The 57,671-nt window shown below is 73.1% G+C and carries 48 protein-coding genes (2 of these 48 cut by a window edge); 34 read left to right on the top strand and 14 right to left on the bottom strand.

All coding sequences use genetic code 11. From position 1 onward, the window contains the following. Window positions 1-964 carry the 5' portion of a phytoene desaturase family protein gene (locus FIP57_RS01595; RefSeq protein ID WP_148571257.1) on the bottom strand. Its footprint begins 593 nt before the window's first position, so only the first 964 of its 1,557 coding nucleotides appear in the window; it begins with the start codon at window positions 962-964; its stop codon lies beyond the left edge, outside the window. Between the two features lie 189 nt (window positions 965-1,153). On the opposite strand from FIP57_RS01595, the gene FIP57_RS01590 reads away from it, so the two are divergent. From FIP57_RS01590 to FIP57_RS01575, 4 genes are read left to right on the top strand one after another with little or no spacing between them, the layout of a single operon-like run. Further along, window positions 1,154-2,407: an amino acid ABC transporter substrate-binding protein gene (locus FIP57_RS01590; protein WP_148571255.1), complete on the top strand. Its 1,254-nt coding sequence runs from the start codon at window positions 1,154-1,156 to the stop codon at window positions 2,405-2,407. Beyond that, window positions 2,407-3,291: a branched-chain amino acid ABC transporter permease gene (locus FIP57_RS01585; protein ID WP_148571252.1), complete on the top strand. Its 885-nt coding sequence runs from the start codon at window positions 2,407-2,409 to the stop codon at window positions 3,289-3,291. The genes FIP57_RS01590 and FIP57_RS01585 overlap by 1 nt, the downstream gene beginning before the upstream one ends. Beyond that, window positions 3,288-5,120 (top strand): branched-chain amino acid ABC transporter ATP-binding protein/permease, encoded by a 1,833-nt coding sequence (locus FIP57_RS01580; protein ID WP_148571250.1) that lies wholly within the window; start codon window positions 3,288-3,290, stop codon window positions 5,118-5,120. Before FIP57_RS01585 ends, FIP57_RS01580 begins: the two co-directional genes overlap by 4 nt. Next, a complete protein-coding gene (locus FIP57_RS01575; protein WP_238993203.1) occupies window positions 5,117-5,956 on the top strand; it encodes an ABC transporter ATP-binding protein in 840 nt (279 codons plus the stop codon). The genes FIP57_RS01580 and FIP57_RS01575 overlap by 4 nt, the downstream gene beginning before the upstream one ends. Window positions 5,957-5,969: 13 nt before the next feature. Here FIP57_RS01575 and FIP57_RS01570 read toward each other — a convergent pair whose 3' ends face one another. Further along, complete coding sequence (locus FIP57_RS01570) at window positions 5,970-6,941, bottom strand: GlxA family transcriptional regulator (protein ID WP_148571248.1); 972 nt, start codon at window positions 6,939-6,941, stop codon at window positions 5,970-5,972. Window positions 6,942-7,085: 144 nt separating this feature from the next. On the opposite strand from FIP57_RS01570, the gene FIP57_RS01565 reads away from it, so the two are divergent. Both FIP57_RS01565 and FIP57_RS01560 read left to right on the top strand, forming a co-directional pair. Further along, window positions 7,086-7,280 (top strand): hypothetical protein, encoded by a 195-nt coding sequence (locus tag FIP57_RS01565; protein WP_148571246.1) that lies wholly within the window; start codon window positions 7,086-7,088, stop codon window positions 7,278-7,280. 115 nt (window positions 7,281-7,395) lie between these two features. Beyond that, on the top strand, window positions 7,396-8,682 hold the full coding sequence (locus FIP57_RS01560) for a cytochrome P450 (protein ID WP_148571244.1): 1,287 nt from the start codon (window positions 7,396-7,398) through the stop codon (window positions 8,680-8,682). On the opposite strand, the gene FIP57_RS01555 is transcribed toward FIP57_RS01560, so the two are convergent. Genes FIP57_RS01555 through FIP57_RS01545 form a run of 3 tightly spaced genes read right to left on the bottom strand, consistent with a single transcriptional unit; the run spans window position 8,622 to window position 12,846 of the window. Continuing rightward, entirely contained in the window at window positions 8,622-11,237 is a 2,616-nt protein-coding gene (locus FIP57_RS01555) for a bifunctional FO biosynthesis protein CofGH (RefSeq protein WP_203230988.1), read from the bottom strand. The genes FIP57_RS01560 and FIP57_RS01555 overlap by 61 nt on opposite strands. Window positions 11,238-11,263: 26 nt before the next feature. Then, a complete protein-coding gene (locus FIP57_RS01550) occupies window positions 11,264-11,671 on the bottom strand; it encodes a hypothetical protein (RefSeq protein WP_148571240.1) in 408 nt (135 codons plus the stop codon). Continuing rightward, window positions 11,668-12,846: a PspC domain-containing protein gene (locus FIP57_RS01545; protein WP_162529646.1), complete on the bottom strand. Its 1,179-nt coding sequence runs from the start codon at window positions 12,844-12,846 to the stop codon at window positions 11,668-11,670. The genes FIP57_RS01550 and FIP57_RS01545 overlap by 4 nt, the downstream gene beginning before the upstream one ends. Window positions 12,847-12,990: 144 nt before the next feature. On the opposite strand from FIP57_RS01545, the gene FIP57_RS01540 reads away from it, so the two are divergent. Continuing rightward, the gene (locus tag FIP57_RS01540) at window positions 12,991-14,268 is read left to right on the top strand and encodes an ATP-binding protein (protein WP_148571236.1); all 1,278 of its coding nucleotides are present in this window, start codon (window positions 12,991-12,993) and stop codon (window positions 14,266-14,268) included. Continuing rightward, the gene (locus tag FIP57_RS01535) at window positions 14,268-14,927 is read left to right on the top strand and encodes a LuxR C-terminal-related transcriptional regulator (protein ID WP_148571234.1); all 660 of its coding nucleotides are present in this window, start codon (window positions 14,268-14,270) and stop codon (window positions 14,925-14,927) included. Before FIP57_RS01540 ends, FIP57_RS01535 begins: the two co-directional genes overlap by 1 nt. A 10-nt stretch (window positions 14,928-14,937) precedes the next feature. Here FIP57_RS01535 and FIP57_RS01530 read toward each other — a convergent pair whose 3' ends face one another. Next, complete coding sequence (locus FIP57_RS01530) at window positions 14,938-15,366, bottom strand: SRPBCC family protein (RefSeq protein ID WP_148571232.1); 429 nt, start codon at window positions 15,364-15,366, stop codon at window positions 14,938-14,940. A 45-nt stretch (window positions 15,367-15,411) separates the two neighbouring features. Here FIP57_RS01530 and FIP57_RS23510 point away from each other — a divergent pair, with 45 nt between their 5' ends. From FIP57_RS23510 to pcrA, 4 genes are all read left to right on the top strand, one after another. Continuing rightward, on the top strand, window positions 15,412-17,085 hold the full coding sequence (locus FIP57_RS23510) for an NAD(P)H-binding protein (RefSeq protein ID WP_203230987.1): 1,674 nt from the start codon (window positions 15,412-15,414) through the stop codon (window positions 17,083-17,085). A gap of 20 nt (window positions 17,086-17,105) precedes the next feature. Beyond that, window positions 17,106-17,447, top strand: coding sequence for a hypothetical protein (locus FIP57_RS01515; RefSeq protein ID WP_148571230.1), 342 nt, complete (start codon window positions 17,106-17,108; stop codon window positions 17,445-17,447). Beyond that, window positions 17,447-18,361 carry a M15 family metallopeptidase gene (locus FIP57_RS23880; protein ID WP_238993202.1) on the top strand — a complete coding sequence of 305 codons (915 nt, stop codon included), beginning with the start codon at window positions 17,447-17,449 and terminating at the stop codon, window positions 18,359-18,361. Before FIP57_RS01515 ends, FIP57_RS23880 begins: the two co-directional genes overlap by 1 nt. Window positions 18,362-18,480: 119 nt before the next feature. Then, on the top strand, window positions 18,481-20,904 hold the full coding sequence (gene pcrA / locus FIP57_RS01505; RefSeq protein WP_203231016.1) for a DNA helicase PcrA: 2,424 nt from the start codon (window positions 18,481-18,483) through the stop codon (window positions 20,902-20,904). A gap of 1 nt (window position 20,905) precedes the next feature. Here pcrA and FIP57_RS24250 read toward each other — a convergent pair whose 3' ends face one another. After that, complete coding sequence (locus tag FIP57_RS24250; RefSeq protein ID WP_203230986.1) at window positions 20,906-21,646, bottom strand: M23 family metallopeptidase; 741 nt, start codon at window positions 21,644-21,646, stop codon at window positions 20,906-20,908. 412 nt (window positions 21,647-22,058) lie between these two features. Between FIP57_RS24250 and FIP57_RS01495 the strand changes: the two genes are divergently transcribed. Genes FIP57_RS01495 through FIP57_RS01485 form a run of 3 tightly spaced genes read left to right on the top strand, consistent with a single transcriptional unit; the run spans window position 22,059 to window position 25,521 of the window. Beyond that, entirely contained in the window at window positions 22,059-22,763 is a 705-nt protein-coding gene (locus FIP57_RS01495) for a succinate dehydrogenase cytochrome b subunit (RefSeq protein ID WP_238993201.1), read from the top strand. A gap of 20 nt (window positions 22,764-22,783) precedes the next feature. Further along, window positions 22,784-24,784: a fumarate reductase/succinate dehydrogenase flavoprotein subunit gene (locus tag FIP57_RS01490; protein WP_148571224.1), complete on the top strand. Its 2,001-nt coding sequence runs from the start codon at window positions 22,784-22,786 to the stop codon at window positions 24,782-24,784. Then, complete coding sequence (locus FIP57_RS01485; protein ID WP_148571222.1) at window positions 24,781-25,521, top strand: succinate dehydrogenase/fumarate reductase iron-sulfur subunit; 741 nt, start codon at window positions 24,781-24,783, stop codon at window positions 25,519-25,521. The genes FIP57_RS01490 and FIP57_RS01485 overlap by 4 nt, the downstream gene beginning before the upstream one ends. Here FIP57_RS01485 and FIP57_RS01480 read toward each other — a convergent pair whose 3' ends face one another. The 3 genes from FIP57_RS01480 to FIP57_RS23020 are packed head-to-tail and all read right to left on the bottom strand — an operon-like array spanning window position 25,522 to window position 28,337. After that, window positions 25,522-26,361, bottom strand: a complete 840-nt coding sequence (locus FIP57_RS01480) for a serine/threonine-protein kinase (RefSeq protein WP_203230985.1) — start codon at window positions 26,359-26,361, stop codon at window positions 25,522-25,524. 4 nt (window positions 26,362-26,365) lie between these two features. After that, window positions 26,366-28,123, bottom strand: coding sequence for an ABC transporter ATP-binding protein (locus FIP57_RS01475; RefSeq protein ID WP_148571218.1), 1,758 nt, complete (start codon window positions 28,121-28,123; stop codon window positions 26,366-26,368). A 37-nt stretch (window positions 28,124-28,160) separates the two neighbouring features. Further along, window positions 28,161-28,337, bottom strand: a complete 177-nt coding sequence (locus tag FIP57_RS23020; RefSeq protein WP_162529645.1) for a hypothetical protein — start codon at window positions 28,335-28,337, stop codon at window positions 28,161-28,163. 272 nt (window positions 28,338-28,609) lie between these two features. On the opposite strand from FIP57_RS23020, the gene sucC reads away from it, so the two are divergent. From sucC to FIP57_RS01460, 3 genes are all read left to right on the top strand, one after another. Then, the gene (gene sucC, locus FIP57_RS01470; protein WP_148571216.1) at window positions 28,610-29,776 is read left to right on the top strand and encodes an ADP-forming succinate--CoA ligase subunit beta; all 1,167 of its coding nucleotides are present in this window, start codon (window positions 28,610-28,612) and stop codon (window positions 29,774-29,776) included. 33 nt (window positions 29,777-29,809) lie between these two features. Continuing rightward, the gene (gene sucD, locus FIP57_RS01465; RefSeq protein WP_148571214.1) at window positions 29,810-30,691 is read left to right on the top strand and encodes a succinate--CoA ligase subunit alpha; all 882 of its coding nucleotides are present in this window, start codon (window positions 29,810-29,812) and stop codon (window positions 30,689-30,691) included. Window positions 30,692-30,815: 124 nt separating this feature from the next. Next, complete coding sequence (locus FIP57_RS01460; RefSeq protein WP_148571212.1) at window positions 30,816-34,589, top strand: nSTAND1 domain-containing NTPase; 3,774 nt, start codon at window positions 30,816-30,818, stop codon at window positions 34,587-34,589. A gap of 238 nt (window positions 34,590-34,827) precedes the next feature. On the opposite strand, the gene kynU is transcribed toward FIP57_RS01460, so the two are convergent. Continuing rightward, window positions 34,828-36,060, bottom strand: a complete 1,233-nt coding sequence (gene kynU / locus FIP57_RS01455) for a kynureninase (protein ID WP_148571210.1) — start codon at window positions 36,058-36,060, stop codon at window positions 34,828-34,830. A 66-nt stretch (window positions 36,061-36,126) separates the two neighbouring features. Between kynU and FIP57_RS01450 the strand changes: the two genes are divergently transcribed. From FIP57_RS01450 to FIP57_RS01425, 6 genes are all read left to right on the top strand, one after another. Further along, on the top strand, window positions 36,127-37,587 hold the full coding sequence (locus FIP57_RS01450) for a cell division protein PerM (RefSeq protein WP_148571208.1): 1,461 nt from the start codon (window positions 36,127-36,129) through the stop codon (window positions 37,585-37,587). Between the two features lie 58 nt (window positions 37,588-37,645). Then, on the top strand, window positions 37,646-38,275 hold the full coding sequence (purN, locus tag FIP57_RS01445; RefSeq protein WP_148571206.1) for a phosphoribosylglycinamide formyltransferase: 630 nt from the start codon (window positions 37,646-37,648) through the stop codon (window positions 38,273-38,275). Further along, window positions 38,272-39,873, top strand: coding sequence for a bifunctional phosphoribosylaminoimidazolecarboxamide formyltransferase/IMP cyclohydrolase (gene purH / locus FIP57_RS01440; protein WP_148571203.1), 1,602 nt, complete (start codon window positions 38,272-38,274; stop codon window positions 39,871-39,873). The genes purN and purH overlap by 4 nt, the downstream gene beginning before the upstream one ends. Window positions 39,874-39,981: 108 nt before the next feature. Continuing rightward, window positions 39,982-40,836 carry a bifunctional methylenetetrahydrofolate dehydrogenase/methenyltetrahydrofolate cyclohydrolase gene (locus FIP57_RS01435; protein WP_148571201.1) on the top strand — a complete coding sequence of 285 codons (855 nt, stop codon included), beginning with the start codon at window positions 39,982-39,984 and terminating at the stop codon, window positions 40,834-40,836. Then, window positions 40,833-41,195 carry a DUF3017 domain-containing protein gene (locus tag FIP57_RS01430; RefSeq protein WP_148571199.1) on the top strand — a complete coding sequence of 121 codons (363 nt, stop codon included), beginning with the start codon at window positions 40,833-40,835 and terminating at the stop codon, window positions 41,193-41,195. Before FIP57_RS01435 ends, FIP57_RS01430 begins: the two co-directional genes overlap by 4 nt. After that, entirely contained in the window at window positions 41,192-42,421 is a 1,230-nt protein-coding gene (locus FIP57_RS01425; RefSeq protein WP_148571197.1) for a hypothetical protein, read from the top strand. Before FIP57_RS01430 ends, FIP57_RS01425 begins: the two co-directional genes overlap by 4 nt. A 19-nt stretch (window positions 42,422-42,440) precedes the next feature. Here the strand turns inward: FIP57_RS01425 and FIP57_RS01420 are convergent, their stop codons facing one another. Continuing rightward, complete coding sequence (locus FIP57_RS01420) at window positions 42,441-43,427, bottom strand: malate dehydrogenase (RefSeq protein WP_148571194.1); 987 nt, start codon at window positions 43,425-43,427, stop codon at window positions 42,441-42,443. A 195-nt stretch (window positions 43,428-43,622) separates the two neighbouring features. On the opposite strand from FIP57_RS01420, the gene FIP57_RS01415 reads away from it, so the two are divergent. After that, window positions 43,623-45,854: an NADP-dependent isocitrate dehydrogenase gene (locus FIP57_RS01415; RefSeq protein ID WP_148571193.1), complete on the top strand. Its 2,232-nt coding sequence runs from the start codon at window positions 43,623-43,625 to the stop codon at window positions 45,852-45,854. Between the two features lie 18 nt (window positions 45,855-45,872). Here the strand turns inward: FIP57_RS01415 and FIP57_RS23015 are convergent, their stop codons facing one another. Continuing rightward, window positions 45,873-48,617 carry a hypothetical protein gene (locus tag FIP57_RS23015; RefSeq protein ID WP_162529644.1) on the bottom strand — a complete coding sequence of 915 codons (2,745 nt, stop codon included), beginning with the start codon at window positions 48,615-48,617 and terminating at the stop codon, window positions 45,873-45,875. Between the two features lie 74 nt (window positions 48,618-48,691). After that, complete coding sequence (locus tag FIP57_RS01405) at window positions 48,692-49,819, bottom strand: GNAT family N-acetyltransferase (RefSeq protein WP_162529643.1); 1,128 nt, start codon at window positions 49,817-49,819, stop codon at window positions 48,692-48,694. Window positions 49,820-49,882: 63 nt separating this feature from the next. Between FIP57_RS01405 and FIP57_RS01400 the strand changes: the two genes are divergently transcribed. From FIP57_RS01400 to FIP57_RS01360, 9 genes are all read left to right on the top strand, one after another. Then, entirely contained in the window at window positions 49,883-51,271 is a 1,389-nt protein-coding gene (locus FIP57_RS01400) for a hemolysin family protein (protein ID WP_148571189.1), read from the top strand. 31 nt (window positions 51,272-51,302) lie between these two features. After that, window positions 51,303-52,340 (top strand): tryptophan--tRNA ligase, encoded by a 1,038-nt coding sequence (gene trpS / locus FIP57_RS01395; RefSeq protein ID WP_148571187.1) that lies wholly within the window; start codon window positions 51,303-51,305, stop codon window positions 52,338-52,340. A 22-nt stretch (window positions 52,341-52,362) separates the two neighbouring features. Continuing rightward, entirely contained in the window at window positions 52,363-52,893 is a 531-nt protein-coding gene (locus tag FIP57_RS01390) for a 2'-5' RNA ligase family protein (RefSeq protein WP_148571185.1), read from the top strand. After that, window positions 52,890-53,228, top strand: a complete 339-nt coding sequence (locus FIP57_RS01385; RefSeq protein WP_148571183.1) for a rhodanese-like domain-containing protein — start codon at window positions 52,890-52,892, stop codon at window positions 53,226-53,228. Before FIP57_RS01390 ends, FIP57_RS01385 begins: the two co-directional genes overlap by 4 nt. After that, entirely contained in the window at window positions 53,225-53,479 is a 255-nt protein-coding gene (locus FIP57_RS01380; protein ID WP_148571181.1) for an SCO4848 family membrane protein, read from the top strand. Before FIP57_RS01385 ends, FIP57_RS01380 begins: the two co-directional genes overlap by 4 nt. 131 nt (window positions 53,480-53,610) lie before the next feature. Next, window positions 53,611-55,056 carry a pyridoxal phosphate-dependent decarboxylase family protein gene (locus tag FIP57_RS01375; protein ID WP_148571179.1) on the top strand — a complete coding sequence of 482 codons (1,446 nt, stop codon included), beginning with the start codon at window positions 53,611-53,613 and terminating at the stop codon, window positions 55,054-55,056. Continuing rightward, window positions 55,056-56,387 carry a lysine N(6)-hydroxylase/L-ornithine N(5)-oxygenase family protein gene (locus FIP57_RS01370; protein ID WP_148571177.1) on the top strand — a complete coding sequence of 444 codons (1,332 nt, stop codon included), beginning with the start codon at window positions 55,056-55,058 and terminating at the stop codon, window positions 56,385-56,387. The genes FIP57_RS01375 and FIP57_RS01370 overlap by 1 nt, the downstream gene beginning before the upstream one ends. Next, on the top strand, window positions 56,384-56,935 hold the full coding sequence (locus tag FIP57_RS01365; protein ID WP_148571175.1) for a GNAT family N-acetyltransferase: 552 nt from the start codon (window positions 56,384-56,386) through the stop codon (window positions 56,933-56,935). Before FIP57_RS01370 ends, FIP57_RS01365 begins: the two co-directional genes overlap by 4 nt. Next, window positions 56,932-57,671, top strand: partial view of an IucA/IucC family protein gene (locus FIP57_RS01360; RefSeq protein ID WP_148571173.1) — the 5' end (the start) only. It continues 1,021 nt past the right edge of the window; the window shows 740 of its 1,761 coding nt (coding positions 1-740); it begins with the start codon at window positions 56,932-56,934; its stop codon lies off the right edge, out of view. The genes FIP57_RS01365 and FIP57_RS01360 overlap by 4 nt, the downstream gene beginning before the upstream one ends.

The following is a 57,671-nucleotide window of genomic DNA, read 5'->3' as shown; positions in this document are numbered from 1 at the left end:
CGGCGTGCACCGCCAGGACGCTGAGCCCGGGACGCCAGGTGGCGCGCGCCTGCTCGAGGTCGGCGGTCGGTGCACGTCCCTCGAGCATCGCCGGCAGCGTGGTGACGTGGCCGCCGGCGACCACCGCACGCCGGGCGCGCACCGGGCCACGTCCCTCGACCTCGACGCCGGTCGCGCGGTCACCGTCGGTGAGGACGCGCACCACCGGCGCTCTGCAGACGACCCGGCCGCCGTGCTCGTGGAGCAGGCGGACGAGCGCGTCGGGCAGGGCCTGGCTGCCGCCGACAGGTGTCGTCCACCCGAAGTCGAGGCGGCCCGCCGCGAGCGAGGAGGGGAGGAACCCCGTGCCGGGGCGCCGCGGGTCCTGGATCGTGGCCATCGCCAGCCACAGCACGAACGAACGCACCACCGGGTGCGCGAAGGTCTGGTGCACGACGTCCCAGGCGCTGCGCCGGCGCAGCGCCTGGTAGCGCCGCGTGGTCTCGTCGCCCTTCGGCGGCAGGTGGGAGCTCCACCGCCCGTGGGCCGCGGCGAGCCCGCCGCGCCACTCGCCGATCAGCTGCTCGAACGCCCGGGCGTCGGCCGACGACCAGCGGGCCAGCTCGGCGGCGGTGGCGTCGAGGTCGCGGTGCATCACCAGGACGTCGCCGTCGTCCTGGGGCAGGACGACCGCCGGGTCCGTGGCGAGGTACTCCAGCCCGTACGTCGACACCAGCCCCAGCTCGTCGTCGCGGATCAACGGGTTGTTCTGGATCAGCACGTGCGCGCTGCTGCACGAGTCGTGCGCGAAACCGGGCAGCGTCAGCTCCTCGGTGCGGGTGTTGCCGCCGGGCTGGGGGTTCGCCTCCACCACGACGACCTCGAGCCCGGCCCGTGCGAGGTAGCCCGCCGCGACCAACGAGTTGTGCCCGGCGCCGACCACCACGACGTCGGCCTCGGTCGGAAGGTCGGTGTCCGTGACCATGCCGCCGAGGGTCGCAGTGGCAGCAACCGTTTGCAAGACCAGACCAGTCCACGCACGTCGAACCCCGTGCCGCGGAGGTCACCGCTCGGCCACATTCCGCTTAGGTGCTTGACAGGGTGTGGCACGGCTCACAAGACTGCAAGAGCCGCAATCGATTGCGACATCGTGTGGCTTCACCGAGGAGGAAGCATGTCCTACTTTTCACGCCGCAGGCGGCTGTCCGCCGTGGCCCTGACGAGTGCGCTGGCCTTCGGTCTCGCTGCCTGTGGTGGCGACGACTCCGACGGCGGTGGTGGCGGTGGCGGTGGCGGCGACTCCGACGACCCGATCCGGATCGGCACGTCGCTCCCGTTGACCGGTGAGTTCTCCCAGCCCGGCCAGGCCGCGGAGCAGGGTTACCAGATCTGGAAGAACATGGTGAACGAGAACGGCGGGCTGCTCGGCCGCGACGTCGAGCTGGTCGTCAAGGACGACGCGTCGAACCAGAACACGATCGTCGCCGACTACAACGCGCTGATCGGCCAGGACAAGGTGGACCTCCTCCTCGGGACCTTCTCCTCGCTGCTCAACCTCCCGGCGTCGGCGGTGGCCGAGAAGGCCAAGATGGTCTACGTCGAGCCCGCCGGTGGCTCGCCGGAGATGTTCAGCCGCGGCTTCAAGTTCCTGTTCTTCTCCCAGCAGGCGACCGCCGACCGCCAGGGGCTGGTGTTCGCGGACTGGGTCGCCAACCTGCCGGAGGACGAGCGGCCGAAGACGGCGGCGTACCCCACCCTCGACGACCCGTTCGCGGCCCCCGTCGTGGAAGGCGCCCGTGAGGCCCTCGAGGCGGCCGGCGTCGAGACGGTCTACGAAGAGACCTACGCGATCGACACGAAGAACTTCGACACCATCGTCAGCGCCATCAAGAACGCCGACCCGGACCTCGTCTTCCACGGCGCTCAGTTCGAGGACGGCATCGGCATGACCCGCGCGATGCTCAAGGCGGGGCTGAAGCCGGAGATGTTCTTCCAGACCAACGCGCCGTCCTTCGGCGACCAGTTCTCCGAGGGCGTCGGCGAGGAGAACACCGAGGGCGTCTTCTTCGCCGTCAGCCACCACCCCGACGCCGAGACACCGGGCAACGCCGAGTTCGTGCAGGCCTACGAGGAGGAGTACGGCGGCATGCCGCCGGAGGACGCCGCGGACGCCTACGCCGCTGGCCAGGTGCTGCAGGCAGCGGTCGAGGCGGTCGGCAGCATCGAGGACCAGCAGGCGCTCGCCGACTGGCTGCGCGAGAACGAGGTCGAGACGATCCTCGGCCCGCTGTCCTGGGACGAGAACGGTGCCCCCACGGGCGAGTTCCTGATCGGCCAGTGGCAGGGCGGGGAGGCCCAGATCGTGCTGCCCGAGGACGCCGCGACCGCCGAGATCAAGCGGGACTGGACCCCGGGCGGCGCCGGCTGATGACCGAGCTGCTCCAGACCCTCGTCCTCGGCCTGCTCCTGGGCGGCGTGTACGCCCTGGCGGCGAGTGGCTTGACCCTGATCTTCGGTGTCATGCGGGTGATCAACATCGCCCACGGCGCCTTCCTGATCGTGGGGGCCTTCGTCACCTACTGGCTGTGGGACTCTTTCGGGATCGACCCGCTCCTGGCCATCGTGTTCACGACCCCGATCGTGTTCGCGATCGGGTGGCTCACCTACAAGGTGGTCGTGTCACCGGTCCGCACCGCGCCGATGGCGTCGACGGTGCTGCTGACCTTCGGCCTGGCGCTGGTGCTCGAAGGGGCGATGGGCGAGATCTGGGGCAACAACTCGACCGCGGTCCGGCCGTCGTACACCGACGAGTCCTTCACCATCGGCGGGCTGTTCCTGCCGAAGGCTCAGGTGTACGGCGGCCTGATCGCCGTCGTCGTCCTCACCCTGCTGTGGGTGCTGCTGACGAAGACGTGGCTGGGCCGGGCGATCCGGGCCGCCGCGACCAACCCCGCCTCGGCCGAGCTGGTCGGCATCAAGGTCGCCGCGGTGGCGGCCCTCGTGTTCGGCATCGGGATCGCGGCCGCCGGCGCTGGCGGCGCGATCACCGCCGTGCTCTACCCGTTCGTGCCGGGGTCGCACTACGCCTGGATCGCCCGCCTGCTGGCGATCGTGGTGCTGGGTGGTCTCGGCAGCCTCAACGGCGCCGTCCTCGGTGCCCTCCTGTTCGGCCTCGCCGAGACCATGACGTCGGCGTACGTCTCGCCGGCCTGGGCGACCGCCGTTCCCTACGCCATCGTGTTCGCGGTGCTCCTGCTCCGTCCGCAGGGGATCCTCGGCATGCGACTCCGAGAGGATGCGGTGCCGGCATGAGCGTCCCCAAGCCGATCTGGGTGGGGCGGGCTCTCGTGCTCGCCGCAGCCGTGCTGCTGCTGGTCTTCCCCCAGGTGAGCGACGACCTCTACTACCAGAACATGATCATCCTGTCGCTGGTCTTCGCGATCGGCGCCAGTGGGCTCAGCATCATCTCCGGCTTCGCCGGTTACATCTCGCTCGGCCAGGGCGCCTTCATCGGGCTGGGCGGCTACACGATCGGCGTGCTGGCCACCCGGATGCCCGAGACCAGCGTGTGGGTGTGGGTCCCGGTCGCGGGGGTCGTGGCCGCCGTGGTCGCGCTGGTGCTCGGGTTCGTCTCGCTCCGCTCGCGCGGGCCGGCGTTCGTGATCATCACGGTCGCCTTCCTGTTCCTGGTCCAGGTGATCGCGGTCAACTGGGTGTCGCTGACCAACGGCACCGCGGGGCTCACGCTGCCGTTGCCCCAGTGGGACTTCGAGATCGGCAACCAGCCCTTCTACTACGTGCTCCTGGGGCTGCTGGCCCTCCAGCTGCTGATGACCTGGTGGATCCGGCGGACGAAGCTTGGCATGGGGCTGATCGCGATCCGTGAGGACGAGACCAAGGCCGCCACGATCGGGATCAGCCTGCCGACGCACAAGATCATCGCGTTCATGGCCAGCGCGATCTTCGTGGGGATGGCCGGCGCGGTCTACGGCTACTACCTGACCTTCATCGACCCGCGCGGGATGTTCAGCATCCTGCTCAGCGTCCAGCTGATCCTGTCGATGCTGATCGGCGGCAAGGCCACGCTGTGGGGCCCGGTGCTGGGCGCCTTCCTCATCGAGTGGCTCAACGAGACCGCCAACAACGACTGGGGTGGCGGCAACACCCGGCTCTTCCTCTTCGGCGGGCTGCTGGTCGCGGTCGTGATCTTCCTGCCGCAGGGGATCCTGCCGGCGGTCGAGTCTGGGCTCGCTTGGCTCCGCACCCGTGGCAAGGCCGGGCTGGTCGGCGCCCGCATCGGCACCGGCGGCAGCCTCGCCTCGCTCACCGACCGCGTGCAGCTGGTCGACCGCTCGACGATCCCCGACCGCGCGGTGCTCGAGGTGAAGGGGCTGCACAAGGCCTTCGGCGGCGTGAAGGCCGTGGACGACGCGTCGTTCGCGGTGCCCGAGGGGTCGATCACCGGGCTGATCGGTCCGAACGGTTCCGGCAAGACCACGATCTTCAACCTGATCGACGACACCATCCGCGCCGACGCGGGGGAGATCTGGTTGGACGGCAAGCGGATCGACGGGTTGGCGCCGTGGGAGCGGGCGCACCGAGGGCTCGGGCGCACCTTCCAGATCACCCGGTTGTTCCGGGAGATGACCGTTCTCGAGAACGTCGTCGCGGTGCAGCGGCGGTTCTCCGTGGCGCAGCTCGGAAAGGTCGCGGTGAGTGGCGCCGAGGCGAAGGCGGCCGAGGAGCTGCTGGAGTTCGTCGGGATGCGCGCCTTCCGCGACCAGAAGGCGCGGGCGCTCTCCTACGGCCAGCAGAAGCTGGTCGAGCTCGCCCAGATCCTGATGCTCGACCCGAAGGTGATCCTGCTCGACGAGCCGGCCGGCGGCATCAACCCGGTGCTGATCGACCGGATGGGCGAGATGATCCGGGAGCTCAACTCCTACGGGAAGACCTTCCTCATCGTCGAGCACAACATGCCGTTCGTGCTGGGGCTCTGCGACCCGGTCCACGTCCTGGCCCGGGGACGCACGATGGCGAGCGGCACCCCCGACGAGATCCAGCGCGACCCGGCGGTGATCGACGCCTACCTGGGTGAGGACTTCGAGCTGGACTACCGCGACGAGCACAAGGTGGGCCAGTGACGCACGACAGCTCCGGGACGGCGGTGGGCACGACCATGCTGCGGATGACCGGCGTCGTCGCCGGGTACGGCGGCGGCGACGTGCTGCAGGGGGTCGACATCGAGGTCGCCACCGGCTCGGTGGCCTGCATCGTGGGGCCCAACGGCGCGGGGAAGTCGACGGTGCTCCGGACGGTGAGCGGGCTGCTCACCCCGCGGCTCGGCGAGGTCCACCTCGCCGGCGAGCGCATCGACCGCTCCTCGTGCGCGGAGATCCTCAAGCGTGGCGTCTCCCAGGTGCCGCAGTCCAACGCGCTCTTCCCGCAGATGACGGTCCGCGAGAACGTCCTGCTCGGTGCCTACATCGAGCGGCGCGACCGCGCCCTCGTCCGACGGCGGTACGACGAGGTGGCCGAGCTCTTCCCGATCGTGGCTGAGCGCGCGGACGACAACGCCGGCAACCTCTCGGGCGGCCAGCGGCGGATGGTCGAGTTCGCCCGGTCGCTGATGCTCGACCCGGTGCTGCTCCTCCTCGACGAGCCCTCCCTCGGCCTGGATCCCAAGGCGCTGCAGAGCCTCTACGAGTCGGTGCTGGTGCTCAGGGACGCCGGCAAGACGATCCTCATCGTCGAGCAGAACGTCCGGTTCGGCATGCGGATGGCGACCCACGGCATCGTGATGGAGAGCGGACGCGTGGTCACCGCGCGGACCGCCGAGGAGATCCTCGGCGACGCCGACATCGCCCAGATGTACTTCGGCGGGACCGCGCACCACACCGAGACCGAGACGGTCCCCGAGGTGGCCGCCGAGGTGGTCGGCGGCGCGGCGGGGGAGCCTTCGGCCGGTTCCGAGCCGTGACCCGAGGGCAGCGTCAGCCGGCCTGCACCTCGGCGCGGAAGGTGCGCCGGTAGGCCGACGGGGGCGTGCCGCGCTCCCGGACGAAGTGGTGGCGCATCGCCGCGGCGGTGCCGAAGCCGGAGCGGGAGGCGACCTCCTCCATCGACAGGTCGGGGCGCCCCTCGAGGAGCTGCTCGGCGAGGAGCAGCCGCTGCTGCAGCACCCAGGCGTACGGCGTGGTGCCGGTGACCGACCGGAACCGGCGGGTGAAGGTGCGCTCGGACATGTGGGCGCGCGCGGCGAGGAGCTCGACGGTCAGCTCCTCGGCGAGGTGGGCTGTCGCCCACTCGAGCACCGGCGCGAGGGTGCTCCCGGGCCGCGGCTCGGGGACCGGGGTGGCGACGAACTGCGCCTGCCCGCCCGACCGGTGCGGCGCGACGACCATCGAGCGGGCCAGCGCGTTGGCGACCTCGGCGCCCTGCTCCTTGCGGACCAGGTGGAGGCAGAGGTCGATGCCGGCGGCGGTGCCCGCGGAGGTGAAGACCGGGTCCTCGTCGACGTACAGCACGTCGGGGTCGACCTGGACCTGCGGGAAGCGCTCGGCCATCAGCGGGGCGTGCATCCAGTGGGTCGTGGCGCGCTTGCCGTCGAGGAGCCCGGCCGCCGCCAGGGCGAACGCCGAGGAGCAGACCGAGAGGACGCGGCCGCCGCGGTCGACGGTGCGGCGCAGCGCCTCGAGGACCTCCGGCTCGTACTCCCGCTCGTAGGGCTTCGACGGGGCGACGGCCACCACGTCGGCCTCCTCGAGCCGCTCGAGCCCGTCCCGGACCAGCATGTCGAAGCCACCGCTGGTGCGGATCACGCGGCGGGGGTCGAGGGTCGCGATCGCGAAGTCGTAGCGGGGCAGCCCGCGGTCGGTCCGGTCGACCCCGAAGACCTCGCTGAAGATCGAGAGCTCGAAGGGGGAGACGCCGTCGAGCGCCACCACCGCGATGTTCCGCAACATGCCGCCAGTCTGGTCCCCGGTGGCGGTTCGTGCAAGACCAGCTAGATGCAGCCACGGGTCGCCGGAAAATCGTGGCCGGAAATCAACGGTCATTGACTCTCAGCCACCTCGTGCAGCCGGTTGAGGAGGAGCAGGCTGACGGCCATGGACATCTTCTTCACCGCACTCGGCATCGTCCTCGTGCTGGCGGTCTGGCCGGCGCTGGTCCTCTACGCCATGAACGACTCGATGCTCCGCAACCCCCGCCGCAAGGTCCTCCGGACTGCCGTCGCGCGTCGTCGTGGCGTCCGCGCCCTGGAAGGACGGACCCGCCCGCGCCCGCGCCCCGCCGGCGTCTGAGCCGCCCGCTCCGGGCAACCCCTGAGATTTCCCCGGGTTCCCGGGGTGGAGGGGTCCGCGACTGCTCCGGTTTCCCTATGCTCGCTGCGACGACCACGGCGGAGGGGGCCGAGAGATGCGACGGATCCGCACACAGATCCAGGGGTTCGTCCGGAACCGGCTGATGAGCCGGGTCGGGCCGGTGGACCTCTCGAAGGTCGACCGCGTGCCCGACCGGCTGGTATGGCCCCTCCTTCGCGACGAGTTCGACCCCATCGCCCGGCTCGGTGAGCTCCGTGCCACGGCGCCGGTCCACCGGCTCACGTCGTTCCTCGGCATCGACGTCTGGGTGGTCACCGGCGACGCCGAGGTCCGCGAGGTGCTCACCAACGCCAACGACTTCAGCAACGACATCCGGCCCTACGTCGGCCGCAGCGGGGACGCGAGCTCCGGCGACATCGGTGGGCTGGGGTTCACCGACCCGCCTGACCACACGAGGCTCCGTCGGCTGCTCACCCCGGAGTTCACGATGCGCAGGCTGGCGCGGCTCCGCCCGGGGATCACCGCGATCGTCGAGCGGCAGCTCGACGTGCTCGCCGAAAGGGGTGACGATGCCGATCTCGTGCGCGACTTCGCGTTCCCCGTGCCGTTCCTGGTGATCTGCGAGCTGCTCGGGCTCCCCGCGGAGGAGCGGGAGAGCTTCCGGTCGCTCGCCTCCGCGCGGTTCGACGTCACCGGCGGCGGGGCCGGGGCGCTCGGGGCGATCAGCGGGTCGCGGGAGTACCTCATGGACTTCACCCGCCGCCAGCGGCAGGCCCCGGGTGAGGGGCTGGTCGGCCAGATCATCCGCGAGCACGGGCACGAGATCAACGACTTCGACCTCGCCGGGCTCGCCGACGGCGCCTTCACCGGTGGGCTGGAGACCAGCGCCAGCATGCTCGCGCTCGGCACCGCGGTGCTCCTCGAGCACCCCGAGCACTACCGCCGGCTCATCGACGACCCGTCGTCGGTCGACGCGACGGTCGACGAGCTGCTTCGCTACCTGAGCGTCGTGCAGATCGCCTTCCCTCGGTTCGCGAAGCGGGACCTGCAGGTCGCCGGCGAGAAGGTGAAGGCCGGCGACGTCGTCATCTGCCACCTCGCCGGCGCCGGGCGCGACCCGCGCGTCGGCGCCGACGACACCTTCGACCCCGACCGCGTCACCGCCGTCTCCCACCTGGCGTTCGGCCACGGGTTCCACCGGTGCGTGGGCGCGGAGCTGGCGAAGATGGAGCTGCGGATCGCCTACCCCGCCCTCGCGCGGCGGTTCCCCGACCTCAGCCTGGCGACCGACCAGATCGACTTCCGCCGGAAGTCGATCGTCTACGGGGTCGAGTCGCTCCCGGTCCGGCTCGGCTCGGGCGTGGTCGTCGCCTCCACCTGAGCCGAGCGGCGCCGCACCTCGCCGTACGTCGTGGTGCGCTCGCGCACCGGGCGGCCGATGCCGGCCGCGATCTCGGTGAGCTCCGCGACGGTCTTCGCCGACCCGTGCTCGGAGCCCGCCATGCGGGAGATCGTCTCCTCCATCAGCGTGCCGCCGAGGTCGTCCGCGCCTGACTGGAGCATCAGCCGGGTGCCCTCGACCCCGAGCTTCACCCACGAGGTCTGCACGTGGTCGATGCGGCCGTGGAGCATGATCCGGGCCACCGCGTGGACCGCGAGGTTGTCGCGGAGCGTCGGCCCCGGCCGGGCCACGCCGGCCAGGTAGATCGGCGCGCTGGTGTGCACGAACGGCAGCGGGACGAACTCGGTGAACCCTGCCGCCCCAGAATCCAGCGCTGCGTCCTGGATCCGCTGCAGGACCCGGAGGTGGGCGACCCAGTGCTGCGGGCGGTCGACGTGGCCGTACATCATCGTCGCGCTCGACCGGATCCCGAGCCGGTGCGCGGTCGTGACGACCTCGATCCACGCCTCGGTCGGCAGCTTGCCCTTCGTCAGGATCCAGCGGACATCGTCGTCGAGGATCTCCGCGGCAGTGCCGGGGATCGTGTCCAGTCCGGCCTCCTTCGCCTTGAGCAGCCAGTCGTGGATCGAGAGCCCGGTGCGTGACGCGCCGTTGACCACCTCCATCGGCGAGAAGGCGTGCACGTGCATCTCCGGCACCCGCTTCTTCACCGCGGTGACCAGGTCGAAGTACGCCGTGCCGGGCAGCTCGGGGTCGATCCCGCCCTGCATGCACACCTCGGACGCCCCGAGCTCCCACGCCTCCGCGGCCCGGTCGGCGACCTGGTCGAGGGAGAGCGAGTAGGCGTCGGCGTCGGTGCGGCGCTGGGCGAACGCGCAGAAGCGGCAGCCGGTGTAGCAGACGTTGGTGAAGTTGATGTTCCGGTTGACGACGTAGGTGACCTCGTCGCCGTTGACCTCACGGCGGTAGTGGTCGGCGATCCGGCGGACCTCGTCGAGCGCCGGGCCCTCCGCGGTCACCAGCGCCAGGGCCTGCTCGTCGGTGAGCTGCCGCGGGTCGGCCTCGGCCTGGCGCAGCGCCGCGGCCACGTCGGAGTCGAGGGCCGTCGTGGCGCCGACCGAGGTCGCGCCGACCTGCTCGCGCAGCGACTGCCAGTCGCCGTAGACGTCGTCGAAGTCGGTGCGCCGGTCGGTGGAGCGGCCGGTGGTGTCGATCGACTCGTGGAGGTCGGTGCGGCCGGTGCCGGCGCCGGAGGGCTGGAAGCCGCCGTCCGGCTCCTGCCACGGCAGCCCCTTCGGCCGCACGGCGGGACGGGCCAGCCCGTCCTCGGTGGCCAGTGCCTCGACGTGGGCCCTGACCCGCGGATCGATCCACGGCTCGCCGGCCCGGACGTACTCCGGGTGGACGGTGAGCCGCGGCTGCACGTCGAAGCCGGCGTAGGCCGAGACGTTGCCGAGCCGCTCCAGCGAGGGCCACGGACGCTCCGGGTTGACGTGGTCGGGGGTGAGCGGCGAGACGCCGCCCCAGTCGTCGACGCCGGCGTCGAGCAGCGCCTTGCACTCGTCCAGGTCCACCAGGTTCGGCGGCGCCTGGACCCGCATCTTCGGGCCCAGCACGAGGCGTGCGACGGCGATCGTGGCGAGGTACTCCTCGAGCCCGAGGTCGTCCTCGTGGCGCATCGCGGTGTCCGGCTTGGCGCGGAAGTTCTGGACGATGACCTCCTGCACGTGGCCGTACCGCTGGGCCACCTTGCGGAGCGCGAACACCGTCTCGGCGCGTTCCTGGAGGGTCTCGCCGATCCCGACGAGCATCCCCGTGGTGAACGGCACCGAGAGGCGGCCGGCGTCCTCGAGGACCCGGAGCCGGACTGCGGGGTCCTTGTCGGGGGAGCCGTGGTGGGGCTGGCCCTTCTCGGTGAAGAGCCGGGTCGAGGTGGTCTCGAGCATCATCCCCATGGAGGGCGAGACCGGCTTGAGCCGGTTGATCTCCGCCCACGACATCACCCCGGGGTTGAGGTGGGGGAGCATCCCGGTCTCCTCGAGTACCCGGACGGCCATGGCCCGGACGTAGTCGAGGGTCGAGTCGTAGCCGTGCTCGTCGAGCCACTGCCGGGCCTCGGGCCACCGATCCTCCGGGCGGTCACCCAAGGTGAAGAGCGCCTCGGTGCACCCCAGCTCGGCGCCCTGCGTCGTGAGGTCGAGGACCTCGTCCGGGGAGAGGAAGGGGGCCTTGCCCTCCTTGGCGAGCTTGCCCGGGACGGTGACGAAGGTGCAGTAGTGGCACCGGTCCCGGCAGAGGTGGGTGAGCGGCACGAAGACCTTGGGGGAGTAGGTCACCACCCCCTCGCGGCCGGCCGCGACGAGCCCGGCGTCCCGGACCCGCGCGGCGCCGGCCATCAGCTCCCGGAGCTCGTCGCCCCGGGCGGCGAGGAGGACGGTCGCCTCCTCCAGGTCGAGTGCCGCCCCGCGGCGTACCCGGGCGAGCGCCCGGCGCAGCTGCTGCGGGGTCGGCGGGGTGTTCTCGAGGTGAGCCACCGCCCGAGGGTAGCGAGCCGGACGGCTCACCGCGCCAGAGGACCCGCCCCTCGGTCGGCCTCGTCGCCGTCGTCACCGCCCGGCTCGTCGAACGGCGGGAGCTCGTCGGAGCCGCCCCTCGCGGCGCGTCGGGGGAGCGCCGATCGGGTCAGCGAGGCGACCAGCCCGGCGACACCAGCGACCACGAGGACGACGGGCGCGATCCACTTCGAGCCCTCGTCGTCGATGACCTCGGCGGCGCGCAACGCCCAGGCGGCGGCGATGCCGAGGAACACCAGCCCGGCCACCAGGTAGGCGGTGCTCAGCGGGTGGCGGCCGGAGCCGCGGCGCTCGCCCGGCTGGCCGTAGTCGCCGCCGTAGTCGCCGCCGTGGTCGCCGCCGTAGCCGCCGCCGTAGTCGTAGGTGTGGTCGTGCACGTGCTCGTGGCTGCTCACTGCTGTCGCACCTCGATCCGTCCGAAGCGGAGGTCGACCTCCAGGTCGAGCGTCGACTCCGCGGTCTCCTCCAGCACGCCGACGCGCGACGGGCCCCATCCGTCCGAGTTCCCCTCGGGGGTGACGATCTCGCCGCCGAACTCGATCGCCGTGTCGTAGCGCACCCGCAGCTCCTCGGGGAGCACGACCAGCACCTCGCCGGCGTTGACGTCGAGCTCCACCTTGCGGCCGTCGAGCTCCGAGAGGTCGTCGATCTCGGTCAGGTCCAGCTCCAACCTCCCGGCCGGGACGTCGTAGCCGCTCTCCAGGCTCGCCGCGTCCCGCGGGCGGACCAGGAGGTCGCGCTCGCCGTCGAAGCCGGGGTCGCCGATCGCGGTGCCCGCGAGCACCACGCTGCTGACGACGCCGAGCGCGATCAGCCCGCCCGCGCGGCCGTAGAAGGCGCCGACCAGGAGCATCACGCCGATGACGGCGGTCGCCGCGGCGGGGTACGCCGCGTCGGAGACCGTGCCGCCGGCCGCCTCGTAGACGCCCAGGCCGCCGAAGGTGACGGCGAGGAGCGCGAGCGTGGGGCCGAACAGCAGGGGCCCGCGGCGCCGGCGCGGGGCCGGCGGAGGAGGAGGTGGGGTCGGCGGGTACCACGCCGGCGGGGCGACCGGCGCCGACGGCGGACCGGTCGGGGTGCCCGGAGGCGGCGGCGGGGCGGCCTGCGAGCGGGCCCCGCGGTCACGGGTGCTGAGCACCACGGCCACCAGGATGGCGGCGACCGCGAGCGGCCAGGGGAAGCCGTAGCCGTCGAACGCGTCGCCCACCGCGGCCAGCCCGGCGAGGACCGCGGCGCCGATGAGCAGCGCGTTGCGGGTGCTGTCGCTGGTGCGGATCACCGCGTCCCCGGTGTGCTCCTCGGGGACGAGCAGCCACATCGCGCCGTACAGCAGCAGTCCGGCACCGCCGAAGAAGACCAGCACGACGAGGAGGACCCGGATGATCGTCGGGTCGATGTCGAGGTGCCGGCCGAGGCCGCCGGCCACGCCGGCGATCTTGCGGTCGGTGCGGCTGCGCCGCAGCCGTCGGTAGTCGCGGAGGTTGTCGCTGTTCCACCCCGGAGGTGGCGGGGGAGGCGGAGGAGGCACGGAACCCGCGTCCACGCCGCCCTGGCCAGGTGTCTCGGTCATGGCACCAACCCTCCTCCGCGGCATGGCTCCCCACCATCGGGATCGCCCCTGATCCTGCCCCCGGGGGCGGGTCGGGGGGTCAGGGGAGGGTCAGGGTCCTACCTCGTGGTCCGCGCCCACCCGCTGTGTGACGATGAAACCGACATGAGCGGAACCCAGACCACCACCGGCCCGAGGCGGGCGTTCCGCTCCCCGGAGCGGGGCTACCTCGGCGGCGTCGCCGCCGGGCTCGCCGACCACCTCGGCGTCGACGCCCTCGTCGTGCGGGTGCTCTTCCTGCTCACCAGCTTCGTCGGCTTCGGCGTGCTCTTCTACGCGGGGCTCTGGCTGACGCTGCCGATGGAGGGCAGCACGGACGCCGCAGGGTCCAGCCCCGGGCTCGACGCCGCGACCAGGCAGGGCAAGCGGCCCACGCGACGACGCGGGGTCCGGGACGCCGGGGCGCTCGTGGCGGTGGGGTGCCTGGTCTTCGGGCTCGCGGTCGTCGTCGACATGGTGCTCGGCGGCGGTCCGTTCCTCGTCGGTCCGGCGCTGCTGGCCGCCGTGGGGCTGATGGTGCTGTGGCGCCAGGCCGACGAGGCCCAACGCAGCCGCTGGCTCGACGCGTCGGGCGGGCTCGACTGGCGCCGGATGGTGGTCGGCGAGGGCGGTGCCGCTGCGTGGGCCCGGCTCGGGACCGGGCTGGGGCTGCTGGTGACGGCCCTCTTCATCTTCGCCGCGCAGACCGGCGGGCTGTCGACCGCGCGCGACGTGGTCGTCGCCGGCGTGCTCGGGATGGTCGGGCTGGCGCTGACCCTCGGCCCCTGGCTGGTGCGGCTCGGCACCGACCTCACCGAGGAGCGCGCGGCACGGGTCCGGCAGCAGGAGCGGGCCGACGTCGCCGCGCACCTCCACGACTCGGTGCTGCAGACGCTGGCGCTGATCCAGAAGAGCGCCGGGGACGCCGGCCAGGTGGCGAAGCTGGCGCGCGCCCAGGAGCGGGACCTGCGGGAGTGGCTCTACGGCGAGCCGGCGGCTGCCGAGACGACGCTCGCCGCGGCGCTGCGGAAGGCCGCCGCGGAGGTCGAGGACGTGCACGGCGTGCCGGTCGAGGTGGTCACCGTCGGCGACGGCCCGGTCGGCGAGGAGACGGTGCCTCTGGTCGCCGCCGCGCGGGAGGCGATGGCGAACGCCGTGCGCCACTCCGGCGCCGCCCAGGTCGACGTGTACGTCGAGGTGGCCGGCGGCCGCGCCGAGGTGTTCGTCCGCGACCGCGGCAAGGGGTTCGACCTCGAGACGGTCCCCCTCGACAGACTCGGCGTGCGGGGCAGCATCATCGCGCGCATGGAGCGCCACGGAGGCACGGCAGAGGTGCGGTCCGCCCCGGGCCAGGGCACCGAGGTGAGGGTGGGGATGCGACTCCCCGGGACAGGAGGCGACTGATGGAGACGGCCGGAGGCCGCGCGTTGCGCCGCGTGGTGATCGTGGACGACCACGCGATGTTCCGCTCGGGGGTCCGGGCCGAGCTGACCGGACGGGTCGACGTGGTGGCCGAGGCCGCCGACGTCGACGGCGCGGTCAAGGCGGTCGTCGACCACCAGCCGGAGGTCGTCCTGCTCGACGTGCACCTCCCCGGCGGGGGCGGGGTCGAGGTGATGCGCCGCTCCGCGCACCGCAGCCCGTCCACGCGGTTCCTCGCGCTGTCGGTCTCCGACGCCGCCGAGGACGTCATCGGCACCATCCGCGGCGGCGCGCGGGGCTACGTCACCAAGACGATCACCGGCCCCGAGCTGGTCAGCGCGATCGAGCGGGTGGCCACGGGCGACGCGGTCTTCTCGCCGCGGCTCGCCGGGTTCGTGCTCGACGCGTTCGCCGGCTCCATCGAGGTCGCACAGATCGACGAGGACCTCGACCGGCTCACCGAGCGCGAGCGCGAGGTGATGCGGCTGATCGCGCGCGGCTACGCCTACAAGGAGGTCGCCTCGGAGCTCTTCATCTCGGTGAAGACCGTGGAGACGCACGTCTCCAGCGTGCTCCGCAAGCTGCAGCTCTCCTCCCGCCACGAGCTCACGCGCTGGGCGACCGACCGCCGGCTCCTCTGAGCGGGCAGGCTCAGCCGCGGGCCTCCGCCTCCCGCTTGAGCCCCTCGGCCTCCATCCGCACGTAGCGGCGGATCAGCTTCGCGTAGGCCAGCCCGACGAATCCCGCCATCGCGCCGCTCTGGTGCAGCACCACCGTCACCCGCGAGCCGGTGGCGGTCGGCTCGATCCGGTGGTCACCGGTCGAGCTGATCCCGGGTGACGCTGCGGACCAGGAGAACGACCGCCCCTCCTCGAACCCGTCGACGGTGAAGGTCGACGGCGGCAGCTTCGGCTGCTTCACCTTCGCCACCGAGCCCAGCCGCAGCGGCCCCGGGGTGACCAGCTCGACCGAGGTCATCGACGCCGTCCACCGCGGCCACCCCTCGACGTCGACGAGCACCGACCACACCACCTCCGGCGGCGCGGCCACCTCGACGGTCTCCTCGTAGCTGCGTGCCATCGTTCGTCCTCTCTCGGGTTGGGAGCCGCTCCCTATCGTGGCGGGATGACCGCGGCCCCCGCAGCCCGACAGCCCCGCCCGCGTGTCCTGGTCGCCGGGGCGTCCGGGTTCGTGGGACGACGGCTCTGCCCCGCGCTGGTGGAGGCCGGCTACGACGTCGTCGCGATGACGCGCCGCCCCTCGTCGTACGTCGGGGTGGGCCGGCCGGTCGCCGGGGACGTGCACGACCCGGCGTCGCTCCCCGCAGCGCTCGAGGGGTGCGACGTCGCGTACTACCTGGTGCACTCCCTGGCGTCGGCGGACTTCGAGCGGCTCGACGCGGAGGCGGCGCGCGCCTTCGGGAGGGCGGCCGCGGAGGCCGGCGTGCGGCGGATCGTCTACCTCGGCGGGCTCGGCCGCGACGACGACCGGCTCTCGCCGCACCTGCGCAGCCGGCGCGAGGTGGAGCGGTTGCTCGGCGAGGGCGGCGTGCCGGTGACCACGCTGCGCGCGGGGATCGTGATCGGCCACGGCGGGTTGTCGTGGGAGATGACCCGGCAGCTCGTCGAGCGGCTGCCGTTGATGGTGACGCCGCGGTGGGTGAGCACCAGGACCCAGCCGATCGCGGTCGCCGACGTCGTCCGTTACCTGGTGGGGGTGCTCGGCGAGCCGGCCACGGAGGGGCGCGCGTTCGAGGTCGGCGGCGAGGAGGTGCTCCGCTACTCCGACATGATGCGGCGGGTGGCTGCGGTCGAAGGGCGACCCCTGGTGCTCCTGCCGGTGCCGATGCTCTCGCCCCGGCTCTCTTCCCACTGGCTGAGCCTGATCACCGACGTCGATACCGAGGCCGGGCGCTCGCTGGTCGACTCGATGGTCAACGAGGTCGTCGTCGAGGACGACGCGCTGCACCGGCTCCTCCCGTTCGAGCGGCGGAGCTTCGACGACGCGGTCCGGGACGCGCTGCGCGAGCGGCACGCGGGGGAGGAGCGCCCGCGCAGCCTGCTGCAGCGGCTGCGCGGCAAGCTGCCGATGCCGCTCGACCACACCGTGCCGGTGCACCACCACGAGCCCGACGAGGTCGTCCGCCGCCGGCGCCGCGTGGTGGCGGCGACGTCGGTGGCCGGGGCGGCGCTGCTCGCGGCGGGGCTGTCGACGAGGCCGGGATCGCGGGCGTTCTACGCCACGACGCTGACCGTGGCCGGCGTCTGGACCGCCGGAGGGCTGGTGTCGGGCCCGCTGCACCTCGGCTGGGTCGAGTCCCGTGACCGCACCGTCCGTCGGCCCGTCGCGGTCCCCGTGCTGACCGGGCTCGGCGCCTTCGGGTTCTTCTACGGGGCGGCGCTCGTCGCGCGGCAGGTGCCGCCGCTGCGCACCGCGATCAGCTCGGTGCTCCGGTTCGCCGAGGAGGGTGACGACCGGCTCGTGCTCGCCACGACGCTCGCCAACGGTGTCGCCGAGGAGGTCTTCTTCCGGGGCGCGGTCTACGCCGCCATCGACGAGCGGCACGCCGTCGTGGGCACCACCGCGGTCTACGTGCTCGCGACGCTGCCGACCCGCAACCCCGCGCTGGTGCTCGCCGCCGGGTTCATGGGCGGGCTCTGGGCCCTGCAGCGACGGGCCACCGGCGGGCTGCTGGCCCCGGCCCTGACCCACGTCACCTGGTCGGCGCTGATGGTGAGGTACCTCCCGCCCGTGTTCCGGGCCACACCCGCCACGGGACGCGGCCGACGAAGGTCCTGAACCGACCTAGCATCCGGGCCATGGAGCTCGTCCACGACATCCTGCTGTTCCTGCACTTCCTCGGCCTCGCCGCGCTCTTCGGCGGGCTGTTCACGCAGCTGCGTGCCACCGAGCGGGTGGTCAACCCGGCGGTGCTGCACGGCGTGCTCACCCAGCTGGTGACCGGGGTCCTGCTCGTCGGGGTCAACGAGATGGACGACGCCGACGTCGACCACGCCAAGGTCGGGGTCAAGCTGCTCGTCGCGCTGGTGATCGGCGTGCTCGCCGTGGCCCGCCGCAAGCAGCCGCTGTCCGGCGCGGTCTTCGGGACCATGCTGGCGCTCACCGCGCTGAACGTCGGCGTCGCCGTATTCTGGGGCTAGTGGTCGCACCTCGTCCCCCCGGCCTGAAGCTCGCCCTGCTCCCCGCCCAGCTCCTCGCCCTGCTGCTCGCCGGCGGCGTGCTCGCCGGTTGCAGCGACACGCCACCCACGGCCCGGCCCGAGCCCTCGCCGAGCCGGTCGACCCAGGAGAAGTCCCCCGAGCCCACCGGACCGACCGGGACGACCGAGCCCACGGAGCCGGCCGAGCGGTTCGACACCTGGGAGGTCGGCGCCAGCCCCCTGCCGCTCCGCGCCGACGGGTTCGGCCAGGTGCTGCGGACGCCGCGCGAGCTGCGGGTGCGCCGGCTGCGCACCGTCGACGTGCTGCCGCCGCCGACCTCCGACCGGTTCGAGGGATCGGTCCACCCGGTGACGCCGGCGTTCGTCCGGCGTACCCGCCTGGCATGGTCGCCGGGGTGCCCGGTCCCGCTCGACGAGCTGCGCGAGCTGCGGCTCTCGTTCGTCGGCTTCGACGGCGAGCGGCACACCGGCCAGATGGTGGTCAACGCGTCGGTCGCCGACGACGTGGTGGAGGTCTTCCGCACCCTCCACGACGCCCGGTTCCCGATCGAGGAGATGCGGCTGGTCACCCAGGCCGACCTGGACGCGCCGCCGACCGGCGACGGCAACAACACCGCGGCGTACGCCTGCCGGCCGTCGGTGGGCACGACGAGCTGGTCCGCCCACGCCTACGGGCTCGCCGTCGACCTCAACCCGTTCAACAACCCGTACACCAAGGGCGACCTCGTGCTGCCCGAGCTGGCGAGCGCCTACACCGACCGCTCGTGGCGGCGTCCCGGGATGATCCACCCCGACGGGGTGGTCGTCCGCGCGTTCGAGCAGGTCGGCTGGACCTGGGGCGGGACCTTCCGCTCGGTCTCGGACCTGCACCACTTCTCGGCCGACGGACGGTGACAACACGGTGACCGGCCCCGGCCCCGAGCCGTCCGGAACCGTCCGTGGCCGGACGTAGGGTGGGCCTCGACATGAGCGCGTTCCCCGTCCCCCTCCCGCACGGCAGGCAGCCCTCCCGGATGACCACCCCACGGACCACCCCCGAGGAGCAGGCGCTCTTCCCGGCCGAGCGTGGCGACCGGCCGGACGGTCGCCCCGCCACCAAGCGCCGCAAGGTGACCCCCGAGGAGCTGCTCGAGGGGCTCAACGAACCCCAGCGCGCCGCCGTGACCCACGCCGGCCCGCCGCTCCTCGTCGTCGCCGGCGCCGGCTCCGGCAAGACCCGGGTGCTGACCCGGCGCATCGCGTGGCTGATCTCCGAGCGGGGAGCCCACCCGGGGTCGATCCTGGCGATCACCTTCACCAACAAGGCCGCGGCCGAGATGCGCGAGCGGGTCGAGGAGCTCGTCGGCCGGCGCGCGCGGATCATGTGGGTCTCGACCTTCCACTCCGCCTGCGTCCGGATCCTCCGCAAGGAGGTCGAGAGGTTCGGCTTCAAGTCCGGGTTCTCGATCTACGACGCCGCCGACTCCAAGCGGCTGATGACGCTGGTGTGCAAGGAGCTCGAGCTCGACCCCAAGCGCTACCCGCCCAAGGCCGTCCTCAACTGGGTGTCGAACCAGAAGAACGAGCTGGTCGACCACGAGGGCGCTCGGGCGGCCGCGAAGAACGGCGTCGAGGAGGTGTACGCCGAGGCTTACGGGATGTACCAGCAGCGGCTCCGGGCCGCCAACGCGCTGGACTTCGACGACCTGATCATGATGACCGTCCACCTGTTCCAGGCGTTCCCCGAGGTCCGCGAGGTCTACCGGCGCCGGTTCCGCCACGTGCTCGTGGACGAGTACCAGGACACCAACCACGCGCAGTACGCCCTCGTCCGCGAGCTCTGCGGCCACACGGTGGCCGGTGCAGCCGCCGGCCCGGAGGGCGACGCGGCCGTCGACCCCTCGGAGCTGATGGTCGTCGGCGACGCCGACCAGTCGATCTACGCCTTCCGCGGGGCGAACATCCGCAACATCCTCCAGTTCGAGGAGGACTTCCCCGAGGCGCGCACGATCCTGCTCGAGCAGAACTACCGCTCCACGCAGAACATCCTGACCGCCGCCAACGCGGTGATCAGCCGCAACCGGGGGCGCAAGGCGAAGAACCTCTGGTCCGACGCGGGCGAGGGCGAGCGGATCGTGGGCTACGTCGGCGACGACGAGCACGACGAGGCGCGGTTCGTCGCCGAGGAGGTCGACCGGCTCACCGACGAGGGGCTGGCGCGGCCGCGCGACGTCGCGGTCTTCTACCGCACCAATGCCCAGTCCCGTGTGTTCGAAGAGGTCTTCATCCGCGTCGGCATGCCGTACAAGGTCGTGGGCGGCGTGCGGTTCTACGAGCGGCGCGAGGTCCGCGACGCGCTCGCCTACCTCCGGATGCTGGTCAACCCGGCCGACGAGATCAGCCTGCGGCGGGTGCTCAACGTGCCGAAGCGGGGGATCGGCGAGCGGGCGGAGGCGTGCGTCGAGGCGCTCGCCCGCCGCGACGGCACCACCTTCTGGGAGGCGCTGCGCCGCGCCGACCAGGCTCCCGGCATCGCCACCCGGTCGGTGACCGCGATCCGCGGCTTCGTCGACGTCGTCGAGGAGCTGATGTCGATGGTCGAGGCGGGGGAGCGCGCCGACGTCGTCCTCGAGCAGACCCTGGCGCGCAGCGGCTACCTCACCGAGCTGGAGAACAGCGACGACCCGCAGGACGAGACGAGGGTGGAGAACCTCGCCGAGCTCGTCGCCGTGGCGCGCGAGTTCGCCGACGAGCCGGTGGCGCCGCCCTCGGCCGACCCCGCCGACCTGGCGCCGGCCGCCCCGGGGGTGCCGGAGTTCCTCGAGCGGGTCGCGCTGGTCGCCGACTCCGACCAGATCCCCGACAACGCCGGGGAGGAGTCCGGCGTCGTCACGCTGATGACCCTCCACACCGCCAAGGGGCTGGAGTTCCCGGTCGTGTTCCTCACCGGGCTGGAGGACGGGGTCTTCCCGCACATGCGCTCGCTGGGCGACCAGCCCGAGCTGGAGGAGGAGCGCCGGCTCGCCTACGTCGGGCTCACCCGCGCCCAGCAGCGGCTCTACCTCTCCCGTGCGGTCGTCCGCTCGGCGTGGGGCGCTCCCTCGCACAACCCGGCGTCGCGGTTCCTCGACGAGATCCCGACCGACCTCGTCGACTGGCGCCGCACGGCGGAGGAGCAGACGTCCTGGTCACGCAGCGTCATGCCGACGCTGCCCAGCCGGCCGGTCGCCAGATCACCTCGGTTCGGCTCAGCGGCCGCCAAGGCCGACGCCGAGCGGAAGGCGAAGCGCGAGGTGCCGTCGCTGGCCGGGGGCGACCGGGTCACCCACGACTCGTTCGGGCTCGGCACGGTGGTGACGGTCGAGGGTGCCGGCGACAAGGCCGTGGCGTCGATCGACTTCGGCTCGCAGGGCGTGAAGCGGCTGCTGCTCCGCTACGCCCCGGTCGAGAAGCTCTAGGTCAGGGCTGGACGCCGTTGACCGTGAACGCGTCGTAGGGGTCGACGGCGTCGCCGCCGCCGGGGCGCACCTCGACGTGCAGGTGCGGGCCGGTGCTGTTGCCGGTCGAGCCGACGGAGCCGATGACCTGGCCGGGCGCCACGGTCTCGCCACCGCCGACGGCGAAGTCGGTCAGGTGGCAGAACCAGAGCTCGGTGCCGTCCTCGAGGGTGAGGACGACCCGGTTCCCGTAGGCGCCGGCGTACGACGTCTCGCTGACGGTGCCGCCGGCGACGGCCTTGACCGGGGTGCCGCTCGGGGCGGCGAAGTCGAGGCCGGTGTGGCAGTGCGACCAGAGACCGCTGCACTCGCCGAACCGGGCGGTGAGCCGGTAGCTCCCCGGCTCGAGCGGCAGCACCCAGCCGTTCTCCGCGAGCTTCTTCGCGGCCTGCTCGGCGTCCTTCGCCAGCTCGCGGGCGTTGCCGTTGCTCTGGCGGCCCTGGCCGCCGCGCGGCGTGCCGAGCTGCTTCCCGGCGGCGCGGCCGAGCACCTCGCGCGCCGAGTCACGGCTCGGGCGGGCGCTGCGGTCGATCAGCACGCTGCGTTGGAGCTCGGCGGGAGCGGAGACGGTGAACGCGGTCGAGCCGGTGCCGGTGGCGGCCGACGTCGCGGCGGCCCCGCTGCCGGGGGCGGCGGAGTGGACGGCGCCGGTGGTCGCGACCGCGAGCGCGGCGGCGCCGAGCACGCGGGGGGCGGCGGACACGACACGCGAGTGCGACGTCGGCGACGGCGCAGCGCGGTGCCGGCCTCCGGCCGGGGTGCCCTCCGGGCGCCGGGCGCTCCTGGTCGAGCGGGGCGCGGCGTGCTTTCCGGTGGAGCGGCGGGGCAAGCGGTCTCCTGGGTGCGGCGGACAGGTCGGTCGTGCGTCGTGCGCGGGCAGCCGATCAGGTCGGCCGTCCAAGTCGCCGACCGTACGGGGTAGGGCCCGGTGTCGACAACAGAGGATCGGACATCTGGGGTTAGACCTTGATCACCCGGGGTACGGCATTCGGCTCGAACGGCCCGGGTCGGGACGAACCGCACGCCCGTCACCCGCTGATTACCAGTGGGTAACGAAGGCTATGTCACAACCCCGGGCCAGCCGGTCCACCGAGTGGAAGGTTTAGTTTGTCTCCGTGACCACCACTGCCACCCGCGCCGCAGCGTCCCGGGCCCGGTCGTCCACCATCGTCTGGAAGCTCGCGATGGCGCTCTCGGGGCTGATCTTCATCGGCTACGTGCTCGCCCACATGTACGGCAACCTCAAGGTGTTCGCGGGCCAGGACTCGTTCGACGAGTACGCCCACCACCTGCGTGAGTTCGGCGAGCCGATCCTCCCCTACGAGGGGTTCCTCTGGATCATGCGCGTCGTGCTCCTGCTGGCACTGGTCGTCCACGCGACGGCGGCGTACAAGCTGTGGGCGCGGGCCGCGGCCGCGCGCGGCCAGAAGTACGTCGTGAAGAAGGCCGCCGTGGCGACACTTTCCTCGCGCACCATGCGCTGGGGCGGGACCGCGCTGCTGCTCTTCGTCGTCTTCCACCTGCTCCACCTGACGACGCACACGATCAACCCCGGCGGGGACCCCGAGAGCCCCTACACGCGGATGGTCGACAGCTTCGCCCCCGAGAACTGGTGGGTCAGCGTCGTCTACCTGCTCGCGATGGCGGCCCTCGCCATGCACCTGCGCCACGGCACCTGGAGCGCCGCGCAGACACTGGGGCTGACCAACACCCCGGCCCAGCGCCACGCGTGGAACCTCGCGGGCTACGCGCTCGCCCTCGTGGTGGCCGGCGGCTTCGCGCTCGTGCCCCTGGCCGCGCTGTTCGGCATCGTCGACTGAGTCGAGTGAGGACAACCCGAATGACCCAGACCACCGAACCGGGCACCCGGTCCGACCTCCGCCCCGGCCGCGGCGACGCCGAGGGGTACTTCCTCGAGGGCGAGCCGATCCGCGACACCAAGGCGCCGGGCGGCCCCATCGGCGAGCGGTGGGAGAAGCGCCAGTTCGAGGCCCGGCTGGTCAACCCGGCCAACCGCCGCAAGCTGAGCATCATCATGGTCGGCACCGGCCTGGCCGGCGCGTCCGCGGCCGCCACCCTCGGCGAGCAGGGCTATGCGGTGAAGGCGTTCTACTACCAGGACTCCCCGCGCCGGGCGCACTCGATCGCCGCCCAGGGCGGCATCAACGCCGCGAAGAACTACAAGGGCGACGGCGACTCGGTCTACCGGCTCTTCTACGACACCGTGAAGGGCGGCGACTACCGCAGCCGCGAGTCGAACGTGCACCGGCTGGCCGAGGTGAGCCGGTACATCATCGACCAGTGCGTCGCCCAGGGCGTCCCGTTCGCCCGTGAGTACGGCGGCCTGCTCGACAACCGCTCCTTCGGCGGCGTGCAGGTCTCCCGCACCTTCTACGCCCGCGGCCAGACGGGCCAGCAGCTGCTCATCGGCGCCTACCAGGCCCTCGAGCGGCAGGTCGCCGCCGGCACGGTCACGACCTACTCCCGCCACGAGATGCTCGAGCTGATCGTCATCGACGGCAAGGCCCGCGGCATCGTCGCCCGCAACATGGTCACCGGCGAGATCGAGACCCACCTCGCCGACGCGGTCGTGCTCGCCTCCGGCGGCTACGGCAACGTCTTCTACCTGTCGACCAACGCGATGGGCTCCAACGTCACCGCGACCTGGCGGGCCCACCGCAAGGGCGCCTACTTCGGGAACCCCTGCTACACGCAGATCCACCCGACCTGCATCCCGGTCTCCGGCAACCACCAGTCCAAGCTGACGCTGATGAGCGAGTCGCTCCGCAACGACGGCCGGATCTGGGTGCCGAAGAAGATGGAGGACAAGGACAAGGACCCCCGGGAGATCCCGGAGGAGGACCGCGACTACTACCTGGAGCGGATCTACCCGTCCTTCGGCAACCTGGTGCCGCGCGACATCGCCTCGCGGGCCGCGAAGTACCAGTGCGACGCCGGCAAGGGGGTCGGCCCCGGCGGGCTCGGCGTCTACCTCGACTTCGCCGACGCGATCAAGCGGATGGGCCGCCAGGCCGTCGAGGCGAAGTACGGCAACCTCTTCGACATGTACGCCCGGATCACGGGCGAGGACCCCTACGAGACGCCGATGCGGATCTACCCCGCGGTGCACTACGTGATGGGCGGCCTCTGGGTCGACTACGACCTCCAGTCGACGATCCCCGGGCTCTTCGTGACCGGGGAGGCGAACTTCTCCGACCACGGCGCGAACCGGCTCGGCGCCTCCGCGCTGATGCAGGGGCTCGCCGACGGCTACTTCGTGCTGCCGAACACCATCCGCGACTACCTCGCCGACGGCCCCTTCGACAAGGTCGACCCCAGCCACCCGGCGGTGGTCGAGGCGCTCGAGGCGGTGCGGCAGCGGATCGCGAAGTTCCTCTCGGTCAAGGGCACCCGCAGCGTGGACAGCTACCACCGCGAGCTCGGCCAGATCATGTGGGACTACTGCGGCATGGAGCGGACCGAGGAGGGGCTGAAGAAGGCGATCCAGCTCATCCGCGACCTGCGCGCGGACTTCTGGAGCAACGTCAAGGTGCTCGGCACCGCCGACAGCCTCAACCAGTCGCTGGAGAAGGCCGGCCGGGTGGCCGACTTCTTCGAGCTCGGCGAGCTGATGTGCATCGACGCGCTCAACCGCCGTGAGTCGTGCGGTGGCCACTTCCGCGCCGAGTCCCAGACCGAGGACGGCGAGGCGCTGCGCCACGACGACGAGTTCGCCTACGTCGCCGCCTGGGAGTGGAACGGCGAGGGCGCCCTTCCGATCCTCCACAAGGAGGACCTTGTCTACGAGTTCGTCGAGATGAAGCAGCGGAGCTACAAGTGAGACTGACCCTGAAGGTCTGGCGCCAGCCCAACTCCGAGGTCGCGGGGGAGATGCGCACCTACGACCTCGACGACGTCAGCGAGGACATGTCGTTCCTCGAGATGCTCGACGTGCTCAACGAGCAGCTCAACGCCAACGACGAGGAGCCGGTCGCGTTCGACAGCGACTGCCGCGAGGGCATCTGCGGCATGTGCGGGATCATGATCAACGGCCAGGCACACGGCCCCGAGCAGACCACCGCCTGCCAGCTGCACATGCGGTCGTTCAAGGACGGCGACACGATCACCGTCGAGCCGTGGCGCGCGGACGCGTTCCCGGTGCTGAAGGACCTCTGCGTCGACCGAGGCGCCTTCGACCGGATCATCCAGGCGGGCGGCTACATCAGCGTCAACACCGGCTCCGCCCCGGACGCCCACGCCACCCCGGTGCCGAAGGAGAACGCCGACCGCGCGTTCGACGCCGCCACCTGCATCTCGTGCGGCGCCTGCGTGGCGGCCTGCCCGAACGCCTCGGCCTCGCTCTTCCTCGGCGCCAAGATCACCCACCTCGGTGAGCTGCCGCAGGGCCAGCCCGAGCGGCACAGCCGGGTGCTCGGGATGGTCGCGCAGCACGACCACGAGGGGTTCGGCCACTGCACGAACATCGGCGAGTGCTCGGCGGCCTGCCCGAAGGAGATCCCGCTCGACGTGATCTCCCAGCTCAACAAGGACCTCCGCAAGGCGCTCCGCTCCGGCTGATCACTCCTCGTCGAGCACAGCGGTCAGCACGGCCCGGAGCTCGGCGAGGGTCGGACGGGCGGCCGGGTCGCGCTCGAGCGTGCGGCGCAGCACCTCGTCGTACGCCGTGGGAAGGCCGGGGATCGGGCCTGGAGGCCGTGGGGCGCGCCGGTGCAGCAGCGGCCTCCGCGGCAGGCTGTCCCACGTCGCCTCGTCGCCGTGCGGCTGCTCGCCGGTGAGCGCCTCGACCAGGGTGACGCCCAGCCCCCAGACGTCGGTGGCAGGGGAGAGGTCCCGGCCGAGCGCCTGCTCCGGTGCCAGGTAGCCACGCGTCCCGGCACCAGGGCGGCCGTCGCCGGGCCGGCCGACGAGGCTGAGGTCCAGCAGTGTCGCCTTCCCCTGCTCGACGACCACGTTCTCCGGCTTCACGTCCAGGTGGAGCCAGCCGTGGCGGTGCAGGTAGCCGAGCACCGAGGAGAGCTGGAGCCCCAGCAGCGCCGAGTCGCGGACGCCGAGCGGCTCGTCGTCGACCAGGGCAGCGAGGGTCGCGCCGGTGAGCGTCTCGAGGACCATCGCCGGCACCGGCCCGGTGTGCACCTCGTAGCAGCGCACGAGGTGCGGGTGCTGCAGCTCGCGGAGCACCCGCCCCTCGCGCTCGACGGCGGCGCGGGCCTCGGGCTCGTGGCAGCGGTCGGGACGCAGGACCTTCACGATGCAGCGGCACTCGCGCTCGGTGCTCCAGACGTCGTAGGTGTCGACCCGCTTGCCGTGCGCCAGCAGCGCGACGACCTCGTAGCCGGGGAGCACCTCCTCGCCCACCGGCACCTGCCCTGCGACGCCGCGCTCGCGGCTCCGGAACAACACGTCAGCCTGCCACCGGTTCCGGGGTGACGACGCGGCCGTGCGCGAGCCGGACGACGCGGTCGGCGACCTCGAGGGCGACGGGGTCGTGGGTCACGACCACGACGGTACGGTCCCGGGCGGCGGCGCGCAGCGGCTCCAGGACCCGTCGGGCGGTGGCCGCGTCGAGCCCGGTGGTCGGCTCGTCGAGGACCAGCACGGGGGAGTCGCGCAGCAGCGCGCGGGCGATCGCGAGCCGCTGGCGCTGGCCGCCGGAGAGCGAGCGGCCGCGCTGCCCGATCCGGGTGGCGTACCCGCGCGGCAGCCGCCGGACGAACTCGTCGGCGTCCGCCGCCCGTGCCGCCGCGCGGATCTCGTCCGGGGTTGCGTCCGGGCGGGCGAACGCGATGTTCTCGGCCACCGAGGCGTCGAGCAGCAGGTTCTCCTGGAGCACCACGGTCACCGCCTCGCGCAGCGAGCGGGTGGTGATCTCCTCGAGCGGCACGCCGTCGAGCCGGACGGTCCCGGCCTCCACGTCGACGTGGCGCGTCAGCACCCGCGCGAGGGTGGACTTCCCGGCGCCGCTGCCGCCCACCACGGCGACGACCTCGCCGGGGCGCAGCTCGAGGTCGACGCCCTCGAGCGCCCGGTGGTCGGCGCCGGGGTAGCGGACCGAGACGCCGGTCATCGAGACCTCGCCGCGCGGTGCCGGCAGGTCCCGCGCACCGGGTCGCTCCTGCGGCGGCTGCTCGTCGAGCAGCTCCACCAGCCGCTCGATGCCCGCGGTCGCGGCGTACATGGAGGGGACGAGGTCGGCCAGGTCCCGCACCGGGCGGTAGCACTGGGCGAGCAGGGTGAGGAAGGCGAGCAGCCCGCCGAGGGTGAGCCGATCGGTGGACAACGCCCAGACCCCCATCGCGACGACGAGCAGGGTGCCGACGAGCTCGGTCAGGTCCACGAGCGGGAGGAACAGCGCCCGGACCCGGCTGCCGGCGAGCTCGGCGGAGAAGATCGCGCGGTTCTGCCGCTCGTACTTCTCCGCCGAGTCCTGCTCACGGTTGTAGCTCTGCACCAGCGGGAGGTTCGCCAGGTTCTCCTCGGTGACCGCACCCAGGGAACCGGAGCGGCGGCTGCTCTCGCGGGAGAGCCGTCGGACGAACTCGGCGAACCTGGTGGCGATCCACCAGAAGAGCGGGACGACGACGAGGGAGGCGAGCGCCAGCTCCCACTGGAGGAAGAAGAGCGCCCCCACGAAGAACAGCAGCCGTACGGCGGAGTCGATCCCGTTGGTGAGGTGGCCGATCATGAACGTCTCGACCGCGGCGACGTCCGAGGTCAGCCGGGTCATCACGTCGCCGAGCCGCCGGCGCTCGAGGGTGTGCAGGGGCAGGGACAGGACGTGGCGGAAGACCTCGGTGCGCAGGTCGAGCAGGAACTTCTGGGAGATCCAGGTGCCGAGGTAGTCGTCGAGCCCCGAGACGACCGCGCTCACCAGGTTCAGTCCGATGAAGACGGCGGCGAGCCAGAGCAGCGGCTGCCAGCTGGCCGGCACGAGGACGTCGTCGACGAGCCGCTGGAAGAGCAGGATCTCGGCGACCTCGATGGCCGGGGCCGCCGCCACCAGGAGCAGGGCGGCGGCCAGCCACCGTCGCATCGGCCGCACGCGCGGCCAGAACCGGACCAGCACCTGGCGGAGCCGGAGGCCGGGAGCGTGCTCGACCAGCGGCGCGTCGTCCTCCTCGGGACGCAGCGCGGCGGCGATCCGCGCGGACGTCGTGCCCATCGAGCTCCTCCTCCCGGTCCTCCGGCCCCTGGGCCGGTCAGTTGGTGCGGCTACGGCTGCGGCTGCGGTTGCGGCGACGACGCAGCCGGCGACGGCGCATCCGGCGACGGCGGCGGCGACGGCGACGGCGGTCGTCGCTGTCGTCGCTCCTCGAGCCGGCGGCCCGGGCGATCCTGGCGGGCTGGAGCGCGGTGAGGACGCTGGAGCGTGCCATGGGTGCCTCCTTCGGTGGGTGGTGTCAGGCGGTTCCGCCTGCTGGCACGACCGACTCTGGGCGGTGACGATGGGACCGGCATGAGAGAGGGGTGAGAGCGGTCTTACGTGCAGGTCACCTTCCGTTCACCTTCGGTGCGTTGCTCCGTCGTGCCTGGGGAAGGGTGGGTGTGACGGGGGCGACGTGGCCGCGGCCCCCTGCCGAGGCATACCCTCGACCGCGGCAGCCCGCTGCCCCGGCAGCGGATCCCGACCCTCACCGAAGGCTGACCTGTGGACCTGATGGAGTACCAGGCGAAGGAGCTCTTCGCCAAGCACGGCGTGGCGACCACCGTGGGCGTCGTCGTCGAGACCGCCGAGGCCGCGAAGGCCGCCGCCGAGGAGATGGGCGGCGTCACGGTCGTCAAGGCGCAGGTGAAGGCCGGCGGCCGCGGAAAGGCGGGCGGCGTCAAGATCGCCAAGACCGCCGACGAGGCCTTCGAGCACGCGTCGAACATCCTCGGGATGGAGATCAAGGGACTCACCGTCAACCGGGTGCTGATCACGCCGGCGACGCCCCCGGAGGAGGAGTACTACTTCTCCTTCCTCCTCGACCGGGCGAACCGGCAGTACCTCTGCATCGCCTCCGTCGAGGGCGGCGTCGAGATCGAGGAGGTCGCCAAGACCAACCCCGACGCGGTCAAGCAGATCCCCGTCGACCCCGGCACCGGCGTCGACGAGGAGAAGGCGCGCGCGATCGCGACCGAGGCGAAGTTCCCCGAGCCGGTCTTCGAGCAGGCCGTCGCGATAATCCAGGCGCTCTACCAGGTCTTCGTCGAGGAGGACGCGACCCTCGTCGAGGTCAACCCGCTCGCCCGGCTCGCCGGTGACAAGCTCGAGGCCCTCGACGGCAAGGTGTCGCTGGACGACAACGCCTCCGAGGTCCGCCACCCGGACCACGAGGCGTTCGTGATCCGCGAGGAGGCCGACCCGCTCGAGGCGAAGGCGAAGGACAAGGGGCTCAACTACGTCAAGCTCGACGGCCAGGTCGGCATCATCGGCAACGGCGCCGGGCTGGTCATGTCGACCCTCGACGTCGTCGCGTACGCCGGTGAGGCGCACGGCGGTGTCAAGCCGGCGAACTTCCTCGACATCGGTGGCGGCGCGAACGCCCAGGTGATGGCCGACGGGCTCGACGTCATCCTCCACGACCCGCAGGTCAAGAGCGTCTTCGTCAACGTCTTCGGCGGCATCACCGCCTGCGACGAGGTGGCCAACGGCATCAAGGGCGCGTTGGAGATCCTCGGCGACGAGGCGAGCAAGCCGCTCGTCGTCCGCCTCGACGGCAACAACGTCGAGGAGGGCCGCCGCATCCTCGACGAGCTGAACCACCCCCTGGTGACCCAGGTCGACACGATGGACGGCGCGGCCGACAAGGCCGCCGAGCTGGCCAACGCCTGACCGCCCCGAGACGACGGAGAACGAGGACACACGATGTCGATCTATCTGAACAAGGACTCCAAGGTCATCGTCCAGGGCATGACGGGTGGGATGGGCTCCAAGCACACCACGCTGATGCTCGACGCGGGCACCGACATCGTCGGCGGCGTCAACGCCCGCAAGGCGGGGACCACCGTGGAGCTCGGCGGCCAGGAGCTGCCGGTCTTCGGCACGGTCGTGGAGGCGATGGAGAAGACCGGCGCGGACGTGTCGGTGGTCTTCGTGCCACCGGCGTTCACCAAGGACGCCTGCATCGAGGCGATCGACGCCGGCATCGGGTTGCTCGTGGTGATCACCGAGGGCGTGCCGGTGCAGGACACCGCCGAGGTCTGGTCCTACCTGCAGGGCAAGAAGACGCGGATGATCGGGCCGAACTGCCCGGGCATCATCACGCCCGGTGAGTCGCTGGCGGGGATCACCCCGCACACGATCGCCGGCAAGGGGCCGATCGGGCTGGTCTCCAAGTCGGGCACGCTGACCTACCAGATGATGTACGAGCTGCGGGACTTCGGCTTCTCGACGGCGATCGGCATCGGCGGCGACCCGGTCATCGGGACCACCCACATCGACGCTCTCGAGGCCTTCGAGAACGACCCGGAGACCGAGGCGATCGTGATGATCGGCGAGATCGGCGGCGACGCCGAAGAGCGCGCGGCGGCCTACATCAAGGACCACGTGACCAAGCCGGTCGTCGGCTACGTCGCCGGCTTCACCGCCCCCGAGGGCAAGACGATGGGCCACGCCGGCGCGATCGTCTCCGGCTCCTCGGGCACCGCGGAGGCGAAGAAGGAGGCCCTCGAGGCCGTCGGCGTCAAGGTAGGCAAGACGCCGTCCGAGACCGCGCAGCTGATGCGGGAGATCCTCCAGTCGCGCTGAGCGCATGACGGGACCGGCACCATCCGGGCGGGTGGTGCCGGAAGCCCCGGCGGCGTCGAGACGTAGGTCCTCGACCTCGCGGCCCCTGCACGATCCTGTCGGTCCGGCGACCTAGAGTCCCTGCGTGACCACGGGGGACGGTGGTCCGCGGCGTGCGACGCCGGCGGACCCGAGCGGCGCCGGCGACCCGGCCGCACTGGCCAGGGCGCTGACCGAGCTGCGCACCGGTGCGGGGCTGACGATCCGCGAGGTGGGCCGACGCACCGGCATCCCCAGCGCGACCCTGGGTGGCTGGTTCAGCGGCCGCCACCTTCCGCCGGCGAGCCAGAAGCAGCAGCTCGCCGCCGTGCTCGACGTCCTCGGCGCCGGTGACGCCGTCGAGGAGTGGTGGACGGCGGTCAACCGGGTCCGCCGCGTGGGCAGCGGGACAGCCGGCGGGGTGCCGCCCTACCGCGGGCTCGAGAGCTACGGCGTCGACGACGCGACGTGGTTCGTCGGGCGCGAGGAGCTGACCGACGAGCTGGTCGGCCGGGTCACCGCGCTGCTGGACCGCACCGGTGGACCGGGGCTGGTCTGCCTGGTCGGTGCGTCGGGGTCGGGCAAGTCGTCGCTGCTCCGCGCCGGGCTCGTCGCGCGGCTCGCCGCGGCCGACGTCGCCACCGTGCTCCTCGAGCCGGGCCCGCAGGCCCGGGCCGAGCTGGCGGGGGCGCTCGACGTCGTCGACGGTGCGGCGGCCAGGGTCCTGGTCGTCGACCAGCTCGAGGAGCTGTTCGCGGCGGGCGAGCCGGAGCGGCGCGCCTTCCTGGAGCAGCTGGTCGCGCTCGCGGAGGAGCCGGGCACCGTGGTGGTCGCCGGGCTCCGGGCCGACTTCTACGGTGCGGCGCTCGCCGAGCCGCTGCTGCTGCCGCTCCTCGGCGACCACCAGGTGCCGGTCGGGCCGCTGTCCGAGGAGGCCCTTCGTCGGGTGGTCGAGGAGCCGGCGGCGCGGGCCGGACGGCCCCCGGAGCCCGAGCTCGTCGCCCTGCTGCTGCGCGACGTGGTGCCGGCGGGGCGGCTCCCCGACCCGAGCGCCCTCCCGCTGCTCTCGCACGCGCTGCTCGCGACGTGGGAGCGGGCCCGCGGGGCACGGCTGACCGTCGCCGACTACCTCGAGGTCGGGGGCGTCGCCGGTGCCGTGCAGCGCACCGCCGAGGAGCTCTACGCCGCGCTGTCCCCCGAGGGCCAGCGCCGGGCCCGTCGGCTGTTCGCGCAGCTGGTGAACGTCGACGAGGAGGGCGCCGCCACCCGTCGGCGGGCCGGGTTCGACGACCTCGACGACGACCCGGGGACCCGTGAGGTCGCCGAGACGTTCGTCGACGGGCGGATCCTGACCGTCACCGAGACCACCGTCGAGGTGAGCCACGAGGTGCTGCTGACCGCGTGGCCCCGGCTCCGGGCGTGGCTCGCCGAGGACCGCGAGGCGCTGCTGCTGCGCCGCCGGCTCGGGCGGGCGGCCGAGGACTGGGTCCGCTCCGGCCGGGACCCGGCGCTGCTCGCGGTCGGGCCGCAGGTGGAGCGGGTGCGGGCAGCGGCGGAGGCGGCCCCCGGAGGCGGGCTGACCCCGCTGGAGCGGAGCTACGTCGAGGCGACCACGGCCCTCCACGAGCGCCAGCAGCGGCTCGAGGAGCGGCGCGCCCGCCGGGTCCGCATCGGCGTCGTCGCCGTGGCGCTGCTCGCGCTGGCCACGAGCGTGCTCTCGGCGTACCTGCTGGAGAGCGGCCGCGAGACCGACCGGCTGCGCGCCGCCGCGGAAACCGCACGCAACGAGGCGCAGTCCCGGCAGGCCGCCGTGCAGGCCGACCACCTGCGGGCGACCGAGCCGGCGCTCGCCGCGCAGATCGCGTTGGCGGCCTACCGGCTCGCGCCCACGGTCGAGGCGCGGTCGGTGCTGCTGGAGACCACCGGCCTCGCGCCGACGACGCGGCTCACCGGCCCCGAGGGCACGGTCCGCGCGGTCGCCTCGCCCGACGGGCGGCTGCTCGCGGTGGCCGGCTCCGACGGCCGGGTGCGGCTGCTGGCCCGCGACGAGCAGGGCGCCACGCCGCAGCCGGTCGGCTCGGTGGAGGCCGCGGGCGGTGGGCCGCTCTACGCCGCCGCGTTCAGCCCCGACGGGCGGCTGGTGGCCGTCGGCGGCGGCCCCGGCGCTGTGACCGTCCTCGACGTCTCCGACCCGACCGCGGCGACGGTGGCGTGGACGGTCCGCGCGGAGCGCGACGAGGAGCACCCCGCGGTGCAAGACCTGGTCTTCAGCGACGACGGCCGGACGCTGCTCGTCGCGACCAGCGGCTCGGGGCTGCAGCGCCGTCGCGCGGGCGACGGCCGGCTCGAAGGCCCGGTGCTCGACGCGCCGCCGCTCCTCGCCGTCGACGCGGCGCCGGACGGGACGGTCGCGGTGGGCGGCGAGGACGGGCTCGTGCAGCTCTGGCGCCCGGGCGCGGGAGGGTGGCAGCCGTCCCACGACCTCTCGCTGGGCGGTGCGGCCCACGACGTCCGGTCGGTCGCCTTCAGCCCCGACGGCGGGCTGCTCGCGGCCGGGGCCACCGACCGGCTCGTCCGGGTCTGGCGCACCGACAGCGGCCGGCCGGCGACCGAGCCGCTCGGCGGCTTCACCTCGTGGGTCAACGACCTGGCGTTCGACGACAGCGGCACCCGGCTCGCCGCCGCGGCGTCGGGCGGGCTCGTCCAGCTGTGGCGCACGCAGAGGTGGAGCCTCGAGCACCGCCAGCGCGGGCCCGCCAACTACACGTCGGTGGCCTTGCTCGACGGCGGCGCCGCGGTGCTGTCCGGGGCCCTCGACGGCACCGTCCACCTCACCCCGCTGACCGGGCCCCAGCTGCCGCGCGCCGGCGACCACGTCTGGGGGCTGGCGGCTCCCGACACCGGCGACGTGCTGTACGTCGGGGTGGGGTCGGCGGCGCCCCAGGTGCTCCGGGTGGACGTCACCGACCCGCTCAGCCCCCGGCTCCTGGGGACGCTGACCTGGCGCGGGCCGGGCGGAGACAGCCTGGACGGCGTCGTGACCGTGACCGCCGACGGCCGGCTGCTGGTGGCGGGCACCCGCCAGGGACGGCTGGTCGTGTGGCGCGACCCGGCGACCGACCCCGAGCGGACCCTCGTGGTGCGCCCGGCGCAGGAGCTCGTCGAGAACCTCGCGACCAGCGCCGACGGCCGCCACGTGGCCGCGACCGCGGACGACGGCTCGACGACCGTCTACGCGGTCGAGGGGGACCGGCTGCGCGAGGTGCTGGCGACCGACCTCGGGGGCGCGGAGCTCGCGCTGGGGGTGGCGCTCAGCCCGGACGGCGGGCTGGTCGCGTCCGGCGGGACCGACCGGCTGGTGCGGCTGTGGGCCACCGACGAGCCCGACCGGGCCCCGGAGGTGCTCGACGGGTTCGAGAGCTCCGTCTACGGCCTCGCCTTCTCACGGGACGGCTCCCTCCTCGCCGGCGGTGGGGCGGACGGCACCGTCCGGCTCTGGTCCGTCACGGACCCGGAGGACCCCGAACCGCTGGCCACCCTCCGTGGCCCCTCGGACACCGTCTTCTCCGTCGCCTTCGACCCGGAGGGCTCGACGCTCGCGGCCGCCAGCCAGGACGGCCGGCTGTGGCTCTGGCGGCTCGACGACGGGCGGGCCGAGCTGTTCGCCCGGCTCGGCACCCTCGGCGGCGCGGGCTACCAGGCGCTGCACCACCCGACGGCCGAGGTGGTGCTGGCCGGCGGGGCCGAGGGGCGGGTCAGCGCCTGGTCGACCGACGTGCAGGCGGCCCGTGACCGGGTGTGCGCGACGGCGGGGTCGGCGCTCACCCAGGAGGAGTGGGAGCAGTACCTCCCCGGCGTGCCGTACGACCCGCCCTGCTGAGGGGCCCGCACGGCGGCGTACGAGGTTGTACGGGGTGGCCCTCAACCGTCGAACACCCGCTCGGACCGACCTACCGTTCCCGGTGGGACCTCCGCGGGGGAGGGGTCCCGCGCACCGCAGGACCCCCGTTCGGACACCGGCACCGGCTTCCGGACGGGGGTCCTGTCACGTCCGGGCGTCGACCCGTCGTCCCTCCTCGTCGGTTCGTGTCGGGTGGGACACGCCCGGGAGGCACGACTCAGGTGACCGCGTTCCTCCGGGAGTACGCCGGGTCGCGGTGCTCGTCGTTCGCCAGGACCTCCACGAGCCGGTCCACGGCGTCGTGCACGTCGACGTGACGCACGTACAACGGGGCGAAGCCGAACCGCGCGACGTCGGGGACCCGGAAGTCGCCGACCACGCCGCGCGCGATGAGCGCCTGCACGACCCCGTAGGCCTCGGGGTGGCGCAGCGACACCTGGCTGCCGCGACGGGCGTGGTCGCGCGGGGTGACCACCTCGAAGCCCTGCCCGTCGAGGCGCTCGTCCACGAGGGCGATGAACAGGTCGGTGAGCGAGAGCGAGGCGGCGCGCAGCTCGTCGGCCGACACCCCGTCGAACGCGGTGAGCGCGGCGTCGAGGGCCGAGAGCGCCAGCACCGGCGGGGTGCCGACATCCATCCGCGCGATGCCGTCCGCGGGCTCGAACTCGCGGGGCATGTCGAAGGGCGTCCTGTGGCCCCACCAGCCGGTGATCGGTTGCTCCACCTGGCCCTGGAGCCGCGGCGCGACCCAGGTGAAGGCGGGCGCGCCGGGGCCGCCGTTGAGGTACTTGTAGGTGCATCCGACCGCCAGGTCGGCGTCCACCGCGGTGAGGTCGACCGGCACGGCGCCGGCGGAGTGGCAGAGGTCCCAGAGCGCGACGGCACCGGCGTCGTGGGCGGCCCGGGTCAGGGCGGCCATGTCGAACATCGCGCCGGTGCGGAAGTCGACGTGGGTGAGCGCGAGGACCGCGACGTCGTCGTCGAGGGCGGCGGCCGGGTCCGCGGGGTCGCACCAGCGCAGCTCCAGGTCGAGGAGGCGGGCCACGCCCTGGGCGACGTAGCCGTCGGTGGGGAACGTGGTCGGCTCCATCACCAGCGCCCGGCGGTCCGGCCGCAACCGCGCGGCCGCGACGAGGAGCTTGAACAGGGAGACGCTGGTCGAGTCGCCGACGGTCACGTCGCGGCCGGACACCCCGATGAGCGGCGCGATGCGGGCGCCGACGGAGCGGACCAGCCCCGTCCAGCCGGCCCGGTTCCAGCCGGAGACCAGCTCGACGCCCCACTCCGCGCGGACCGTCTCGGCCATCCGGTCGGGGACCGCCGTGGGCAGCGCCCCCAACGAGTTGCCGCACAGGTAGACCTTCCCCTCGGGCAGCTCGAAGAGGGCTCGTCGATCGGCGAGCGGGCTGGCGGAGTCGAGGGCGAGGGCGTCGTCACGGCTGAGGGGCACGAGCCGACTCTAGGTCCCGGCGTGGGCTCCCCGGATCGGGGCGCGGTCTGGACGACACTGGCCCCGATGGCCGATCTGCTCAGCCCCGTGTCGTCCCGCACCCGCCGCCCCCCGCGCCGCCCCGCGCCGGGGAACGCCGGGGACGCGGACACCCGTCGACCGCTCGTCCTCGGGGCCGCGCTCGCCGGCATCGCGTCGCCCGCGGTCGCCCTGCTGCTGCTCTGGGCCATCGGGCTGGTCGGCTGGTTCGCCGCGGACGGCGGCAGCCACGGCACGACGCGTTCCGTGCTCCGGCTGGCGACCGACACCTGGCTCCTCGCGCACGGTGCCGACCTGGCGGTCAAGGGGGCCGTCGTCACCGCCACCCCGCTCGGGCTCACGCTGCTGTGCGGGTGGCTGACCTATCGCGCCGGCCGGTGGGCGGGCGCCACCTCCGCCCCCGAGGAGCTGCGCGGGGTCGGGATGGCCACGGTCGTGGTCGCAGGGGTGTACGGCGTCGTGGCGCTGCTCGCCGCGGTGCTGGCCTCCGCCCCCTCGGCGTCCCCGAGCATCGCGGGTTCGTTCCTCGGCGGATCCCTGCTCGCCGCGGTGGCAGGAGGGGCCGGGCTGCTCCGTGGCTCCGGGCGGGCGGGCGAGCTCCGCCGCCGGGTCCCCGTCGCGCTCCTCGCGGTGCTGCACGGCGCGGCGACCGTCGTGCTCGCGATGGCCGCCCTCGGCGCGCTGCTGGTCGCCGTCGCGCTCGTCTTCCGCGGGCCCGCCGCGATCGGGGTCCTCGAGGCGCTGGACGCCGACCTCGCCGGCGGGCTCATGATGCTCCTGCTGCTCGCCGGCATCGCCCCGAACCTCTCGTTGCTCGCCGACGGGTACCTGCTCGGGCCCGGCTTCGCGGTCGGCACCGGCACCGTCGTCTCGCCCCAGGACGTCGTCACCGGTCCCGTCCCGTCGGTGCCGGTCCTCGCCGCGCTCCCCGAGAACGGCTGGACCCCCGGCTGGGTGATGGCGGTGCTCGCCGTCCCCGTCCTCGTCGGGGCGGTCGCCGGGTTCCTCACCGCACGCACCCACCCGACCCACCGCTGGGCCGACGGCGCCTGGCGCGCCCTCGGCGCCGGAGCGCTCGGCAGCCTGCTGCTCGCGGTCGCCGCCTCCGCGGCAGGCGGTGCCATCGGCCCGGGCCGGATGGCCGACATCGGGGTGGCGTTCCTCGGCACCTTCCTCGCCGCACTGCTGGCGATCGCCCCGGCCGCCGCGCTCGGCGGGCTCCTCGGCACGTGGTGGGTCCGAAGGCGGGACCTCCCCGAGGCCGAGCACCCGGTGCAGGTCGTCCGCGACGTCGAGCTGACCGTGCCCGTTCCCGTGCCGGTCCCGGTGGTGCCCACGGCGCGCCGCCACTCCGCGAAGCCCGAGGAGCCCGAGCACGACCTCTCGACCGAGGACACGGTCGCGGTCCGTGTCGACCAGCTGCGCGAGGACGTCCGGGGCTCCACGGCCCGGCGGCTGCGGCGGTGGCTCGGCGACGAGGACGCCTGAGCCGCGAGGCCGCGGACGGCGTCCGGAGAGGCACGGTCCGGCGGATACCCTGACCACCGTGCCCTCCGCCTTCCCCCGACGTCCCGCACGGCTCGTCGTGCTCGTCTCGGGGACCGGCACCAACCTCCAGGCCCTCCTCGACGCCAGCCGCAACCCGGCGTACGGGGCACAGGTGGTGGCCGTCGGCGCCGACCGCGACGGGATCGAGGCGCTGGCGCGCGCCGAGCGGGCCGGTGTGCCGACGTTCGTGCACCGGGTGAAGGACCACCCCGACCGGGACTCGTGGGACGAGGCGCTGGCCGCGAGCGTCGCCGCGGCCGAGCCCGACCTCGTCGTGCTGGCGGGGTTCATGAAGCTCGTGGGCGAGCGGTTCCTCGACGCCTTCGGCGGCCGGTGCGTCAACACCCACCCCGCCCTCTCGCCGGCGTTCCCGGGGATGCGCGGGCCGGCGGACGCGCTCGCCTACGGCGTCAAGGTCACCGGGGCGACGCTGTTCGTCGTCGACGCCGGCGTGGACACCGGCCCGATCGTCGCCCAGACGGTCGTGCCGGTCGAGGACGACGACACCATCGAGACGCTCCACGAGCGGATCAAGGGCGCCGAGCGGCAGATGCTCGTCGAGAGCGTGGGCCGGATGGCCCGAGAAGGATTCACGATCACCGACAGGAAGGTCCGGTTCGGCAAGTGACCGACACGGCAGCACAGTCCACCGCCGACGCGGGCAGGCGCCCCCTGAGACGGGCCCTCGTCTCCGTCTACGACAAGACCGGGCTGGAGGAGCTGGCCCAGGGGCTGCACGCCGCCGGCGTCGCCCTGGTCTCGACCGGCTCCACCGCGGCGCGCATCGCCGACGCCGGCGTCCCGGTCACCAAGGTGGAGGAGCTGACCGGCTTCCCCGAGTGCCTCGACGGCCGGGTCAAGACCTTGCACCCGCGGGTGCACGCCGGGATCCTCGCCGACCTCCGGCTCGAGGACCACCAGCGCCAGCTCGAGGAGCTCGGCGTCGAGCCGTTCGACCTCGTGGTCGTCAACCTCTACCCGTTCACCGACACCGTCGCCTCCGGCGCGAGCCAGGACGAGTGCGTCGAGCAGATCGACATCGGCGGCCCCTCGATGGTGCGGGCGGCCGCGAAGAACCACCCGTCGGTGGCCGTGGTCACCTCCCCCGTGCGGTACGGAGACGTGCTCACCGCCGTCGCCGAGGGCGGGTTCACCCTGCAGCAGCGGCGCCGGCTCGCCGCCGAGGCGTTCGCCCACACCGCGTCGTACGACGTGGCGGTGGCCTCCTGGATGGGCAACGTGCTCGTGGACACCAGCGAGGGCACCGGGTTTCCCGCCTGGGTGGGCGCGACCTGGGAGAAGAAGGCGACGCTGCGCTACGGCGAGAACCCGCACCAGCCGGCCGCGCTCTACACCTCCTGGCCCGGTGGCGGGCTCGCCTCGGCGGAGCAGCTGCACGGCAAGGAGATGAGCTACAACAACTACGTCGACGCCGACGCCGCCCGCCGCGCCGCCTACGACTTCGACCGGCCCGCGGTCGCGATCATCAAGCACGCCAACCCCTGCGGCATCGCCGTCGGCGCCGACGTCGCCGAGGCGCACCGCAAGGCGCACGCCTGCGACCCGGTGTCCGCGTTCGGCGGCGTCATCGCCACCAACGTCCCGGTGTCGGTCGCGATGGCCGAGCAGGTGGCCGAGGTCTTCACCGAGGTCGTCGTCGCCCCCGGCTACGACGACGGCGCGGTGGAGGTGCTGACCCGCAAGAAGAACATCCGCGTGCTCGTCGTGCCCCCGGACGCGCAGCGTGCCGGCGCCGAGATCCGCCCGGTCAGCGGCGGGCTGCTCATGCAGGCCCGCGACCTGGTGGACGCGAAGGTCGACGGCGGCGGGGACGACCCGGCGAGCTGGACCCTCGCCGCGGGCGAGCCCGCCGACGAGGCCACCCTGGCCGACCTCGCGTTCGCCTGGCGGGCCTGCCGGTCGGTGAAGTCCAACGCGATCCTGCTCGCCTCCGACGGCGCCTCGGTCGGCGTCGGGATGGGCCAGGTCAACCGGGTCGACTCGTGCCGGCTCGCGGTCGCCCGGGCGGGGGAGCGGGCCGCCGGCTCGGTCGCCGCCAGCGACGCGTTCTTCCCCTTCGCCGACGGGTTGCAGCTGCTCGTCGAGGGCGGGGTGCGCGCGGTCGTCCAGCCGGGTGGCTCGGTCCGTGACGAGGAGGTCGTGGAGGCGGCGCGCGCAGCCGGCATCACGATGTACCTCACCGGCACCCGCCACTTCTTCCACTGACACATGGGGCGAGCGTGTCGGCTTCGCCGCCACGCTGCCGCCCTGCTGAATTGGGGCGAGCGTGTCGGCTTCGCCGCCACGCTGCCGCCCTCCTGAGAGGATGACCGCGTGACCGCACAGATCCTGGACGGCAAGGCCACCGCGGCCGCGATCAAGCGCGAGCTGACCGAGCGGGTCGCCAAGCTCAAGGAGCAGGGCGTCGTGCCCGGTCTCGGCACGGTGCTCGTCGGCGACGACCCCGGTAGCCGGTGGTACGTCAACGGCAAGCACAAGGACTGCGCCGAGGTCGGCATCGAGTCGATCCGGGTGGACCTGCCCGGCGACGTGCCGCAGAGCGAGGTCGAGGCGGCGATCGACCGGCTCAACGCCGACCCGGCCTGCACCGGCTACATCGTGCAGCTGCCGCTGCCCAAGCACATGGACGAGAACGCCGTCCTCGGGCGCATCGACCCGCTCAAGGACGCCGACGGGCTCCACCCGACGAACCTCGGCTGGCTGGTCCTCGGACGCAAGGCGCCGCTGCCCTGCACGCCGGCCGGGATCGTGGAGCTGCTGCGGCGCCACGGCGTGGCGATCGCCGGCGCGGAGGTCTGCGTCGTCGGCCGCGGCGTCACCGTCGGCCGCCCGCTGGGGCTGCTGCTCACCCGGCGCTCCGAGAACGCGACGGTCACGCTCTGCCACACCGGCACCCGGGACCTCGCCCACCACGTGCGGCAGGCCGACGTCGTCGTCGCCGCGGCGGGGGTGCCCGGCATCATCACCGGCGCGATGCTCAAGCCCGGCGCCGCGGTGCTCGACGTGGGGGTCTCCCGCGACGCCGAGGGCAAGATCGCCGGCGACGTCGCCCAGGACGCCTACGACGTGGCCGGCTGGATCTCGCCGAACCCCGGCGGGGTGGGCCCGATGACGCGCGCGATGCTGCTGGCCAACATCGTGGAGGCCGCCGAGAACGCGCTGCGGTGAACGCGCCGGAGCCCACCGTCGAGCCGGAGCCACCGGACGAGGTCCACCGCCCCCACCCGGACCCCACGCACGACATCACGCCCCGCAAGCCGCGGACCGTCGGCGGCGCGGTCTACCTCGCCATGCTCGCCACGACGACCGCCGCCGTGGCGCTCATCGCCCTCGACCGGTGGCGCACCGGGCTGGCGCTGCTGGGCGGCGCGCTGCTGGTCGGCGCCGTCGCCCGGCTGGTGCTCCCGCAGCACCAGGGCGGGATGCTGGCGATCCGCCGCAAGCTCGTCGACGTCACCACCCTCCTCGCGCTCGGCGGCGGGCTGACGGTGCTGGCGTTCCTGATCCCCGGGAGGCCGCCCGCGTGACCCCCGCCCCCTCCGGCCGCCGGGCCAAGGACGTCTACGTCCATGTCGGGCTGCCCAAGACCGGCACCACGTCGCTGCAGTTCGCGCTCGAGCGTGGCGCCGACGCGATGCTCGAGCACGGCGTGCTCTTCGCCGGCGCCCGGCACCACGAGCAGCGCCGGGCCGCCTACGACCTGCTCGGCCGCCGCATCCCCGGTGACGACGAGAAGGTGGCGGGCGCCTTCAAGGTCCTGGTGCGCGAGATCCGCCGCCACCCCGCACGCACGGTGGTGGTCTCCGAGGAGCTCCTCGGGCTGGCCCGGCCGGTGCACGTGCGCCGGCTGGCGCGGGCGCTGCGCGGCCACCGGCTGCACGTGGTGGTGACCGTCCGCGACCTGGGCCGCACCCTGCTCGCGGCCTGGCAGCAGGAGATCGTGACCGGGCAGACCTGGCCGTGGGACGACTACGTCGCCGCGGTCCGCGACCCGAGCGTCGGCGTGCGGGCCGGCACCGCCTTCTGGCTCCGCCACGACCTGCTGCGCGTCCTCGACGTGTGGGGCCGGAGGGTGCCCCGCGACCGGATCCACCTGGTGACGGTCCCGCCGTCGGGTGCGCCGACGGCCGAGCTGCTCGACCGGTTCTCCCGGGTGGTCGGGCTTCCCGACGGCACCCTGCCCACCGACCTCCCGCCGCGGAACCGTTCGCTCGGCGTCACCGGCCTCGAGGTGGTGCGCCGGCTCAACTCCGACCTGGCCGGCGCGCTGAGCCACCGTCAGTACCTCCAGGTCGTCGAGCGGGGGATCCGCCCCGGGCTCGACGAGCTCGACGACCGGCCGCTGCGGCTCCCCGCCGAGGAGCTCCCGTGGGTGCGGGAGCGGGCCGAGCGGCTCGTCGCCGAGCTGGAGGTGCGGGGCTACCCGGTCGAGGGCGACCTGGCGGAGCTGGTGCCGGTCACCGCGGCCGCGCCGGACACCCGGCGCATCGGCGACGTCACCGACGCCGAGCTGCTCGCCGCCTCGCAGGCCGCGCTGGCGCGGCTGTCGCGCGCGCACGGCAACCTCTTCCGCCGCTACCGGCGGGCGTTCGTCGAGCAGCGCGGGGAGGACCCGGGGCTGCTCGAGCTGGTCGGCAGCTCGGCCCGGGCCGCCGGCTTCCGCGCGCGCGTCGCGGCGCTGGACGCGGCGGACCGCAACCGGCTGCTGGCGTGGGCGGCGCGGGAGTACCTGCGCCGCACCTCCGCCGGCTGAGCGGGCGCGGGGCCCGGGTTCAGATGAGCCCCAGCTCCGTGACCGCGTCGCGCTCCTCGATGAGCTCCTGCGCGGTCGCGTCCATCCGCTGGCGCGAGAACTCGTTGACCGCGAGCCCCTTGACGATCGTCCAGTCGCCGCCGGAGGTGGTGACCGGGAAGGAGTAGACGAGCCCCTCGGGGACGCCGTACGAACCGTCGGAGACGACCGCCATCGACACCCAGTCGTTCTCGGGGGTGCCCCGCAGCCAGTCGCGGGCGGCGTCGATCGTCGCGGAGGCCGCGGAGGCGGCCGACGAGGAGCCCCGCGCCTCGATGATCGCGGCGCCGCGCTTGGCGACGGTCGGGATGAAGTCGTTCTCGATCCACGCCTGGTCGTCGACGACCTCGGCGGCGTTCCGGCCGTCGATCTCGGCGTTGAAGATGTCGGGGTACTGCGTCGCGGAGTGGTTGCCCCAGATCGTCATCCGGCGGATGTCGGTGACCGAGGCGCCGGTCTTCGCGGCCAGCTGCGACAGCGCGCGGTTGTGGTCGAGCCGGGTCAGGGCGGAGAACCGCTCCTTGGGGATGTCGGGGGCGTTGCTCAGCGCGATGAGCGCGTTGGTGTTGGCCGGGTTGCCGGTCACGGCGATGCGGACGTCGTCGGCGGCGACCTCGTTGAGCGCCTTGCCCTGCGCGGTGAAGATCGCACCGTTGGCCTCGAGCAGGTCGCCGCGCTCCATCCCCTTGGTGCGCGGTCGCGCCCCGACGAGGAGCGCCAGGTTGACGCCGTCGAAGACCTTCGTCGCGTCGGCGCCGATCTCGATCGTCGACAGCAGCGGGAAGGCGCAGTCGTCGAGCTCCATGACGACGCCCTCGAGCGTCGTCAGCGCCGGCTCGATCTCGAGCAGCCTCAGCTCCACCGGGGTGTCCGGGCCGAGGATGTCGCCGTTGGCGATGCGGAAGAGCAGGCTGTAGCCGATCTGGCCGGCGGCGCCGGTCACGGCCACCTTGACGGGCTGGGTCACGGTGGGGGCTCCTTGCAGGAAGTGTGAGGACGTGCGTGTCGGGTGCCGACGCTAGCAGCGGCCGAGCGCCGCCCCGCATGGCCGTCAGGGGAACGGGGGAGGATGGCCACGTCCCGGTGAGGTATCTTGACGTCAAGAAACTTCCCGCAGTCCACGACACCCTGAGTCGAACCCTCGAGAGTCAACGGAGCCGCAGTGACGGACGCGAACCGATCGAAGATCATCTACACCAAGACCGACGAGGCGCCGATGCTGGCGACGTACTCGTTCCTCCCGGTCGTCCAGGCGTACGCCGGGAAGGCCGGCGTCGAGGTCGAGACGCGGGACATCTCCCTCGCCGGCCGGATCCTCGCCGTCTTCGCCGACCGGCTCCCCGAGGACCAGCGCACCGCCGACGCGCTCGCCGAGCTCGGCGACCTCGCGAAGCGCCCCGAGGCGAACATCATCAAGCTGCCGAACATCAGCGCCTCCGTGCCGCAGCTCAAGGCCGCGATCGCCGAGCTCCAGCAGCAGGGGTTCGACCTGCCGGAGTACCCCGGCGACCCGCAGACCGAGGACGAGAAGGAGGTCCGCGCCCGCTACGACAAGGTCAAGGGCAGCGCGGTCAACCCGGTCCTCCGCGAGGGCAACTCCGACCGTCGCGCGCCGGCGAGCGTGAAGAACTACGCGCGCAACCACCCGCACTCGATGGGTGAGTGGAGCAGCGACTCCAAGACCAACGTCGCGCACATGACCGCCGACGACTTCCGCTCCAACGAGAAGTCCGCGGTGCTCGCCAAGGACGACGTGCTGCGCATCGAGCACACCGACGAGCAAGGCGTCACCACCGTCCTCCGCGAGGGGCTGAAGGTGCTCGAGGGCGAGGTCGTCGACGCCACCGTCATGCGGGTCGCCGAGCTCCGGGCGTTCCTCGCCGAGCAGGTCGAGCGGGCCAAGGCCGAGGACGTGCTGTTCTCCGTGCACCTCAAGGCCACGATGATGAAGGTCTCCGACCCGATCATCTTCGGCCACGTCGTCGAGACCTTCCTCCCGAAGGTGTTCGAGGAGCACGGCGACACCCTGGCCAAGGCCGGGCTCTCGGCGAACAACGGGCTGGGCGCGATCCTCAACGGGCTCGACAAGCTCCCCGACGGCGAGCGGTCGGCGATCGAGGCCGCGGTCAAGCAGGGGCTCGAGGAGGGCCCGCGGCTCGCGATGGTCGACTCCGACCGCGGCATCACCAACCTCCACGTCCCGAGCGACGTCATCGTCGACGCCTCGATGCCGGCGATGATCCGCACCTCCGGCCACATGTGGGGCCCCGACGGCGAGGAGCACGACACGCTCGCGGTCATCCCGGACAGCAGCTACGCCGGGATCTACCAGGCGGTCATCGACGACTGCCGCGCCCACGGCGCCTTCGACCCGACGACGATGGGCTCGGTCCCCAACGTCGGGCTGATGGCCCAGGCGGCCGAGGAGTACGGCTCCCACGACAAGACCTTCGAGCTCGGTGCCGCCGGCACCGTCCGGGTCGTCGACGGCAGCGGCGAGGTGCTCTTCGAGCACACCGTCGAGCAGGGCGACATCTGGCGGATGTGCCAGACCAAGGACGTCCCGGTCCGCGACTGGGTCAAGCTCGCGGTGACGCGCGCCCGGGCGACCGGCGCCCCGGCGGTGTTCTGGCTCGACGAGAGCCGTCCCCACGACGCCAACCTCATCGCGAAGGTGCGGGAATACCTCCCCGAGCACGACACCGACGGGCTGCAGATCGAGATCATGCCGCCGGTCGAGGCGATCAAGTTCAGCCTCGAGCGGATCCGTCGTGGCGAGGACACGATCTCGGTGACCGGCAACGTGCTGCGTGACTACCTCACCGACCTCTTCCCGATCCTCGAGCTCGGCACCAGCGCGAAGATGCTCTCGGTCGTGCCGCTGATCAACGGGGGCGGGCTGTTCGAGACCGGCGCCGGAGGGTCCGCGCCGAAGCACGTCCAGCAGCTGGTGAAGGAGAACTACCTGCGCTGGGACAGCCTCGGCGAGTTCCTGGCCCTGGCGGTCAGCTTCGAGCACTACGCCGGGTTCACCGGCAACGCGAAGGCCAAGGTGCTGGCCGAGACCCTCGACCGGGCGACCGAGACGCTGCTCAACGAGGGCAAGTCTCCGTCGCGCCGCGTCGGCGGCATCGACAACCGCGGCAGCCACTTCTACCTCGCGCTCTACTGGGCGCAGGAGCTGGCGAAGCAGACCGAGGACGCCGAGCTCGCCTCGGCCTTCGAGGGGCTGGCGGCGACGCTGACCGAGAACGAGAAGAAGATCCACGAGGAGCTGCTCGCGGTCCAGGGCAACCCCGCCGACGTCGGCGGCTACTACCGGCCCGACGACGAGAAGGCGTCGGCGGTCATGCGTCCGTCGACCACCTTCAACCAGGCGCTGGCCTCGTTCTGACCTCGCCCACGGTGGTCGTCACCGGTCGGTGACGACCACCGTGGAGGGCTGGGTCCGCAGCCCGAGCTCGGGCGCCTCCACCCGCACCCGGAACGCCTCGCCGGGCTCGTCCACGCCGTCGTCGCGCAGCGGCACCCGGAGCTCGACCGTGCGCTGGCCGGCGTCGACGACCCGCACGACGGTCAGGTCGGTCTCGTGGAGGGGCGGGTCGGTGCCCCGCGGCACGAACGCCCAGCGGCGCAGCCAGTGGGCAGGCAGGTCGCTGGCGTGCACGGGTTCCCGGTTCGCCGGTCGCACCGCGACCAGCTGGACGGTGAGGTCGAAGTCGGTCGGCTCGGACAACGTCAGCCGCCAGACCGCCTCCTGGCCCTCGACGACAGTGCTCTCGACGGCGTCGAGCGACAGCGTCGGCATCGGGTCGTCGTCGGTGATCACCAGCCGGCCGAAGTAGTCCCGCACCGAGATCCCGGACAGCCCGTAGCCGGTGAGGTCGTGGCGGACCGCGTCGAGGCTGCGCCGCCGGTTGCCGGTGTAGCTCCACGGGATCGTGCCGCGGCGGGTGCCGGCGGGGACCGTCACGTCGATCTCGCGGCTCGCCCCCGTCCAGGGGTCGTAGCCGTAGACCCGGAACACCGCCGGGCTGGTCAGGGACCCCGTGACCCGGTAGGGGATCCGGGCGACCTGGGGACCGTCGTCGCCCTCGGGGGTGCGCAGCTCGCCGAGGTCGACGAAGGGCATCCGCCGGACGGGCACGGCGGGGAGCCGCCGCGGCGCCGCGGCGACGTCGAGCACCCACACGTGGCCCCGGTCGCCGGTGGCGACGAGCTCGATGCGCGAGATGCGCGACCGGTCGATCCCGGACAGCGCCGCCGGCTCGACGCGGAGCTCCTGCGCCCACAGCGCACCGACGTGCCAGGCGGGGCCGTGCGGGAGCGCGGTCAACGAGGTGGCCGGCAGCAGCACCCGGCCGCCGTCGGCGTCGGTGACGCGGAGCCGGACCGAGGTGGAGCCGACCTGGTTGTCGACCACCGTGCGGAGCACCAGCTGCTCGCGGTCGCCGAGCGACAACGGGTTCCAGAACGACAGCCCGCCACGCCCCCCGGGGCGGTCCCAGCGCATCTCGAAGGCACGCTGCTCCGGGACCGGCGGGAAGCTCAGCGGCCAGTGCGGGGTCGCGGGGAGCCCGCCCGCCGACTGGCCGCACTCACCGGCCGTCGGCTCCCAGCTGGTCAGCCCCCGGCACAGCCGCGTCGTCACCCCGGTCGAGCCGGTCATCGCGGCGTCTACCCCGGGGCGCCGCACCTCGCGGCCGCCGCCGACCATGTGGCTGAGCACCACCGCGTCCCGGGTCGAGCGGAGCCGGACGGCGCTGCCGTCGAAGAGCGGGGAGAACCGCCGCTCGCCGCGGGAGAAGAGCCGTACGGCACCCGAGACGTACGCCGCGCCCACGCGGCGCTGCTCCTTGGCGGTCAACCGGTCCGCGGACGCCGTCCCGCACGGTCCGCGGCCCGAGCCCCAGTCGTCTCGGGCGTCGGCGGTGGCCTTGCCCGGCGTCCACTCGGTGTTGAAGTAGTTGTGGTTGGCGCCGACGACCAGCAGCGAGCTCTTCATCGACGGGTCGCCGGCCGCGACGTCCCGCGCGACGTCGGTGTACCCCTGCCCCTGGAGGTCGACGACGTCGCCGTCGCAGCTCGGCAGCACGGTCACCGTCGGGACGTAGGGGGAGGTCTGGCGCGAGAACGCGGTCGGCGCGAGGAGCACCTGACCGGCGACCCGGAACCGGGCGCTGAGCGGGATCTCCAGCGAGGCGCGGGCGACCCCCTCGCCGCCGCGGCTGTGGCCGACCAGGACCACCGAGCGCAGCCGGGCGTCGGGCAGCTTCTTCGATGTGCTCCACATCCGCAGGTGGCGGCGGACCAGTGACGCCCGCGCCGCCGCGCCGCCGTCGGCGAGCAGGTGGTCCTGGGCGTTGATCCCGTTGGCGGAGATCGAGACGGTCACGAATCCCTGGCTCGCGAGCCGCTTCTGGAGGTAGTCGTAGCCGAGGTGGCTCGGCACCGCACGCTCGCGCGAGGAGCACGGCCATCGGCCCGAGAGCCGTCCGTCGGAGGGCCGGTAGCAGGTCTCGTGGCGGCCGTGCAGGAAGAGCACCAGCGGGCCGGTGCCGCGCGCGGGGCGCACGACGTGGCCGCGCACCTCGACCTTCCGCGGCATCCCGGGCAGCTTGACCGACGCCCGGCGGTAGTCGGAGGTGACCACGCGCCGACCGCCGGCCTTGCCCGGGTCGGCGGAGAGTCGCGTCCGCTTCGGCGGGTTCCACGTCGACGGGCGGGAGCGCTCGAGCCCCTCGTCCGGCTCGGGCTCGTCGAGGGCCCGGCCGGACAGGAGGACGTCGAGCTGCTCGGGGTCGGGGCGGGTGGGCGAGGTGACCAGGGCCGTGACCGTGCGGCCGTCGTCGAGGACGGTGGGCGGGCCCACCGTCAGCCCGTCCGGCGCTCCGTCGGCCGCGACCACGGTGGGGCGGTCGGAGGTCAGCGGCAGCAAGGTGGGGGAGCGCCAGGCGACCGCCCACCTGTCGTCGGCGCTCGGCTCCACGCTCCACTGGCCTGGACCGGTCGAGGGGTCCTCGGGGTCGGTCGGTGCGGCGCCGGCCGGGCCGGTGACGCCGGTGAGCGGCGCGAGCAGCCCGACGACGAGAGCGGCGACGGCAGGGGCCACCACCCCTGCGCGGGCACGACGGATCCTGGTTCGGCGTCCCGGCATCACGGTTCCTTCCCCCGGGTCCGGGCAGCCCCCACGACCGCCCGCCTCGAACCTTAGGGGTCAGCACCCCCGGATCAGCGGACCTCCTCCGCGAGCACGTCGAGGAGGACCGCGTCGGCGAGGGTCCCGTCACCGAGCCGGAGCGCCCGGCGCCGCCTGCCCTGCTCGGTCATCCCCACGTTCGCGGCCACCCGGAGCGACGCGTCGTTGCCCACCGCCACCTGCGCCTGCACGCGCGGCAGCCCGAGCCCGCCATCCTCCTCCGGGACCACCGCGTGGCGGACCGCGAGCCGGCAGGCGGCGGTGGCGACGCCGCGGCCGCGCCGGGCCGGGTGGACCCAGTAGCCGAGCTCGGCGCCGGCCCCGCGACGGACGTCGAAGAGGTCGACGTGGGCCACGAGCTCGTCGGTGGCTGCGTCCGCGACCGCCCAGCTCACGCCTCGCCCGGTGGCAGGCTGCTCCTCGCGGCCGGCGATGTACTCCACCGCGTCGGCCCCGGTGAAGGGCTGCGGGATCGCGCCGATCCAGCCGGCGGTGGCCGGATCGCGGCACGCCTCGACCATCCGGTCGGCGTCCCGCTCCTCGAGGCGGCGCAGGACGATCCCGTCGCCGACCAGCCGCGGCACGTCGTACCAGGGAGTGGTGGGGTGGCGCGGGTCGTCGTCGAGCAGCGTGCCGACCCACGCGTCGACCAGGTCGCCGCGGTGCACCAGCCAGCGGCGCGGCGCGCCCTCGACGCGGAAGCCGAGCCGCCAGGCGAGCTTGCGGGACGCCCAGTTGCCCTGGTTGGCCAGCCAGGCGACGCTGTGCAGCCCGCGCTCCTCGAACCCCCAGGCCAGGAGCAGTCGCAGCGCTGTCTCCATGTGGCCCCGGCCGCGCACCCAGGGGTGGGAGCCGTAGGCGATCTCGGCGCGGCCGTGGCCCCGGTTGCGCAGGGAGATCGTGCCGGCGAAGCGGCCGACCCCGCCGTCCTCGGCCTCGACGGCGAACGACCACTCGCTGTCGTCGTCCCAGCCGGCCGGCATCACGACCGAGACGAACTCCTGCGCGTCGCGGTAGGTGTAGTCGAGGGGCACCGTCGTCCACTGCCGGCTCAGCGGGTCGAGGCACTGCTCCAGGGCCGGTCCGGCGTCGGACGGCGTGTGCGCGCGCAGGGTGACGGCGCCCTCGGTGAGCCGGGGGACGGTTTGCGGGAAGGGCATGCCGCCTATCCTGAGGGTCATGGACGACGGTCATAGACCCAGGACCCCGGGCGGGCCCGCACGGTGAGCGAGTCGCTTCCCTCCATCGGGCTGGTCATCCTCTTCGTCCTCGTCGGCTCGATCTTCGTGGCCGCCGAGACCGCGCTGGTGTCGATGCGCGACAGCCAGGCGCGTGCATTGGCCGACAAGGGGCGCCGCGGGCGCGTGGTCGCCGGGCTCAACGAGGACCCCAACCGGTTCCTCGCCTCCGTGCAGGTCGGTGTGACCCTCTCCGGGTTCCTCTCCGCGGCCTTCGGCGGGGCGACGCTCGCCAACGACTTCGCGCCGTACCTCGAGGACTGGGGGGTGCCGGCGGGCGCCAGCGGCACGGTGGCGCTGGTCCTGGTGACGCTGGTGATCTCCTACCTCTCGCTGGTCTTCGGCGAGCTGGTCCCCAAGCGGCTGGCGCTGCAGCGCACGGAGACGTTCGCGCTGGCGCTCGGCCCGCTCATCGACTGGATCTCGCGGATCTCGCGGCCGGTGATCTGGCTGCTCTCGGTCTCGACCAACCTCGTCGTCCGGCTGCTCGGCGGCGACCCCGAGGCCCAGCGCGAGCAGATGTCCGACGAGGAGCTCCGCGAGCTGGTCGGCACCCACGAGGCGCTCGGCGAGGAGGAGCGCCGGATCCTCGGCGACGTCTTCGAGGCCGGTGACCGGCAGATCCGCGAGGTGATGCTGCCCCGCACCGACGTGGACTTCCTCGACGGCGAGATGCCGGTCTACAAGGCCGCCCGCGAGGCGCTGTCGAAGCCGCACTCCCGCTACCCGGTGATCCAGGGCTCCGCCGACGACGTGCTCGGCTTCGTCCACGTGCGCGACCTCCTCGATCCGGAGGTCGCAGGCCGGTCGGTGCGCGTCGGCGACATGGCGCGCGACATCCTCACGCTGCCCTGGACCCGGCCGATCCTCTCCGCGCTGACCGACATGCGGAGGCAGGGGATCCACATCGCGATGGTCGCCGACGAGTACGGCGGCACCGCGGGGATCGTGACCCTCGAGGACCTCGTCGAGGAGCTCATCGGCGACATCAAGGACGAGTACGACCTGCACGAGGGCGTCTCCACCCGCACGCTGAGCGGCGACGTCGAGCTCGACGGGCTGCTCAACCTCGACGACTTCGAGGACGAGACGGGGATCGAGCTCCCCGAGGGCCCCTACGAGACCGTCGCGGGGTTCCTGATGTCGCGGCTGGGCCGGATCCCGGAGCCTGGAGACGCGGTGGACGTCGAGAGCTACCGGATCACCGTGCTGGTGGTCGACGGCCGGCGGGTGAGCCGGGTGCGGGTCTCGCTGCTCCCGAGGACTGCTCAGGACAGCTTCGAGCACGGCTCCGGGCACGGGGCCGAGGATGAGCCCGGACCTGGTGCCACGCCGAACCCGCACGAGCTCCTCGAGGGGGAAACCGGTCGCTGAGCGCGTGGGGGTGGCTGACAGAATGCAGGACATGTCCGACGCCACCCCCACCCCCGCCCCGACGGCGCGGCCGCGGGTCCTCTCCGGGATCCAGCCCACCGCCGACTCGTTCCACTTCGGCAACTACCTCGGGGCGACGCGGCAGTGGGTGGCGCTGCAGGAGGACCACGAGCCGTTCTTCTTCGTCGCCGACCTCCACGCGATCACCGTCGAGCAGGACCCGAAGGTGCTGCGGGAGCGGTGCCGCCGGGCGGTGGCACAGCTGATCGCGATGGGCATCGACCCGTCCCGCTCGGCGATCTTCCTGCAGTCCCAGGTGCCCGCCCACGCCCAGCTCGGCTGGGTGCTGCAGTGCCTGACCGGCTTCGGCGAGGCCCGGCGGATGACGCAGTTCAAGGACAAGTCCGCCAAGGGTGGCGAGGGCGCGGCCAGCGTCGGGCTGTTCACCTACCCGATCCTCCAGGCCGCCGACATCCTGCTCTACCGGCCCGCCTACGTCCCCGTCGGCGAGGACCAGCGTCAGCACCTCGAGCTGACGCGCGACCTCGCGCAGCGGTTCAACCACCGCTACAAGAAGACCTTCCGGCTCCCCGAGCCCTACATCCTCAAGGAGACCGCGAAGATCGGGGACCTCCAGAACCCCACCGCGAAGATGTCGAAGTCGGCGTCCTCGCCCGCCGGGATCATCGAGATGCTCGACGACCCGAAGGTATCGGCGAAGAAGATCCGCAGCGCGGTCACCGACTCCGGGACCGACATCCGGTTCGACCCCGAGGAGAAGCCCGGGGTCTCGAACCTGCTGACGATCTACGCGGCACTCAGCGGCGAGACCGTCGAGGCGCTCGTCGACAAGTACGCCGGCCGGGGCTATGGCGACCTCAAGAACGAGCTCGCGGAGGTGGTGGTCGACTTCGTCACGCCGTTCCGCGACCGGACCCTCGAGATGCTCGAGGACCGCACCGAGCTCGACGAGGTGATGGCCGCCGGCGCGCTGCGCGCGAACGAGGTGGCGGAGAAGACCCTCGGCGACGTCTACGAGCGCGTCGGCTTCGTGCCGAGACGTTCCTGAGCCCGGACTAGGCTGGTCGACCGTGACGACGATCGGCGTGTCGGTCGCAGTGCCGGAGCCGTGGGGGAGCGACCTCCAGGAGTACCGCGTCAAGCTGGGGGACCCCACTGCCGCCGGCATCCCGACCCACGTCACCCTGCTCCCACCCGTCGACGTCGACGAAGCGCTGGTGCCCGGGATCCACGAGCACCTGGCTGCGATCGCGTCCGCCACCGCGCCCTTCGCGATGCGGCTGCGCGGGACCGGGACGTTCCGGCCGGTGTCCCCGGTGGTGTTCGTCAACGTGGTCGAGGGGATCTCGAGCTGCGAGGTGCTGGCGGCAGCGGTGCGACGGGGGCCGCTGGCCATCGACGCGCAGTTCCCCTACCACCCGCACGTGACGGTGGCGCACCACCTCGAGGAGCCGCTGCTCGACCGGGCCTACGAGGAGCTCGGCTCGTTCGACTGCCGGTTCACCGTCGACCGCTTCTCGCTCTACGTCCACGAGGCCGAGCTCGGGTGGACGCCGGTGAAGGACTTCGCGCTCACGGGGAACCCGGGCGGGGCCCGGTGACGGCCCGCCGCTCGATCGACGAGCTGCTGGCCGAGGCCCGTGCCGGGCTGGTGCGGCTCGCACCGCACGAGGCGTTCGGGGCCCAGCAGGACGGGGCACTGCCCGGGGCCGTGGTCGTGGAGCGGACGGTGCTCGAGTGGCGGCTCGACCCGGCCTGCGAGGCGCGGCTTCCCCTCGCGTCGTACGACCGGAAGGTGGTGGTCTGCAACGAGGGCTACTCCTCGAGCCTCGCCGCTGCCACGCTGCGCGAGCTCGGTGTCGACGCCACCGACCTCGACGGCGGCTTCCGGGCATGGTCGGCCGCCGGGCTGCCGACGAAGGGGCAGGCGCCGTGACCCTCACCCGACGGCACGCCGTGCTCTTCCTCGCGATCGCGGTGTGGAACGTCGTCAGCTACGCCAACTTCGCCCGGAACCTCTGGGAGTCGTGGACCGGGGACGAGGAGCGCGCAGCCGGCTACTACGTCGCCCACGTCGTGTTGGTCGTCGTCAACCTGACGATCGCGGTCGTCCTCGGCCGGCTCGGCCTGAAGGCCTGGCGCGAGGCGTCCGCCGGCGCCGCGGAGGACGTCTCCGCCCGGCGCTGACCGTTCGGGCGACAGGGTGGTCGAGCGACCCCAGCCCGAGCGCGGGTGACCTTGGTCATGAAACTGGCGGTTGCGACATTCGCCGCGACTCCCTAGCGTGCGGGTTAGGTAAGCCTCACCTAAGGAGCCACGTGGCCGATCCGACCGAGCACCTGCTGACCGCCGCCACCGCACCGAGCTACGGCCGCGCGATCCGCGACGGCGTCGAGCACGTCGCCCGCCACCTCGTCGAGGCGGGCGCTCCGACCACCGGTCCCGACGTCGAGCGCCTGGCGAAACGGGTCGCCGACGTCGACCTCGACGCCCCGGTCGACGACGTGCGGAGCGCGCTGGACGAGCTGTCCTCGCTCTACCTCGACGACGCCGTGTGGTTCCACCACCCCCGCTACGTCGCCCACCTCAACTGCCCGGTGGTGATCCCGGCACTGCTGGCCGAGGTCGTCGTCTCGGCGGTGAACTCCTCCCTCGACACCTGGGACCAGAGCGCCGGCGGGACGCTGGTGGAGCGGCGGCTCGTCGACTGGACGGCGGCGCGGCTCGGGCTCGGGGCCGACGCCGACGGCGTCTTCACCACCGGCGGAACCGCCTCGAACCTGCAGGCGCTGCTGCTCGCCCGTGGCGAGACGGTGGCGGCCACCCGGGCGCCGCTGTCCAGGCTGCGCGTCCTCGCCTCCGCCGATGCGCACTTCAGCGTCGAGAAGGCGGCCGACGTCCTCGGGCTCGGGCGGGAGGCCGTCGTCCGCGTCCCGGTCGACCGCCACCACCGGATGGAGCCGGTCGCGCTCGAGCGCGAGCTGTTGCGCTGCCTCGCCGACGGCGCTGTGCCGATGGCGGTGGTCGCGACCGCCGGCACCACCGACTTCGGCGTGATCGACCCGCTCGCGGAGATCGCCGCCACGTGCGCCCGGCACCGCGTCTGGCTCCACGTGGACGCCGCGTTCGGCGGGGGGCTGCTCGCGTCGCGCCGCCGGCGCCACCTGCTGGACGGCATCGAGCGGGCCGACTCGGTCACGGTCGACTTCCACAAGACGTTCTTCCAGCCGGTCTCGTCGAGCGCCGTGCTGGTCCGCGACGGCCGCACCCTGCGCCACGTCACGATGCACGCGGAGTACCTGAACCCGCGCACCGCCGTGGTGCCCAACCAGGTCGACAAGAGCATGCAGACGACGCGGCGGTTCGACGCGCTCAAGCTGTGGCTCACCCTCCGGCTGATGGGAGCCGACGCGGTCGGCGAGCTGTTCGACGCCGCGATCGACGCCGCCCACACGTTGTACGACGCCCTCGCGGACGACCCCGACCTGGAGATGGCGGCCGCGCCCGAGCTGAGCACCCTGGTCCTCCGCTACCGCCCCGCCGAGATGCCGGTCGGCGTGGCCGACGAGCTGAACCCGCGGATCCGGAGAGCGCTCTTCGAACGGGGCGACGCGGTGGTCGCCGGCACCAAGGTCGACGGCCACTCCTGGCTCAAGCTCACGCTCCTCAACGCCGCCACCACCCACGCCCAGCTCCTCGAGGTGGTCGAGCTGGTGCGGGCCACCGGCAAGGAGCTCGGCGCGCAGCTCGAGGAGGCCTGCTGATGGCGCGGGTCCACGACTTCGTCGCGATCGGGCTCGGCCCCTTCAACCTCGGTCTCGCCTGCCTGGCGGACCCGGTGCCGGACCTGGACGGGCTCTTCCTCGAGGCCCGCCCGGACTTCTCCTGGCACCCGGGGATGATGCTCGAGGACGCGAGCCTCCAGGTGCCGTTCCTCGCCGACCTGGTGACGATGGCGGACCCGACCTCGCCGTACTCGTTCCTGGCCTACCTCAAGCAGGTCGGGCGGCTGTACCCCTTCTACATCCGGGAGAGCTTCTACCCCCTCCGTGCCGAGTACGACGCCTACTGCCGGTGGGCCGCCGCGCAGCTGGACACCATCCGCTTCGGGCGCCACGTGCACCGCGTCGAGCACGACGAGGCCGAGGGGGTCTACGTGGTGCACGCGGTCGACCGTGCCACCGGCCGCGGCGAGCGCCACCTCGCCCGGAGGATCGTCCTCGGCACCGGCACGCCGCCGTACCTCCCGGTGTGCTGCCGCGACCTCGACGGCCCGGCGATCCACTCCTCCGACTACCTGCGCCACCGGGACGACCTGCGGGCGCTCGGCTCCGTCACCGTCGTGGGGAGCGGTCAGAGCGCGGCCGAGATCTTCCGCGACCTGCTCGAGGGGGTCGACGAGCACGGCTACCGGCTCAGCTGGATCACCCGGTCGCCCCGGTTCTTCCCGCTGGAGTACACCAAGCTCACGCTCGAGATGACGTCTCCGGAGTACACCGCCTACTTCCAGTCCCTTCGACAAGAAAAGCGTGACGCCCTGCTCAAGGAGCAGCGCGGTCTCTACAAGGGGATCAGCGGCGACCTCGTGGACGACATCTTCGACACCCTCTACCGCAAGCACCTCCACGGCGAGGTGGCCACCGAGCTGCGCACCTGCACGGAGGTGACGGGCGTCCGGTGGGACGGGTCGGGCTACGACATCGACCTCCACCAGTGGGAGCAGGACGTCCGGTTCGGCCACCGCACGGAGGGGCTGGTGCTCGCCACCGGCTACGCCGCCCGCACGCCCGACTTCCTCGACCCGGTCCGCCACCGGGTCCGCACCGACGACCGTGGGCGCGTGGTCGCGGACCGCAGCTACGCGGTCGACATCGACAGCGGGGGGATCTTCGTGCAGAACGCCGAGGAGCACACCCACGGCTTCGTCGCCCCGGACCTCGGGATGGGGGCCTACCGGAACTCGGTGATCATCGCCGCGATGACCGGTCGCGAGGTGTACCCGGTCGAGAAGCGCATCGCCTTCCAGGAGTTCGGCGCACCGGTCCAGGACCGCGCGGTGCCCGACCAGCCCCGCCTCGTGGAGGTGGTGGCATGACGAGCCTGACCGCCCGGCTCACGGTCGAGCCGCTCGACGTCGCGCGCGACGCCCTGGTGCTCCACGCCTGGGTGACCCACCCCAAGGCGGTCTTCTGGGAGATGGCGGACGCCTCCGTGGCGGACGTCGTCTCGGCCTACGAGGAGATCGCGGCGGACCCGCACCACGAGGCGTTCCTGGGCCGTGCCGACGGGACGCCGGCGTTCCTGGTGGAGCGCTACGACCCCGCGCACGGCGTGCTCGCGGCGCACGGCCCGTGGGGCCCCGGCGACGTCGGCATGCACGTGCTCGTCGCACCGGCGGACGACCCGGTCCCGGGGTTCACCCGGGCGGTCTTCCGCACCGTCATGGAGCTCCTCTTCGAGGACCCGGCCGTCGAGCGGGTGGTCGTCGAGCCGGACATCCGCAACGACCGGATCGCGGTCCTCAACGCCGAGGCGGGGTTCGTCGTCCACGGGCCGGTCCAGCTCCCGACCAAGGTCGCCGCGCTGAGCTCCTGCACCCGCGACCAGTACCTCGCCAGCCCTCTCGGAAGGAGCACGGCATGACCCACGCTCTCCTCGCCGCCCACCTCAACCCCGTCGCCATGCGCCACGCCCACCGGCACGTGGTGGCGAAGACCGTCGCCGAGCTCGCCCACGAGGGGCTCTGGGCGCCGACCCCCGACGGCGACCGCTGGTCCCTCCGGGTAGGTGATGTCGACTACGGCTTCCGGGCGGGTCGCCACTCGCTCGACCACTGGCAGGTGGATCCCGCGTCGCTGCGGTGCGTCGTCGACGGTGAGGAGGTCGAGCCCGACGCGCTGCGGCTGGTCGCCGACCTGGCGCCGCTCGTGGGGATGGACGACGCCACCACCCCGGTCTACCTGGAGGAGGTCAGCAGCACGCTGGCGGCGCACGCCTGGAAGGTCGCCCACCAACGGTTCTCGGCCCACGAGCTCGTCGACGCCTCCTTCCAGGAGGTCGAGGCAGCGATGACCGAGGGGCACCCCGGGTTCGTCGCGAACAGCGGCCGCATCGGCTTCGGGGTCGACGACCACTCCGCCTACGCCCCGGAGGCGGGGCCACGCGTCGCGCTCGAGTGGCTCGCGGTGCGGCGCACCAAGGCGCACCTGTCCACCGGCGCCGACATCACCGAAGCGTCCCTCTACGCCGAGCTCCTGGGGGACCGCGTCGGGACGTTCGAGCAGCACCTCCGCGACCTGGGCGAGGACGCCGCCGACTTCCTGTTCATGGCCTGCCACCCCTGGCAGTGGACCAACAAGGTCACCACGACGCTGGCGCC

Origin of the sequence: Nocardioides caldifontis (genome assembly GCF_008087345.1) — a bacterium.
GTDB lineage: Bacteria > Actinomycetota > Actinomycetes > Propionibacteriales > Nocardioidaceae > Marmoricola_A > Marmoricola_A caldifontis.
Note: the sequence above shows the minus strand (reverse complement) of the source record. Positions and strands in the feature narration are given on the sequence as shown.

Excerpts from the sequence above, each read along its gene's own strand:
- FIP57_RS01590 (WP_148571255.1), top strand. The coding sequence starts at position 1,154 with ATGTCCTACTTTTCACGCCGCAGGCGGCTGTCCGCCGTGGCCCTGACG.
- FIP57_RS01585 (WP_148571252.1), top strand. The coding sequence starts at position 2,407 with ATGACCGAGCTGCTCCAGACCCTCGTCCTCGGCCTGCTCCTGGGCGGC.
- FIP57_RS01580 (WP_148571250.1), top strand. The coding sequence starts at position 3,288 with ATGAGCGTCCCCAAGCCGATCTGGGTGGGGCGGGCTCTCGTGCTCGCC.
- FIP57_RS01570 (WP_148571248.1), bottom strand. The coding sequence starts at position 6,941 with ATGTTGCGGAACATCGCGGTGGTGGCGCTCGACGGCGTCTCCCCCTTC.
- FIP57_RS01565 (WP_148571246.1), top strand. The coding sequence starts at position 7,086 with ATGGACATCTTCTTCACCGCACTCGGCATCGTCCTCGTGCTGGCGGTC.
- FIP57_RS01560 (WP_148571244.1), top strand. The coding sequence starts at position 7,396 with ATGCGACGGATCCGCACACAGATCCAGGGGTTCGTCCGGAACCGGCTG.
- FIP57_RS01545 (WP_162529646.1), bottom strand. The coding sequence starts at position 12,846 with ATGACCGAGACACCTGGCCAGGGCGGCGTGGACGCGGGTTCCGTGCCT.
- FIP57_RS01540 (WP_148571236.1), top strand. The coding sequence starts at position 12,991 with ATGAGCGGAACCCAGACCACCACCGGCCCGAGGCGGGCGTTCCGCTCC.
- FIP57_RS01535 (WP_148571234.1), top strand. The coding sequence starts at position 14,268 with ATGGAGACGGCCGGAGGCCGCGCGTTGCGCCGCGTGGTGATCGTGGAC.
- FIP57_RS01530 (WP_148571232.1), bottom strand. The coding sequence starts at position 15,366 with ATGGCACGCAGCTACGAGGAGACCGTCGAGGTGGCCGCGCCGCCGGAG.
- FIP57_RS23510 (WP_203230987.1), top strand. The coding sequence starts at position 15,412 with ATGACCGCGGCCCCCGCAGCCCGACAGCCCCGCCCGCGTGTCCTGGTC.
- FIP57_RS01515 (WP_148571230.1), top strand. The coding sequence starts at position 17,106 with ATGGAGCTCGTCCACGACATCCTGCTGTTCCTGCACTTCCTCGGCCTC.
- pcrA (WP_203231016.1), top strand. The coding sequence starts at position 18,481 with ATGACCACCCCACGGACCACCCCCGAGGAGCAGGCGCTCTTCCCGGCC.
- FIP57_RS01490 (WP_148571224.1), top strand. The coding sequence starts at position 22,784 with ATGACCCAGACCACCGAACCGGGCACCCGGTCCGACCTCCGCCCCGGC.
- FIP57_RS01475 (WP_148571218.1), bottom strand. The coding sequence starts at position 28,123 with ATGGGCACGACGTCCGCGCGGATCGCCGCCGCGCTGCGTCCCGAGGAG.
- FIP57_RS23020 (WP_162529645.1), bottom strand. The coding sequence starts at position 28,337 with ATGGCACGCTCCAGCGTCCTCACCGCGCTCCAGCCCGCCAGGATCGCC.
- sucD (WP_148571214.1), top strand. The coding sequence starts at position 29,810 with ATGTCGATCTATCTGAACAAGGACTCCAAGGTCATCGTCCAGGGCATG.
- FIP57_RS01450 (WP_148571208.1), top strand. The coding sequence starts at position 36,127 with ATGGCCGATCTGCTCAGCCCCGTGTCGTCCCGCACCCGCCGCCCCCCG.
- FIP57_RS23015 (WP_162529644.1), bottom strand. The coding sequence starts at position 48,617 with ATGCCGGGACGCCGAACCAGGATCCGTCGTGCCCGCGCAGGGGTGGTG.
- FIP57_RS01405 (WP_162529643.1), bottom strand. The coding sequence starts at position 49,819 with ATGCCCTTCCCGCAAACCGTCCCCCGGCTCACCGAGGGCGCCGTCACC.
- trpS (WP_148571187.1), top strand. The coding sequence starts at position 51,303 with ATGTCCGACGCCACCCCCACCCCCGCCCCGACGGCGCGGCCGCGGGTC.
- FIP57_RS01370 (WP_148571177.1), top strand. The coding sequence starts at position 55,056 with ATGGCGCGGGTCCACGACTTCGTCGCGATCGGGCTCGGCCCCTTCAAC.
- FIP57_RS01365 (WP_148571175.1), top strand. The coding sequence starts at position 56,384 with ATGACGAGCCTGACCGCCCGGCTCACGGTCGAGCCGCTCGACGTCGCG.